Source organism: Massilia sp. Root351, assembly GCF_001425045.1.
In the GTDB taxonomy this organism is placed as follows: domain Bacteria; phylum Pseudomonadota; class Gammaproteobacteria; order Burkholderiales; family Burkholderiaceae_D; genus Rugamonas.
On record NZ_LMDJ01000031.1, the window covers coordinates 1 to 55,661 of the forward strand.

Genomic DNA, 55,661 nt, shown 5'->3' on the forward strand with positions numbered 1-55,661 from the left:
TGGCCAGGCGCCAGTTCAAACAGGGCGTCGTAGCGCTTGGCCTTGACGATTTGCTCCCAGGCCTGTTCCGGCAGTTGCGCAATCATCCGGCTCAGGCGGTCGGCCTGCGGCACATCGGGGTTGCTCAGATGGGACTTGACCATGGCGTTGTCGTCGAACGAGGGCGACACGGTCATCATCAGGCCGGCGAACAAGTGCTGCGCGCTGGGATCGGTGATGCCGTAGCCGTTGGCGCGGCTGACCGCAGCGATGGCCGCCTCCCGCAGCATGCCGCGCTTGATGCCGGCAATGTCTTCCGGGCAGGTGTCTTCCCAGTGCCGGATGATGCTGTCATACAGGTTCTCCTTGTCGAAGTACATCAGCTGGTCGCGCTGGGCCAGCGTAAGGCTGATGGGGGCGAAGGCGTAGCGGGCGATGTCGGCCGGCGTGGCGGGCACGATGTCGCAGCTGGTCGCGCTGGGCCAGCGTAAGGCTGATGGGGGCGAAGGCGTAGCGGGCGATGTCGGCCGGCGTGGCGGGCACGATGTCGATGCTGTAGCGCTGTTGTCGGCGCGGCTCGAGCGCGCTCCATGCGCTCACGGGGGCGAAGAAATAGCGCTTCTGCTGCGCGTCCAAGGCGGAGGGCAGGCCGAGCAGGATGCGCGGGTCGTAGAAGCGCATCACGACCAATTGACCGCCGTCGATTTCGCAGTTCAGGCGGCGCGTGAGCATGGGCGCGAGCACGGGCAGCGTGTAGGGACTGGTTATCCAGCTGACGCTGGGCGCGGCCTGTTCCAGCCGCGCCAGCCATTTGATGAGCGCTTCATGCTCGCGCGGCGTGGCGATCAGCAGCGGCGCGGCGGCCGTCAGGTGTTCTTCGGGCGTGCCGTCGAACAGCGAGCGCCATTGCGCGTCCGGGAAGCGCGCGCTCAGTTCGCGCCACGCGTGGTCGTGCGCGGAGCAGTCGAGCAGGGCGTAGGTGTGGGTTGGGTTGTCCATATTTTTTTCTTAGCGCTTAGCGGACCAGGAAGCTGCTGGCCTTGGCCGCCGCGTTTTTCAGGCATTCGATGCAGATGGCGCTGCCGGTCGGCAGGGCGGGCAAGCCGGCCGCGCCGCTGCCGCCGCCTTCGAAGATGTGCTGGCCGCCCTTGACGGTGAAGTTGCCAGGGCAGGCGAAGGTGATGTCGCCGCCGTCCAGCGTGATGCTGGACTGGCCGGCCTGCAGCACGATCTTCTTGCTGGCCTTGATCTCGATGCTGTCGTTCACCGAGATGATGGTGATCTCTTTGTCGGCCAGGATCTCCAGCTCGCCGGTGTGGGCCTGCAGCGACACGGGGCCGTTGCCGGCAAAGGCCTGGATGCCGCCCGCGTGGCTGAAGAAGCCGGCCGCGTTGCCGGCCACCGAGGAGACGGTGTGCGCTGCCGCCAAGTGCATATCGCCCTGCGTGGTCCATTGCAGCTGCTTGCCTGCGAACAGCACGGTGGAGGCGGGCGTGGCCCAGTTGATGCTGGCCGGGGAGTCCATCAGCACCAGCGGGACGCCGAACTTTTCCACCGGCTTGGCGCTGTCCGCTTCGCGCGAGCCGGGTTGCGCTTTCACGGCCTGCTGGCCGTTGACGGCGCCGGCGTGCTTGCCGCTTTGCTGGGGATCGACCTGGGTGATGAAGTCCTTGTGCGCGGCGGCGGCGTCCTTGCTGGTGAGGGCTTGCTGCGCGGTGGCGGCGTCGCCCAGCTGCTTGGCCAGTTCCTCGGCGGCCTTCAGCTGCGCCAGCGCTTCGGCGGTGTCGNGACCTGGGTGATGAAGTCCTTGTGCGCGGCGGCGGCGTCCTTGCTGGTGAGGGCTTGCTGCGCGGTGGCGGCGTCGCCCAGCTGCTTGGCCAGTTCCTCGGCGGCCTTCAGCTGCGCCAGCGCTTCGGCGGTGTCCATCTGGGTGGAGGTGACGCCGCTGCCTTGCGCGTTGCGCGCGCTGGCGGTGAGCAGCACGCCTTCGGCGCCGCGCAGCACGGCCCAGGCGTCGGTGCGCAGTTCGAAGCCGGCGCCGCGGTAGCTGCCGCGTTGCGCGGAGCCGGGCGCCTGCTGGACCAGGTAGCCGAGGTTGAGCTGGGTGGCGGCGCTGCTGCTGGCGAGGCGCGTGCGGACCTGGCCGGGGGTGTCGTCCAGCTGCCACTGGCCGTAGCCGCTGCGGTCGAAGTTGTGGCTGTGGATGCCGGAAATGGTGCCGGCGTGGTTTACGCCCGCATCCACGCCCGCCGCGAAGGGCGGCGCGTCGCTGCCGGTGTAGAGCTGGGCCACCACCACCGGGCGGTCCATGTCGCCTTCGATGAAATCGACCAGCACTTCGGTGCCGATGCGCGGCGTGAACTGGGTGCCCCAGTTGGGCCCCGCCAGCGCTTCGGCCACGCGCACCCAGGTGCCGGCGCGCTCGTCGCCGGGGGCGCTACCCTTGGCGTCGGTGTTGTGGGCCATGCCGCCGGCGTTGGCGCCTTCGCCGCGCTGCCAGGCGAACTGCACGCGCACCTGGTGGTCGCGCGTGGTGGTGGAGATGGCGTCGGCCAGGCCGACCACGATGGCGGTCTGCGGGCCGAGCGCGGTGCTGGCGTGCGGCGCGGCGGTGGCGGCGGGCACGATGGCGACGGCTTCGCGCACGCAGCCGAAGCTGTTGCGGTAGGTGCCGGCTTCCACGCCGAAGGCGGGGCCGCCCTTGATCGATGCGTCGAAGTTGTTGCGCGCCTCGTGTTCCACCCACAGCACCTTGAAGCTGTTGGCGCCGCCGGCGTAGCGTTCGTGCTGGGCCAGCTGGAAGCTGTGGCCGTGGGCCAGGCGGCGCACGGCGCCGCTGCCTTCGAAGACCTTGTTGTTGAGCTCCAGCGCTTGCAGCATCAGCAGGCTGTGCGGGTCGGCGGCGCCGTGGCCGGTCTCTTTGCCACTGGCGATGCGCTCGCCGCTGCCGTCGTAGATGGCCAGCGCGGGCAGCTCGCCCGCGTCCAGGCTGGATTGCTGCTCGGCCGACGGCGCGAGCAACTGCGCCGGGTCCCAGCTGGCGATGCTGACGGCGTTGGGCTGCACCTGGCGACGCGCGGCGAAGCGGTCGATGGCGTCGTCGGTGTCGGTGGCGCGTACGCCGTGGAAGCGCAACTCGGCGCCGCCGGGCATGGCGGGGGCTTGCGCCTTGCTGTCGAAGATCACCAGCTTGTGCTTGGACTGGCCGTCGCCCTGATCACTTTCTGCGCCCGGAGGATCGTGCTCGAAGCGCCAGCTCAGGCCTTCGGAGGCCAGCAGGCGCTCGAAGAAGTCGAAGTCGCTTTCGCGGTACTGGGTGCAGATGGGGCGCGGCGCCAGTTCCTGCGTCACGTCGAAGGAGCAGCGCACCTGCGGGTAGTCCTGCAGCAGTTCGGTGACGATGTCCTGCGCGTTCTTGTCCTGGTAAATGTAGCTGTCGCGGCGCAGGCGCAGCAGCGCGAGCGCCGGTTCGAGCAGCAGGCGGTAGCGCGCTACGCCGCCGTCCGCGCCCAGCCAGGCCGCTTCGGTGCACAGGCCGTGCCAGGCGCGCTGGCTGCCGTCCGGTTGCAGCAGCGTGAGGGTGAGCTCTTCTCCGATGAACTGGTCGAGTTCCAGGTCGGTGGAGGTGCTGAGCGCGTGCACTTCGAAGGCGTACAGTTCGTTCACGCCCTCGCGCGCCGTGAAGTGCTCGGCCATCAGCGATTCGGGCAGGGCGCGCTCCTGCGCGCTGGCCAGCGTGAGCAGGCGGGCGTGCTGGCTCAGGCCCGTGCCGAACACGCCGAGCGCCGAAGTGAGCTGCGAGGCCATCAGGGCAGCGTGATGGTGAGGTTGGCCACGCGCGGCGCCATTTTCACGACGTCGTTATAGGCGTGCAGGCGCTCGTCGGTGTGGCGGCCCAGCGAGGTGCGCAGGCCGATGTAGCCCAGCACGCACACCAGCGCGAACACGGAGCACAGCACCCACAGCGGCAAGTCGCTGCGCAGCTTGTGCGCCACCTGGTCCGGGCGCTCGGCGTGCGGCGCGAAGCCGCCGCGCTTGCCCTTCATCTGGGCGATTTCGTCGCCCAGGCGGCTGGTCAGGTAGGTCAGCTTTTCCGAGCCTTCCAGGATGTAGCGGCCCTGGAAGCCCAGCAGCAAGCACATATGGAACACTTCCAGCGCCTGCACGTGGGCGGCGCCGCGCGCGCGCAGTGCTTCCAGGCGGATGTAGAAGTTTTCGCCGGCCAGCTGGTCGCCGAACAGCTGCAGCTGCAGCGGACGGCGTTCCCACGCGTCGCGGATGGAATAGGGCGAGCGCAGGATGATCTCGTCCACCGCCGCGCAGAAGGCGTACTTGGCGGCGTCGATGTCGTCCGGCGAGGCGTTGTGCTTGCGCGCGTTGCGGCCGAATTCATCCAGGAACTGGGTCATCTTCGCGGCGAAGTCGGCGTTGTCCTGCGGACCGCTGCCGTTCTTCAGCATGAACAGGGCGTAGAAGCCGTCATACATCAGGTCTTGCAGCGATTGCGGCTTGTTCGACGCCGGCGCGGCTGGTGCGCCGGACGAAAACAGGGAAGGTGCGAGGGAAGGTGCAGCCACGTTGCTCATGTTGTTTGGTCTCCGCTCAGGAAGTAACGGCCAGCAGGTCCAGCTTCAAATCGCGCAGGCCGGACGGCACATAGATGGAAATCGATTGGGCTTGCAGCATGCGTTCGTACATCTGGCCCTTGCCTTCGACGGCGAAATAGCAGGCGTCCGGCCGCACCGGGATGGCGGCGGGCACTTGCGGCGCGTGCTGGATGCGCACCCCCGGCATGGCCGACAGCACGAATTTTTCCACGTCGTCCGGCGCGCCGATCTTGAAGCGCAGCGGCACCACGTCCACCAGTTCCACCGCCAGCAGGTCGGCCGAGACGGCCAGGTAGAAGGTGGTCTTGTCGTCGATCTTGCCGCTGTCGAGCATGCCGTGGTGGTAGGACGGCTTGATTTCGTTGAGCGCGATGGCGAAGTATTTGGACGAGATCACCGTGTCCAGCAGTTCGCGGATGATCTGGTGCAGGCGCGCGAAGGCGGGCCCGGGATCGGCGTGCTGGTAGGGCGGCAGGTCGGACAGGGTCCAGCTCTTGGAGAACGTCATCAGCGCGCCGGCCAGCGACAGCAGCTGCTCGTACAGGCGTTCCGGGTGCAGCGCCGGGTGGTGGAAGTAGTGCGTCAGGCCGGCGAAGGCGGTGCTGGCGGTGTGCAGCAGCCAGAACGAGGACATGTCGCCGGAACGGAATTCGATCACGTGGCGGCTCGGTTCGCGGTGGTGGCCTTGCAGCGCGCTGACCTTGGCCTGCAGCGCGTCGATCAGGCGGCGCAGTTGCAGGAACAGCAGCGGCGCGCTGCGGATCGACAGCGACGGCGGCACGAAGGACGGATCCAGCTCGAAGCCGCCGCTGGCCGCGCGGCGCAGGCGCAGCAGCGGGAAATGGGTGTAGGAGTCGCGCGGTTCGTGGTCCGGCACCAGGCGCACGGCTTTTTTCAGGTAGCTCAGCTGGGCTTGCGCCGCCTGCGTGTACAGGTCCGGCGTGTCGGCGTTGGACTGCACGAAGCGCACGCCGCTGCTGCCCGGGCCGTTCTGGCCGGCCATGCCGAAGTTGCCGCCGAAGGGCTTGAAGGCGGGCAGGGCGGCGTAGAAGGTCACGCTTTGCTGGTTTTGCGGCAGCTGGCTCAGGTCCACCGTGTCCGGCAGTTCGTCCACGCCGGGCGCGTCATACAGCTCGCCGTCCTGGAAGCGCAGCGTCAGCTCGAGCAGGCGCAGCGCGTTGTTGGCCAGCGCTTCGCGGTCAATCTCGATCTGATTTACGCCCCAGGCGTAGGGGTGCAGGGCCTTCACGCTCTCGTGCAGACGGTGTTCGTGGTAGCGGTCCTGCTGCTGAAAATGCTGTGGCCGCAGGAACAATCCCTCGCCCCAAAGTACCTTGTTTGTCATGTTATCAAAACAGAAATTTTATAAGTAGCAGAACACTAACATTTCTTTAGGAAACATGTCGCAAGCAAGCGCGGCAATCGTGCGCAGCCTTAAAAATAAGCAAGTTTCCCGGTGAAATTCAATTGAACGCACACAAAAATAAATTTCTGATAATGTGTCGGCGAAGTAACAAGTTAGCAATTGAATATCTCTTTTTTGCAAGTCAGTCCGAGGAAAGCATGAAACCTGTACATACCCTGCGCCGCCTGGCCGGCGCTACCAGCTGCGCGGTCATCCTGAGCGCGTGCAACACGGTGCCGCAAGTGCCGGAGATTCCGAAGCCGACCGTCAGCGCGCTGATGGAAAAGGCCAGCCAGGCAGCCTCGTCCGGTCAAAAGGAACAGGCCGTGACGCTGTGGAAACAGACCGCCGCCGCTTTCCCGGCTGAAAAAGCGCCCTGGGTCAGCATTGCCCAGACGCGCTACGACGCCGGTCAGTACGGCGAAGCCATCGTGAGCGCGCAGGAAATCCTGGTGCGCGACCCGAACGACCAGCTGGCCAACAGCATCATCGCGATCAGCGGCCTGCGCCTGTCGACGCGCGCGCTGGCCGACCTGAGCCGCCAGAACAACCTGAGCGGACCGCTGCGCACCGAGTCGCAAGACCTGGCCAAGCTGCTGCGCGAGAGCCTGGGCGAAACCGTGCTGGTGCCGCCGCAGGCGGCGCAGGCCTCGGCCGCCAAGCCGCCGGCTGCACGCGGCGGCACCGTCAAGAAGGGCGCCGCCAAGGCGCGCCAGGAGTCCAGCGCCGATCCGTTCAGCGGCCTGAAATAACCCGTAACCAGTCGAACAGGGGAAAACCATGTCTAAAAGTGAAAGTGTCCAAAAGCGCCTGACCAAGGTGCGTCCGCCGCGCGTGCAGATGAGCTACGACGTTGAGATCGGCGACGCCATCGAGAGCAAGGAACTGCCCTTCGTGATGGGCGTCGTGGGCGATTTCGGCGGCAACTCGGAAGTGGAGCAAAAGCGCCTGAAGGAACGCAAGTTCGTCGGCATCGACCGCGACAACTTCGACGAAGTGATGAAGGGCGTGGAACCGCGCGCCGCCTACCGCGTGGCCAATGAGCTGGGCCAGGACGGCGGCCAGTTCGCGGTGGACCTGAAGTTCAAGTCGATGGAGGACTTCCGTCCCGAATCCGTGGTGCAGCAGGTGGAGCCGCTGCGCAAGCTGCTGGAAGCGCGCACCAAGCTGGCCGACCTGCGCAACAAGCTGGCCGGCAACGACAAGCTGGAAGACATCCTGAACGATGTGTTGAGCAGCACCGAAAAACTGGCGCAGCTGAGCGGCGCCAAGCCTGAAGCAAAGGAATAAGCCATGTCCGCCCAATTGAGCCCGAACGCCGTTCCCGCCCCGGCGCTGGAATCGGCCCTGCTGGACCAGATCGTCGAGCAGAGCAAGGTTGCCAAGTCCAGCGTGGAGCATGCGCGCGCCAAGGACCTGATTTCCGAACTGGTGAACCAGGTCATGGAGGGCACGGTGGTCGTGTCCGACAACCTGGCCGCCACCATCGACGCCCGCGTGGCCGAGCTGGACCGCGTGATCTCGGCGCAGCTGTCGGCCGTGATGCACGCGCCGGAATTCCAGAAGCTGGAAAGCAGCTGGACCGGCCTGCACTACCTGGTGAAGAACAGCTCCACCGGCACCAACATGAAGATCAAGCTGCTCAACGCGACCAAGAAGGAGCTGGTCAAGGACTTCCAGAGCGCGCTGGAATTCGATCAGAGCACCATGTTCAAGAAGGTCTACGAGGAAGAGTTCGGCACCTTCGGCGGCGCCCCGTTCGGCGCGCTGCTGGGCGACTTCGAGATCACCCGCCAGCCGGAAGACATGTACTTCATCGAGCAGATGTCGCACATCGCCGCCGCCGCGCACGCGCCTTTCATCAGCGCCGCGTCGCCGGAACTGTTCGGCCTGGACACTTATAGCGACCTGGGCAAGCCGCGCGACCTGTCGAAAGTGTTCGACACGGTGGAATACACCAAGTGGAAGTCGTTCCGCGAATCGGAAGACTCGCGCTACGTTGGCCTGACGCTGCCGCGCTTCCTGGGCCGCCTGCCGTTCAACCCGGCCGACGGCGCCACTACCGAAGGCTTCAATTTCGTCGAGGACGTGGACGGCACCGACCACCAGAAATACTTGTGGTGCAACGCGGCGTACGCCTTCGGCACCAAGCTGACCTCGGCCTTCGAGGACTTCGGCTGGTGCGCGGCGATCCGCGGCGTGGAAGGCGGCGGCCTGGTGGAAGACCTGCCGACCCACACCTTCAAGACCGATGAAGGCGAAGTGGCGCTCAAGTGCCCGACCGAAATCGCCATCACCGACCGCCGTGAGAAGGAGCTGAGCGACCTCGGTTTCATCTCGCTGGTGCACTGCAAGAACACGGACTACGCGGCCTTCTTCGGCGCGCAGTCGGCCCAAAAGGCCAAGAAATACAACACCGACGCGGCTAACGCCAACGCGGTGCTGTCGGCGCAGCTGCAGTACATCTTCGCCGTGTCGCGCATTGCGCACTACATGAAAGCCATGATGCGGGACAAGATCGGCAGCTTCGCTGCCGCCTCCAACGTGGAGGACTTCCTGAACCGCTGGCTGACGCAGTACGTGCTGCTCGACGATAACGCAACGCAGGAACAGAAGGCCCAGTTCCCGCTGCGGGAAGCGTCGGTGCAGGTGGCGGAGGTGCCGGGACGGCCAGGCGTTTATCGCGCCGTGTCGTTCCTGCGCCCCCACTTCCAGCTCGACGAGCTTTCTGTTTCGCTCCGATTGGTCGCGGAGCTGCCTGCTTCGACCAAATCCTGACGCATCATTTTTACCCGTTAAGTCCATCACCAACTGAAAGGAATACCATGGCAATCGACGTCTACCTGCAAATCGACGGTATCAAAGGCGAGTCCACCGACAACGCACACAAAGACTGGATCGAAGTCAAATCCGTCCAGTTCGAAGTGCTGCAGCCTAAGTCGGCTACCGCGTCGACCGGCGGCGGCCACACCGCCGAGCGTACCGAACACAAAGACATCGTCGTGCACAAGCTGGCCGACCTGGCCACGCCTATCCTGCTGCAGACCTGCTCCTCGGGCAAAACCATTCCGAAGGCAAAGCTGGAATTCCTGCGCGCCGACGGCCAGGGCGAGCGCATCAAGTACTTCGAAATCGAACTGGAAAACGTGCTGATCGGCTCCGTCGCTCCCGCTATCGCTGAAGGCAATATCCTGAGCGAAGACGTGTCGATCAAGTACTCGAAAGTGAAGTGGAAGTACACCCAGCAAAAGGTCGGCGGCGGCTCCGGTGGCAACACATCGGGCGGCTGGGACCTGTCGGCCAACAAGACGGCCTAAGCATGTGCAGCATGGTCAACCAGCCTAGCCAGCAGCCGCGCTGCCAGGGACTGCCATGGCAGTGAAGGGTTACACGCCAGGGCTGTTTGACCGGCTCCTTGACGAGCCAACGCACGGTGCCGGAAGTGGCAGCACATCGGGCACCGTTGCGCGGCTATCCATCGAGGAGATGAAGGACGCGGTGGCACGCGACCTGGAAGCATTGCTCAACACCCGCGCCGTGGTGCGCGAGGATTTGCTGAAGCGTTTTCCGGAGTGCGGCCGCTCCATCGCCAGTTACGGCCTGAGCGACTTCGCCGGGCTGTCGCTGTCGAGCACCGACGACCGCGCCTATATTTGCCGCGCGCTGGAACGCGCCATCCTGCGCCACGAGCCGCGCCTGCGCAACGTGCAGGCTTCGCTGGAAGTGCGCGAGGGCGCCATCAACCGCCTCGGCTTCAACATCACCGCGCTGCTGGTTGCCAGCGCCACCCAGGAACCCGTCAATTTCGACGCAGTGCTGCAACCATCGAGCCTGCATTACACCATCAGCAAGGCGCGCCGCGCGGCGCAGCCAGGAGCCTGACTTGGAACAGCTGTTACCTTATTACGAACGGGAGCTCGGCTTCCTGCGCCGCTATTCGCGCGAATTCGCCGAGCGCTACCCGAAAATCGCCGGCCGGCTCCTGGTCGGCGGCGAGGTGTGCGAAGACCCGCACATTGAACGCATGATCGAATCGTTCGCGCTGCTCAACTCGCGCGTGGCCAAGCGCCTGGACGACGACTACCCGGAATTCACCGAAGCGATGTTCGAGGTGATGTACCCGCACTACCTGCGGCCGTTTCCCTCCTGCTCGATCGCCCGCATGGACTACAGCGGCGCTGCCGCGCAGCTGACCGCCGCCAGCGAAATCCCGCGCGGCACGCAGCTCACCTCGCGCCCGGTGCGCGGCGCGGCCTGCACCTTCCGCACCGCCTACCCGGTGACGGTGGCGCCGCTGGGGCTCACGCAGGCCTCGTTCGACCCCATCATCGCGCTGCCGGAAGCGCTGCGCGCGCCGCCGGGCGCCACCTCCAGCATCAGCATCACCCTGGCCGCCACCTCCGAGCAGGCCGGCCCGCTGCAGCTGGGCCTGGGCAAGCTGCGCTTCTTCATCGACGGCGAGCCGTCCTTCTGCGCGGCCCTGCGCGACGCGCTGTTCATGCGCACCGTGGCGGCCTACGCGGAAGCGGACGGCAACGGCCGCTGGGTGCAGCTGCAGGCTTCGCCGCTCACGCCGGCCGGTTTCGAGGAGAACGAGTCGCTGATCGACTTCTCGGCCCGCTCGCATGCGGCATACCGCCTGCTGACCGAATACTTCTGCTTCCCGGAGAAGTTCAACTTCTTCGATATCGACCTGGCCAGGCTGGGCGCCGCGCTGCCGTCCGGCGCGCGCACCATCACGCTGCACCTGGCGCTGTCCGGCTTGCGCACCGATTCGAACATCTCGCGCATGCTCGGCACGCTGAATCCGAACAACGTGCTGCTGGGCTGCACGCCGGTGGTAAACCTGTTCCGCCAGCGCGGCGAGCCGATCCGGCTGACGCACACCACCGCCAGCTACCCGGTGCTGGCCGACGCGCGCCGCGCCTTCGCCTACGAGGTGCAGGCGATCGAATCGGTACGGCTGGTGCGGCAAACGCCGCAGGGCGAATCCATCACCACCTTCCGCCCGTTCTATTCGCTCAAGCACGGCCAGGCGCCCGAAAAGAGCGGCCACTACTGGGTGGCGCGCCGCAACGAGACCATCGCCGAGAAGAGTCCCGGCTTCGAGACCGAGATCACCATCGTCGATATCGACTTCGACCCGGCCGAAGTGGAAACGGACACCCTCAGCCTGGAGCTGAGCTGCACCAACCGCGACCTGCCGTCCATGCTGTCCTACGGCATGCGCGGCGGCGACCTGTTCATGGAAGGCGGCTCCAGCGTGCGTTCCATCAGCCTGCTGCGCAAGCCGAGCGCCTCCCAGCGCTTCGAGCGCGGGCGCGGCGCGCACTGGCGCCTGATCTCGCACCTGTCGCTGAACCACCTGTCGCTGGACGAGGACGGGCTGGATGCCTTCCGCGAAATGCTGACCCTGTACGACTTGCCGCGTTCCCCGGCCACGCAGCGCCAGATCGGCGGCGTGCTCGGTATCGCCCACAAGGCGGCCAACACCTGGCTGCCGGGGAACCCCTTCGCCTGCCTGGTGCGCGGCGTGGAAGTGCGGCTGACCATCGACGAGGAAGCCTTCGTCGGCAGCGGCATTCACGCCTTTGCGCACGTGATAGAGCGCTTCCTCGGCCTCTACGTGCACGCCAACAGCTTTACCCAGCTGGTCGTGCTGTCCCACAAAACCGGAGAGGAACTGCTGCGATGCTTGCCACGAAGCGGCGATTTGAGCCTGCTGTAATCGAGCGGCTGTTCGCCGAACCCTACCGTTTCGAGTACTTCCAGGCGGTGCGCATGCTGGAGCTGTGGCTCAAGAAGCGCGGCGTGCCGCAGGAGGGCGCGGTGGCGAACTTCCTGCGCTTCCACAATTCGACCTCGCTGTCTTTCCCGGCCAGCGAACTGGAATCGCTGCACCCCGAGCCGCGCGACCTGCCGCGCGACGCGCGCGCGCTGGGCGAGGCCCTGCAGTCGTCGGAGCTGAAGTACGTGCGCATGACGCCCACCTTCATGGGCTTCCTCGGCAGCAGCGGCACGCTGCCGGCGCACTACACCGAGCGCATCGCCGCGCACGCGCTGTACCAGCGCGACGACGGCCCACGCGCCTTCCTGGACACATTCTCGAGCCGCGCGCTGGCCCTGTTCTACGAAGCCTGGCGCAAGTACCGGCTGGAGCTGAAGTACCAGGGCAGCGGCAAGGATGGCTTCCTGCCGCTGCTGCTGTCGCTGGCGGGGCTGGGCAACGCCTCGCTGCGGCGCCGCATGTCGGACCATGGCGACGGCGTGCTGGACGAATCGCTGGGCTATTTCGCCAGCGCGGTGCGGCAAAAGCCGGCGTCGGCCTCGCAGGTGGCGCGCGTGCTGTCCGAGTACTTCAACCAGCAGGTGCGCATCACGCAGTTCATCGGCTGCTGGTACGACGTGCCGCCCGCCCAGCAAAGCACGCTGGGCGGCAGCAACGCGGTGCTGGGCGGCGGCGCCCTGGCCGGCGCGCGCGTGTGGCAGCGCGACCTGCGCATGCGGCTGGTGATCGGACCGCTGGACCGCGCCAGCTTCGAGTCCTTCCTGCCTGGCGGTAAGGCGGCCAGGGCGCTGAAGAGCATGCTGGCCATGTTTACCGGGCTGACATTGGAGTATGAAGTGCAGCTGGTGCTGCGCGCGGCGGACGTGCAGGGCACCAGTTTGAAAGATGAGCGCAGCGGCGGGCGCCTGGGCTGGGACAGCTTCGTGCTGACCGGCGGCCAGGCGCAGGACCGCAGCGACGTGCGGTACGAAATACACACATTATAAAAAGGAGTAGGGCACCATGAGCATCAACCTGAAAACGCTGATCGGCAAACTGAACGATACCTGCCGCGTGGCCGCCACGCGCGCCGCCGGCATCTGCGTGTCGCTGGGCCAGTTTGAAGTCGATATCGAGCACCTGTTCCTGGCCCTGCTGGAACAGCCCAAAAGCGACCTGGTGGTGATCGCGCGCCGCAGCGGCATCAGCGTGAGCATGCTGGAGGCGGATTTGCAGGCGGAACTGAGCCGCTTCAAGAACGGCAACACGCGCACTCCGGTGTTCTCGGCGCGCCTGCCCAAGCTGATGGAAAACGCGTGGCTGATCGCGTCGCTGGACATCCAGTCCGGCCGCGCGGTGCAGATCCGCAGCGCGCACCTGCTGCAGGCGCTGCTGACCGATTCGGAGTTGTCGCAGCTGGCGCAGCGCAGCTCCAAGCTGTTCGCCAAGTTCGAACTGGAGCAGATCCGCCACAAGCTGGACGAGATCGCGGACGGTTCGCAGGAAGCCGTGCCGGCCAGCCAGTCCGGCGGCGCGGCGCAAGAGGGCGGCGACCCGGTGGGCGAGATCGCCGCCAACGCGCCCGGCAAGACCCCGGCGCTGGACCAGTACACCACCAATCTGACGCAGCGCGCCGCCGACGGCAAGGTCGACCCGGTGATCGGCCGCGACGACGAGATCCGCCAGGCCATCGACATCCTGATGCGCCGCCGCCAGAACAATCCCATCCTCACCGGCGAGGCCGGCGTGGGCAAGACCGCCGTGGTTGAGGGCCTGGCGCTGCGCATCGCCGAGGGCGACGTGCCGGACGTGCTGAAGGGCGTGCAGGTCCACACGCTGGACATGGGCCTGCTGCAAGCCGGCGCCAGCGTCAAGGGCGAGTTCGAGAACCGCCTGAAGAATGTCATCGACGAAGTGCGCAAGAGCCCGCACGCCATCATCCTGTTCATCGACGAAGCCCACACCATGATAGGCGCCGGCGGGCAGGCCGGCCAGAACGACGCTGCCAACCTGCTCAAGCCGGCGCTGGCGCGCGGCGAGCTGCGCACCATCGCCGCCACCACCTGGGGCGAGTACAAGAAGTACTTCGAGAAGGACGCCGCGCTGGCGCGCCGCTTCCAGGTGGTGAAAGTGGAGGAGCCGAGCGAGGAGCTGGCGTGCGCCATGCTGCGCGGGATGGCGCCGCTGATGGAGAAGCACTTCAACGTACGGGTGTACGACGAGGCCATCACCGAGGCGGTGCGCCTGTCGCACCGCTACATCATGGGCCGACAGCTGCCGGACAAGGCCATCAGCGTGCTCGATACCGCCTGCGCCAAGGTGGCGCTGGGCCAGAACGCCACGCCGGCCCTGCTGGAGAACCTGGCGCGCAGGCAGGAGCGCATGAACGCGGAGATCGCATCGCTGGAGCGCGAACAGGCCGCCGGCGGCGGCGCGGTGCACGGCGAGCGCCTGAAGCAGCTGCGCGAGGATTGCGAGGCGGCGGGCAAGCAGCATGGCGAGCTGGCCGCGCGCTGGGAGCAGGAAAAGCAGCTGACGGAGCAGATCAAGGCCGCGCGCGTGGTGCTGGAGGCCGGCGGCGAGGCCGACGCCAGCCAGGGCAAGGACGTGCAGGCGCTGCTGGCCGAATTGAAAGCGCTGCAGGGCGAAACGCCGATGGTGCCGGTGCAGGTGGACGGCAACGTGGTGGCCGGCATCGTGGCCGGCTGGACCGGCATCCCGCTGGGCAAGATGGTGAAGGACGAGATCAAGACGGTGCTCAAGCTGAAGGACATGCTGGAAGAGCGCGTGCTGGGCCAGCCGCATGCGCTGGAAGCGGTGGCGCAGCGCGTGCGCACCTCGCGCGCCAACCTGGACGACCCGAACAAGCCGAAGGGCGTGTTCCTGTTTGTCGGCCCGTCCGGCGTGGGCAAGACCGAGACCGCGCTGGCGCTGGCCGACGTGCTGTACGGCGGCGAGCGCAAGCTGGTCACCATCAACATGAGCGAGTACCAGGAAGCGCACAGCGTGTCGGGCCTGAAAGGCTCGCCGCCGGGCTATGTGGGCTACGGCGAGGGCGGCGTGCTGACCGAGGCGGTGCGCCGCAACCCCTACAGCGTGGTGCTGCTGGACGAAGTGGAGAAGGCCCACCCGGACGTGCTGGAGCTGTTCTTCCAGGTGTTCGACAAGGGCGTGATGGACGACGCCGAAGGCCGCGAAATCGACTTCCGCAACACCATCATCATCCTCACTTCGAACGTGGCGTCGTCCACGCTGATGCAGGCCTGCCTGAATAAGAGCGCCGAGGAGCTGCCCAAGGCGGACGCGCTGGAGGAGATGATCCGCCCGCAGCTGAGCAAGCAGTTCAAGCCCGCCTTCCTGGGCCGCCTGAAAGTGATTCCGTTCTATCCGATCCCGGACGACGTGCTGGCCGAGATCATCGAGCTGAAACTGGGCCGCATCGGCCAGCGCGTCGGCGCCAACCACAAGGCCGAGTTCAGCTGGGACGAAGCGCTGGTGGATGCCGTGCTGGCGCGCTGCACCGAAGTGGACTCCGGCGCGCGCAATGTCGATCACATCCTGAACGGCACCTTGTTGCCGGAGATCGCCGAATCGGTGCTGGCCAAGATGGCCGAAGGCGCAGCGATTGCCAAAATCAAGGTGGGGGCCAACAAAGACGGCAAGTTCAAGTACACGATCCGCTAAAGGCAGTCAGGTTTGCATATTGCGGCACGTATTGCGGAGGCCCCGGCCCCCCTGTTTGCGCGGGACCAGCCGGGAGCGGCCGTCCTGGCCGGCAAGAACGGGGAAACGGTGTTTCGCAAGGGTGACGGCCTTGCTGCCCGACTGACCAAGGAAGACAGCGGCGGCCACCAACACTGTGCCGGTGAGCGCGAGGCTGGAAAGGATCGAGCAGGCGAGGACGATGGCGAAACGCTTGCCATTGGTGTAGTCAGATTTTCCTTGCATGGGTGGGCCGCGCTACCTGGCTGGAAGCCAGCCGGGCTTATTCTCGGGATACCATTCGCGCTCCACCGGGCCGTCGTACTCCGGCTCCAGCGTGCCGAGCGTGACGGCGATGCGGTCGGGCGTTTCGGTGCTGCGCCAGTACAGGCTGGAGCCGCACGCGCTGCAGAAGCCGCGCCGGCCATGACTGGATGACGCGTACTCCGTCACCAGCTCCGCGCCGCGCTCGACGGTAAAGCCGGCGCTGGCCACGTTCGCATACGAGCCCGCCGCCGCGCCGTGCTGCTTCCGGCACATGGTGCAGTAACAATGGCTGGCGCGCTCCACCGGCCCTTCGGCCCGGTAGGCCACCCCACCGCATAGACAGCTTCCGTGTAACAAAGGACTGTGCTCCATCTGCATATCCGCTTTTAAGTGAGGCGCTTCAGGTCTGCGTAAAAGTGTTCGTGCGATCCGATGCTGAGCAATACGACTGTGGTGGGCGAGCATGTGTCGGGCTGCAAGCGGTGCGCCAGCAAGATCTCCGGTTGATGCAGCTTGAACTTGTGCACAAAAACAATGGCGAAGTCTCCCTTTTTTCGTCGCCTGGCACCGGATCGGACGCGATCTCCTTCACAGCGCTATCGACTACGCTTCTGGATCTCGCATGCAGCTTTTTCACGACCCTGGCAAACGTTGCAGAGCGATGTTCGGCTGCCGCGCGAGGCTTGGCGAGGTCGATCAGTTCATCGGACAATTTCAGTGCGGTAGGCATTTTCACCTCCTTCGAATGATTTCAGTGTGCGGTAACTTGCAACCTATTGCAACCGGAATCGCATTTCGAAAGAGGGGGGACTCAGTCCTGCGGGCGGCCTTTGACGCCAAGGAGTTCTTCGATGTGGTCCATCGAGGCGGGGTCTTTGATGACGGAGCGCAGCCAGCTGTGCAAGTCCTGCTCGGCGGCGTCGGCGGCCTTGTCGGCGAAGTAGGAGACCGGGCTGTGCGGCTCGGTGCGCCGGAAGAACTGGGCCACGGTGCGCAACTGGGCCACGGCCTGGCTGCGGCTGTGGATGGCGCCCGGCGGGCCGGACGGGGCCAGCTGCATCGGGGTGCCCGGCGCCGCGTGGCCGTTCTGCGCGTGGCCGTTGGCGGCGCCCTCGCCGTGGGCTGCGTGGTCCGCATCGTTCATGGTGCCTCCTTCCGAGACTGGCTGGGCGCTTGCCGTGACGGCGCTGGGCGGCAGCGCGTGGATCAGCGTTTGCAGCGCGTCGCGCGCGGCGGAGAAGCCGGGGCTGTCCTCGCCCAGGCGCGCGTCGGCGGCCTGTTCGAAGGCGCGCAGGGCTTCGAGGCAGGCTGCGGCGTCCGTGGCCAGCGTTTCGCGGAACTGCGGCGAGCTGTTGCGGCGGGCCGCTTCCAGGTCGGCCAGTTTCAGGCCGCCGGCCGGCGGGCCGCCGTTGTTGGCCAGCTTGCGCGCGGTCTCGAAATCGACCATGGAGTAGGCGCTGCCGCGGCCCTCGGTGAGCGGGATGGCACGCAGCAGGCCCGGCGTGCGCGCCAGGATCCAGCTCAAATTGCCGATGCGCTGCTCGTTGTCGCCGTCCGCTTCGGGGAACAGGCCGTTGTACCAGTATTGCTCGCACAGCCCGGCCAGCACCCGGAAGCCCTCGGCCAGGCCGCGCAGGCCGTGCTTCTTGCCGCCGGCCTCGGTGAGCCACACGGCCAGGCGCAAGTCCTTGCTGCGCGTTTCAAGCAGCACGGCGCAGCGCTGCACCACGAAGCCCCAGTCGGCTTCTTTCAGGTCGGTGACCCACTCGCCCTGGTCAAGCGAAGGGTCGTCGAAGGTGCGCGCCTGGGCGATGGCGTCCAGCTCGGGAGAGAAGGCCAGGTCGTAGCCGCCCGGCTGGGCGTCGCTCACCGGCTTGAGGATTTGTTCTGCTGAAAACATGGTGACTTTCCTTATTGCTGCGCCAGGCGGAATTCGATACGGCGGTTGCGCGCGCGGCCCTCGGCGCTGTCGTTGCTGGCCACCGGGCGGTCCGGGCCCTGGCCCGAGGCGCTCAGCAGGTCGCCGTTGATGCCGTGGCTGGCGAGATAAGCTTTGACCGCCTCGGCGCGCGCCTGGCTCAGGCCCTGGTTGGTGGCGCGCAGGCCCACGCTGTCGGTGTGGCCGATGATGTCGACCTTGCGGCCTTTGAGCTTTTGCATGGCCGCCACCATCTCGTCGAGTACCTTGCGCCCTGCCGGCGTGAGGCTGGCCTGGCCGCTTTCGAATTCGACAATGCGGTTGGCCAGCGCGCTGTCCAGGATGCCCTGGTCGCTGGCCGACACGCGCAAGCCGTTGTTGACGGTGTAAGTGGGATTCAGGCTGAGCGCGGCCGCGCTGGCCAGCGCCTGGCGCTGGGCCTCGTTGGCCACCTCGCCGCGCAGGGTAACGGTGCTGCCGTCGATCTTGAGCTGGCCGCGGCTGATTTGCTTCAGGTCCGGCGTGATCAGCTTTTGCACGTAGGCGTTCCAGTTGGCCGGCGTGACCACCTGGCCGACCGAGATCTGGTCCACCACCTTGTCGGCGCCATAGACTTCACGCAGCTTGGCCAGCACGCTGGCCTTGCTGGCTTCGTCGGCGACGGTGCCGGTGGCGAGCACCTGGCCGGGCTGCGGCGCGGCTGGCGGCTGGGCGTGGGCGGGCAGCTGCGCTGCCGCGGCGGCGAGGGCCAGGAGTAAGAGGGCGGGGTAGCGCATGTTCAGGTTCCAATAAATGCCGCGTGCAGCGAGTCGAGCGCGGATTTGAGTGACAGATTGGGTTGCGACAGGTAGGTGGAGGCCTTCTTGCTGGCGTAGTCCGAGTCCACATGGTCTTCCACCCAGTCCAGCTGGTCGAAGGCGATGTGGTGCTCCAGCCCCACTTGCGGGTCCATGATGGCTTGCAGCGTGTGCGCCGAGGCGCCGCTGAAGCCCAGCACCAGCACCGGCCGCTGCGCCACGCGGGTGAGGAAGATGGCCAGCTCGAAGTCGGCGCGCGCCAGGAACGGCGTGATCAGGTGCATCCAGTAGGCCGCCACCAGGTTGCGGTACATGGGGTCGTTCGGCAGCGGCAGCAGCAAGCTCTTTTCCAGCCGGCTGGAGCTGCTGGCCAGCACCGGCTGCAGCAGCATGCCCAGGGCCAGCAGCATCTGGCGCACCGAGCCGGCGAAGCCGGCCTGCGACAGCATGGCGTCCAGGCCGCCGATGGTTTGCATCTCCATGAAGTCGTTGAAGGCGGCATCGTAGGCGGCCGGGCGCAGGTCCAGCTCCACCACGTGCGCCGCCGCCGCCTGCAGCGCGGAGCTCGGCTCGGAGGCTTGCAGCACGCCGGCGGTCAGGCTTTCCAGGCGGGTCCACAGGCGGCTGAGCACCAGCGGCGCGTTGGGCACGAAGCCGGCGGGTTCGGGCGCTTCCATGCTGCTCATCATGAGGAAGGGGAAGCGGCGGCTGGACTGGTCGCTGCTGGCCACGATGTGGCCGCCGATGGCGTGCCGGCGGCGCGGGCCGACAAAGGCGAAGTGCAGCGGCGCCAGGGCATCGTAGGTCAACTTCCAGCGTGCGTCGGCGCTGAGCAGGTCCATGGCCTGGGCCAGCCAGTCGTCCAGCACCTTGATCAGGGCCGGATTGTCGCTGCCTTTGACGAAGTCGCCACGGCTGGGAATCTTGCCGAAATAGCCGACGGCGGCGGGCGTGACGTGGCGGCTCATTGCTGCACCTCCGCGATGCGGGCGCCATTGGCGGCCATGGTGGACTGGGGCTGCGCCTGCTGCGGTGCAGTCATGCGCGGGCGTGGCGCGGCGCCTGGCGCCGGGGCTGGAACAGGCCCGGGAGCGGGGGCCTGGGCCGGCGCACCGGGGGCGCCGGCCGGGGCGGAGGCTGGGGCGGCGGCAGGAGCTGCACGCGGTGCGGCACCCTGCGCGGCGCCGGGCACGGCGGTCTGCGCGGGGGCGGCCGCGCCGGCCCCGCCGGCAGCTGCGGCGGCGGGCGCTTCGGCCACGGCCGGGACGACCACCGCGTCCGGCAGGCGCAGGCGCCTGAAGCCTGAGGCCTGCTGCGGCACCGGGGCCGGCGGCGGTGGGGCGGCGGCGTTGATTTTCAGGTTGGCGGTGACGGTGACGCCGGCGTTAATCCAGGTCAGCTCGAACACGCCGCCGTCTTTCTTCTTGCGGGTGGATGCGTCTATCATTTTCTTCAGGCCGAAGTGGCCGGTTTCGTTCAGGAGGACCACGGAGCGGCCTTCCGGGGTGATGGCGGTGATGCGCGCGCCGGGCACGCCCTGCGGGTTCGGCCACACCATGTGGACCCACGGCTGCGGCTGGCCGCGCCAGCGCAGCGCCTGGCCGTCGATCTCGATGGTGAATTCGCTGGCGCCGACCGAACCCAGCGCCTGCAGGTCGAAGCGTGTCTGCGCGTCGCCTTCGCTGGAGGCGGCCGCGTTGGCCACGCCGCCCGCGTTCAGCGGCGCCACCCAGGCCGGGAAGCTGGCCGACACGGTGGGCGCCAGGTTGATGCCCATATTGGCCCAGGTGCGGCTGCTCAATGTGTCGCCGCGGCGCACCACCAGCGGACCGACGGTGGAGGTGAAGAATTTGGCGATGGCCCCTTCCGGGCCGAAGATTTCGCCAATTTCCGCGTTGCTGGCCTCGGCTTTCGATTCGGTGGCGAACGGATACTTCAGCGCCAGGTTCTGGCGGAACGGCGTGAGCACCTGGGCCGCCCACACCTTGTTGATTTCCTGCTCGGCGGGGCGCACGATGACGGCGAAGGTCTGCATCAGCGGACGCACCAGGATCGGGCGCAGCGACTGCTTCTGCGCGTCCGTCATCCCGGTCAGCATCTGTTCGTCCACGTAGCGCAGCGCGTCGGCCAGTTCGGAGCCGCTGCCGTCCAGCGTCTGCTGCATCAGCTGCTTGGCGCCGGGACCCGGGTCACCCTGGTTCTTGATCTGGTTGAAGCGGCCGCGCAGCTTGGCCAGCTGTTCCATATAGCCGCGCATCAGCGAGGCGTCGTTGTCCTTGGCCACCACCAGGCGCGCCACGCCGGCGAACTCGCGGCCGACAGGGCCCAGCGGCAGCGCGGCGTTCTGCGCCGACGCGGCAGGCAGGTTGACGTTGATCTGCGATGGCTTCTGGCGCAAGATGGTTTCGCGGAACCAGCCGGACACGCCGCGTTGGGCGCGCTGCATGCCGGCGTCCAGCAGCGAGGGGTTGTCCCACGAGGTCTGCTGGTAGACGGTGGAGATCAGCTTGTTCAGCGGCGAGAGCTGCGGATCGCCCAGGCGGTTCATGGCCGAGGCGGCCGTTTCGAAGCCGTCCAGGTCGCGGATGGTTACCCCCTGCACGAACTTCTGCCATTCCTTGGCGTAGTCGTTCTTGTACAGGTCCACCAGCGCCTTCTGGATCTGCTCCGGGCTGCCTTCCAGCGTCAGGTCGTCCTTGGAGGCGGTCTTCAGCACCCAGTCCGCGCTTTGCAGTTCGCGGTTGGCGGCGTCGCGGAAGGCGTCCTGCACATAGCCTTCCCACGCCTCGCGGGTGAAGCTGCCGGGGATGGCGTAGCTGCCCAGCATGAGCTCCTTGTCCTGCTCGCCGACGATGCGCGCCACCGTCATGGACGGATAGCGGGTGGCGGCGCGCGCCTTCACGTCGGCGTACACGCGTTCGCGCGCCGGCATGCCGCGCACCACGCGGCGCAGCTTGTCGCGGTTCTGGTCGACCAGGGCCAGCTTGTTGTCCAGCGTGGGCCAGGAGGTGTCGTTGATCTGCGCCAGGTGGAAGGAGATCATGCGTTCGGCGCTGCGTATCATCTGCTCGCGCGGCATGGCGCCGCGATTGGCGTCCAGCCACACGCGCCAGAAGCGGGTCAGCTGGTCGCTCAGGTGGCCGGCTTCGGCGCGCGATTTATCGCCCAGCATCAGATAGGTTTTCAGCGCGTTGTAGGCGTCTTCCGCGTTGTTCGGCGAGGCGTCCTTGAACTGCTGGGAGCCCTGGGCCACGGTGGCGGCCGCGCCCCCGGCGGCCGGCGCTGCCGCGTCGGCGGCGTTGGCCGCCCGCACGGACGGCTGCATCGGTTCGGTGCTGCTGTTGACCTCCGACAGGAAGGCTTCCAGCGACTGGCCCACGGGCGTGAGCATCACTTCCCGCACGCCGTGGAAGTACTCTTCGCGCAGCTTGCGTTCCAGCGTCTGGCCCTGGTACAGGCCCAGGCTGAGCGACAGCGGACGGCTTTGCTTGTAGTTGTCCAGCTGTTCGATGCGGTCCTGCAGCACTTCCAGCGCCTGGAAGCGCGATTGCAGGTCGAAGCGCTTGTCCTGCAGGCGCACGGCTTGCTGCAGGTCCGCTTCCACGTTGGCCACCAGCTGGCGGTTGTTCATGTAGGACCAGCTCCAGCCGCCCAGCGCCAGGCCGACGAAGGCGGTAGCGGCGAAGAAGGCCGCGTAGCGCATGCGCGTTTGCGCCGGGCTGGCGTATTGCGCCACCAGGTTCTTGTCGGCGAAGATCACGGTGCGGAACAGGTTGAGCAGGAAGTAGCCCTTTTGCTGGTAGGCGCCGTCGGCGTGCTGCGGCTGCAGCTTCAGGTCGAAGCGGCGCGCCACGCGCTGCGACGAGGCCGATACGGCCTCGCCTTCCTGCAGCGCGCTGGTGAAGTAGAAGCCCCGGAACACCGGCTTGAACTGGAACGGGTTTTCCTCGAACAGGGTGGCGACGAAGGTGCGCAGCGGACCCTTGATGGAGGCGAATTCGAGCGGGAAGGTGAACACGCCGGGCGGCATGCGCTCGCGCCACTGCAGCGCCATGCTGGCGCGGCTCATGTCCTTCAGGCCGTCGTGCAGCTCGTCGAAGCGGGCGTCGAACTGGTCCAGCACCTGGGTGCTGGTGGTGTGCTGGCTGTAGGGCAGGGTGGCGCCCCAGACGCGGTCGCGCTCGCCCAGTTCGCTGTCCTGGAAGAACTCGTTGAAGCCGTTGATCAGGTCGGCCTTGGTGAACACCACGTACACCGGCGCGTGCACGGCCAGGCGCTCGGTCACTTCCTGCACCCGCTGGCGCAGGTTCTTGGCCAGGTTGATGGCGAACTCCGGGCGGTTGCCCGCCAGTTCGGCCACGCTGACGGCGATGATGATGCCGTTGATGGGCGCCTTCTTGCGGTACTTTTTCAGCAGGTCGAGGAAGCCGAACCACTCGGCGCGGTCTTCGTCGGCCACCGAGTAGCGGCCTGCCGTGTCGAGCAGGATGCCGTCGGTGGTGAAGAACCAGTCGCAATTGCGCGTGCCGCCCACGCCCTGCACGATCTTGCTGTCGGCGAAGGGGAACTGCAGGCCGGAGCTGGCGATGGCGGTGCTCTTGCCGGCCGCCGGATTGCCGATCACCATATACCACGGCAGCTCGTACAGCGCGGCGTTGCCGGAGAACTGGCCCAGCTTGGACTGCTTGATGGTGGTGATGGCCTCCAGCATGCGCTTGCGCAGCGCATCGGTTTCCTGGCGCTGCACCGCGTCGGCCTTGGGTGAAGGCTGGTTGACCTGCTGCTCCAGCATGTCGCCCAGCTGGCGCGACTTGCGCTGGTGGCGCTGGCGCCTGAGCAGCCAGACCACGGCGCCGACGGCCAGCGCCAGCGCGAAGATGGTCCAGGCCAGCGAAGCGGGCTGCTGCAGCAGGGCCGCGCCGATCAGCAGGAAGGCGGCCAGCGCGATCCAGCCGACCAGCAGCAGGAAGGCGCGCGAGGTGAAGAATTGCCGGAGTGTTTGGGTAGTCATATTGGTCTTGGTTGAGGTCAAGCTGGTGTTGCGGAGGTTGCGTTGTCCATGTCGTCCGATGCGGGCCGGATCAGGGCGGCGCAGCGCAGGTAAGGATCTTCGTTGGCGATGCACAGCACCGGCGCGCCGCGCTCCTGCACTTCGTGCCGGGCCAGCGCCAGCGCGGCCAGGAAGCCGGCATTGCCGGCCTGGCCGGTGGCGTTGCCCAGCGCGAGAATGTCCTGTGCCGGATCGAGCTTGGGCTGCACCGCCTGGGCGGCCGCCATCATTTCCATCAGGCGCGTGCTGCGGTGGCCGGTGTCGGCCACGATCAGCGGCACCTCGGCGCTGTCGGCCAGCGGCTGCATGGCCTGCTGCGCGAGTTCCTTCAACACGGCGCAGTCGCCGTTGCGCGCCTGCGCCACGTCGTTCGGGCGCTGGCCGGCGGCCACCGGCGCCAGCATGGGGTAGGGGCCGTCGTGCAGCAGGGCGGCCTGCTCGGCATCCAGCAGCAGCAGGCCGGCGGCCGCCTCGCCGGGCATGGCCCCTTGCGGGCGGGCCGCCGTAAACAGGCTGCCGTTCGAGGACCAGGCGTCCACGGTGGCGTCGCCCAGGTGGGAGGTGCAAGCGAGCAGCACGGCCACGCATGGCTCGCCGCTTTGCTGCAGCGCGGCCAGGACCGGGCCCGGATGCTGGCCGGGGCGGGTGTTGACGGCGATGCGCTGCTGCGGCCAGCCGGCCTGTTCGATATGGTGGCTCAGCCAGCGGCCGGCCACGTCGCGCCATTGGCTGTTCCACTCGGGCGGCAGCAGGGCGATCAGCTGCAGCGTGGGCACCGCGTTGAGCGCGCGCGCCGCCTGCGCCGCCGTGCCGTGGCCGGCCAGGGCGTTGTCGGCAGCCGTTGCGGCTTCGCTCACGCGCGGGTGGGCGGCGGCCGCTTCGGCCAGGTGCAGCACGGCCGGCGTGGCCAGCGCCATGGCGCGCCAGAATTCGTCGCGCGCGTATAGCGCGGGCTGGCCCTGGGCGGCCAGCCACTCGCTGATTTCCTGCTCGGTGTTCTGCTCGTCGACGCCTTCGGCGCGCGCGCACATCACGGGGTAGCCGTCGTCGTCGTACAGTTCCTTGTCCAGGTCCGGGCGGGCCTTGTTGTCGGCCAGGGCGCCGGCCAGCGCTGCGGCGCTGTCGCCGTGCGGCGCATGCAGCGCGGCGGCGGCGATGGCCAGGCTGGCTGGCGCTGCGGCGCCGTCGGCCGCGGCCGTCGCGGCAGCGCCCGCGGCTGCGGCGCCGGCGCCGCCGGCGGCAGGGGCGGCGGGTTCGGCGGCGCGCGCGCTCCAGGCGGACGCGCCCTTGCGCACCAGCCAGTAGCCCAGCAGCAGCGACAGCGGCAGCGCCACCAGGCAGGCGGCCAGGTCGCCGGTGTCCGGCATGCGGTTGGTGCTGCGCCAGTACCATACGGCGCCGGTCCAGCTGACGCCAAAGGCCAGCACCGACAGCAGGATCCCTTTCATCCAGGCGTTCATGCGCGTTACACCTTGTCGACGGTGGCTTGCTGGCTGGCGATCAGCGTGGCGCCGCAGCTGGTCATGTCGCCCTGGCGGGCAACCGGTTTGCCGTCCACCAGCATGCTGGCGTCGCCGGTGACGATGACCATGGCGCCGTGCAGCGGGCACACCACCTTGTCGCCGATGCGGGCAATGGGGATGCCGCCGCTGTCGCTGTGCGGCGATGCCTCCACCACGGCGCCGCCGTGGGTATGCTTGTCTCCCAACCTGATCAATGGCCCGGCCATAGTATTCTCCTGTCTATCGTTTCATTACGCCGGCCACGCGCAGTTCCGTGTGGCCGAAGTCGCGCATCTTCCAGCGGCCGCCCCAGGTCAGCCCCAGCGATTCAGCCACTTCTCCATACAGTTCGTACCCCCGCATGGCCCAGGGATCGCGCTCGCTGATCACCAGCTTGCCGTTCCGGACGAAAGCGCAGTCCGCCGCCAGGCCGTACTGGTGCCAGCTCTGGAACGCCGCCGCGTTGGTCACGCCCGGTCCCAGCGCGGCCAGCGTGTTCTGGCGCTCCGGGCTGCGGTAGCCTTCCAGCAGCGCCATCTCGTAGCCGTGGCGCTCCTTCATGATGCGGAACGCCATCAGCAGGCGCTGCGCATAGGCCTTGTCCAGCATGACCCAGTCGCGGCTGGCGCTGGCGATCATGGGCCGCTCCAGCTGCACTTCGGCCGTGGTGAAGGCCAGCGGCGGCAGCGCGGGCGGCGGCACCAGCTGCTCGCCTTCCAGCAGGCCGGCGACCTGCGGATTGATCTCCCGCGTGGACGCCTCGAAGCCGCTGAGGCTGGGCTTGCTCCCCGCCAGCAGCGCCACCGCCGGCGGCAGGCACACCAGGGCCAGGCCTGCGCCGCACAGCAAGTAATGGCGGCGCAGGAAGGCGCCCCATTCAGCCAGTTGCGCGCGGCCGCTGCGCTGCAGTTCCAGGGCGCCGTCTTCCTGCCGCTGGGCGATCGCCGCGAGGCGGCGCCGCCAGCGCACCCCGGCCCGTTCCAGCGCGCCCATCAGCAGCTCGCGGCCAGCCGGAAACAGCACCAGCCAGCTCAGCAGGCATGCCAGTAGGAAATACATCGCCACCGCCAGAAGAAACACGCTGTACCTCGCCGTCCGGTCAAAAATTATCTTAAAAGCATTGCCGTGAGTATATATTTAGTTTCTGACAATCCCGCGCACGATTGAATTATTTCGTGCGCCGGTGGGTGCGTTCCGTTGCCGTTCTGCTATGCGCCACGATTTTCTTGTTTCAGGTAAAGTCGCGAAAATTACTAAGGAGGCAACTTTGCAACACGACGAGCCGCGTAGGCCGGGAGCAGCCCGGCCCAGCCTTTTGTCTGCCGAGCCGCAGGCGGAAGCAGCCCGGACCAACATCCTGGGCAACCTGGAAAGCGGGAAGAAGAAGCCGGCGCCCGCTGCCGCGCCTGCCTCCGGCGCGAGACCGTCCGGCATGGGCAAGGGCACGCTGTGGGGCGGCGCCGCGCTGGCGGTCGCGCTGCTTGGCGGTGGCGCCGCTTGGCTGGCCGCCGAACCGGGCAGTGCCACCAGCCAGGCCCTGGCCGACCATGCGCCACCAGCGCAGCCTGCGCCGGCGCCTGCCGCTGTGGCGGTTGCGGACGGCGCCGCTGACACGGCGGCCGCCGCCACCGATGGCGCCGCCGCGCCGGCAGCCGGCGCCAGTATCGGCGCGCCCGGCGCTGCGCTGGCAGCGGCTGCCGCCACCGGCGCTGCGCTGGCCGCCGGCGGCACGGCGCCGTCCGCCGCTGCCGCTCCGGGCAACAGCGCCGACCTGGTCGCTGCCCTGGCGGCGCCATCGAAGCCCTCCAGCGCCGCCGCCATACAGGAAGAAAAGCCCGAGAAGCAGCAGTCGCTGCGCGAGATGCTGAACGCACCATCGCCTGCCAAGGCCAAGTCCCCGGAACCCAGGCTGGCCAGGAATGACGGCAAGCGTGCCAAGGCGGAAAAGCCGGGCCGCAACCCCGACAAAGCCGGCGCCAAGACCGTCGCCAAGACCGCCCCGCGCAGCACGAAAGCCGCGCCGCCCGCCAAGGCCAAGCAGGCGCCGGCGCCTGACAGCGACGTGGCGCTGCTGGCCGCGCTGGTGGCCCACACCCAGGCCGCGCGCCCGTCCGGGCAGCCCGAGACCTTGTCGGTGAAGCTGAAACAGTGCCGCCAGCTGAGCACCAAGGGCGCCGAACAATGCCGCGTCCGCACCTGCGCCAGCGCGAAGGACGATCCGCTGTGCAAACCGGTGGTGACGGCAGCGGTGGATGGAGCGTTCCCATGACGCCCGCCGCCGTGGCGCAGATCGCTGCGAGCCTGGCGCAGTTTTCCAGCGCCACCCGGCTGTACGCGCTGCGCCTGCCTGACGGCGCCGCCGTGCCGGACGCCGGCGAGCTGTTGGTGGAAGCCTTTGTGGCGGACGAGCAGCTGCAGGAAACCGGCGCGCGCGACGTCATCGTGCTGTCGACCAGCGCCTTTGTCGACTTGCGCCAGCTGGTGGGCAAGGCGGCCGCGCTTGAAATCTCGCTGGCCGACGGCAGCCGCACCGCCTTCGGCGGCGAGATCACGCAGGCGGCCATGCTGGGCAGCGAAGGCGGCATGGCGCGCTACCGGCTGCGCCTCACGCCGTGGCTATGGCGCCTGGGCCAGGCGCGCAACAGCCGGGTATGGCAGGACAAGGCGGTGCTGGACATCGTGGGCAGCGTGCTTGACAGCTATGGCGGCGCGCGCTGGCGCGTCAGCGACGACGTGGCGCCTTTCATGGAAGGCGTTGCCCCGCGCAGCTACTGCTGCCAGTACCGCGAAACAGACCTGGACTTCGTGCGCCGCCTGCTGGCCGAGGAAGGCCTGGGCTGGCGTTTCGAAGACGGCGAGGAAGGCCAGAGCCTGGTGATCCACGCCGACACGCTGCAGCGCAGCGCCATCCCCGAAGACAGCAGCAGCGCCGCCGGCGAAGGCGTGCGCTTCCACGGTGTGCGGCCCGGTGAACGGCAGGACACGGTGCAGGCCCTGCAGGCGCGGCGCAAGGTGGCGTCGTCGCTGGCCACCCTGCAGAGCTACGACTACAAGGGCAAGCGCGCGGTGGGCGCAGCGGCGCCGTCGACCTTGCGCGCCGGCGCCAGCCTGCCGCCGCTGGAAGACTACGACTTCCCCGGCCAGTACGCCTGGGCCAACGCCGGCCAGGCGCAGCGCTACGCCGGGTTCCAGATGCAGGGCCGCGAAGCACGCAGCCAGTTGTGGCAAGGCCGCTCCACGGTGCGCACGCTGCGCGCCGGCACCATGCTGCGCATTTCGCAGTGCCCGCTGGCAGGCGCGCCGGATGGCTACACGGTGCTGCGCGTGCTGAGCGTGGGCGTCAACAATCTGCCGGCGCCGGTGCAGCAGGGTCTGGCCGAGCTGTTTGGCCCCATCCCGGAGCTGTTGCAGGAGCACTCGGCGCAGGACTGGCCGGACGGATTCGCCTTGACGCTGGCGCAGGCGCGCGAGAGCGGCTATGCCAACCACTTCGAAGCGGTGGCGGCGCACACGCCGTGGCGCCCGCAGTTGCCGGGCAGCGGCGGGCGCAGCCATCCCAAGCCGACCGCCATGGGGGCGCAAAGCGCCATCGTGGTCGGGGCGGACGGCGGCGACAGCGCGCAGGGCGCGGACGAACTGTATTGCGACCGGCTGGGCAGGGTGCGCATCCGCTTCCACTGGCAGGCAAGCGGCGACGCCACATGCTGGGTGCGGGTGGCGCAGCGCGCAGCCGGCGGCGGCATGGGTAGCCAGTTCCTGCCGCGCATAGGGCAGGAAGTGCTGGTGCAGTTCCTGGAGAACGATATCGATCGGCCCATCATCGTCGGCGCGCTGTACAACGGCCAGGGCGAGGGTGGGCAGGCGCCCACGCCGGGCGGCAAGCCCGCCGCAGCGGCCGGCGCGGCCGGCTTGTTCGGCCGCGCGCACGACCATGCGCCGTCCGCGCAGGGCAACCTGGCCAACGGCCACGCGCCGCTATGGCACGGCGCGGCGGCCGGCACTGGGGAGCACCGCAGCGCAGCGTCCCAGTGGGGCGTGCGCAGCAAGGAGTTCGGCGGCGCCGGCTACAGCCAGCTGCTGTTCGACGACACCGATGGGCAGGGCCGCGTGCAATTGCGCTGCAGCCACGCCGCCAGCGAATTGAACCTGGGCCACCTGGTGCACGGCGCCGACAACTACCGTGGCAGCCTGCGGGGCCTGGGGGCGGAGTTGCGCACCGAGGCCTATGGCGCGGTGCGCGGCGGCGCCGGCCTGCTGGTGACCAGCTACGCCATCTCGCACGCGGCAGGCGCGCGCGAACCGGCCGGCGACAACACGGCCGGCATCGCGCTGATGAAACAGGCGGCGCAACTGGGCGAATCGTTCAGCAAGGCGGCCGCCACGCACCAGACGGTGGTTTACGCCAGCCATGCGGGCGCGGCCCGCGCGGGGGGCAGCCGGCTGGACGAAGGCGCCGCGCCGCTGAAGGCGCTGCAGGCCGCCTTGTCCGGCATGGTCGGGGACGCCAGCCTGGAGGCGGCGCAAGCGGACGCCGAAGCCCGCAGCACCGGCGCCGGCGAGGGCAAGCTGCCGCACAGCAGCGCCGCGCTGCTGGCCGTCAGCGCCAGGGCTGGCCTGGGTGTGACGGCGGGGCAGGGCGTGCAGCTGGCCAGCGGGGAAACCGTCAGCCTGATGAGCGGCGGCGACAGCCAGTTCGCCAGCGGTGGCCAGTTGCGCGCGCATAGCGGCCAGGCGCTGGGCGTGCTGGGCGGCGCGGTCAAGGCCGGCGAGGATGGCATCGGCCTGCAGATGGTGGCGGCGGCGGATGCGATCGACGTGCAGGCGCAGGCCGATACGCTGGCGCTGCAGGCGCGCGACGATGTGCAGGTGGTGAGCGCGAACGCGCACGTCGACTGGTCGGCTGCGAAGAGCATCAAGCTGGCCACGGCGGGCGGCGCCAGCATCGTCATCGACGGCGGCAACATCGTGGTGTCCTGTCCCGGCAAGCTGACCATCCATGCCGGGAAAAAGAGTTTCTCCGGCCCGGCCAGCATGGGGGCGGAAATGCCGCAGCTGCCACGCGGCGCCATGCGCTTCGACGAGAAGTTCCAGCTGCTCGATCCGGCCGGCGACCCGGTCCGGAACATGCGCTACGCCATCACGAAAGCGAACGGCGCGCGTATCGAGGGCGTGACCGATGACAGCGGCATGATCCCGCTGCAGCAAGGCTTCAGCCCGGAAGACCTGAAGATCCAGATCCTGGGCAAGCTCAAATAGTCCGCATGGCTCAAACAGCGCATCAGCTGGCGCTGCCGCCTTGCAGCTTCGCTTCCAGGTCTTCGATGGCGTCCTTGATGCCCTCGAAGAAGTCCCAGTCGGCCAGGATGCGGTCGTTGTAGCTGAAGTCCGCGCCGTATAGCAGCGCGTACGGCAGCGCGTGGTAGGTCAGCCGGTGGATGGCATGGCCATCCGCGCCGCTGATGCGCAGGGTGTTGTAGCCGTTGCGTCCAGGCGTGGCGGCCAGCTCGATGCGCAGGCCATGGCGCATATCCTCCAGCCGCTCGCCGTCGCCGCCGCCGTGGCGGAACAGCGCATGCCGGCGCTGGTCCGGCATATGCAGCACCAGCACGCCCTCCGGCGTCCAGTACATGCAGTACATGCGCTGCTCTTCCAAGGTATAGGTGCCCGGAATGGGGGCGCTGCGGCGGTAGGCCGTGGACAGCGCCGACACGGCCGGATGCCGGCCTTCGTCGACGTAGCGCCAATGCCCGGTGGCGGGCTCGAAGTCGATCACGTCGCCGGACGTGTGATGCCGGTACAGCAGCAATTTACGCGGCCGGCCCGGATTCGCTCAGGCCTGGCTGGCGACGTGCATCTGCCGCGCGGCGGCCGCATGCGCCGGATCGTGCAGCGGGTCCTGCAGCGGATTTTGCAGCGGCGTCTCGGCGGCTGCCAGGGGGACCGCCACCGGCAGCGGTTTGATGGCTTGCTGGGCCAGGGTGCGCAGCAGGGGGAAGCCAGGCGCCGGTGTGTGGGAGCCTGGATCGGCGCGTCCTTCGGCCACCGACTGCAGCAGCGGGTAAGGGCCTGCGCCAAGCAGCGCGGCCTGTTCCGTGTCCGCCAGCAGCAGCGCTGCGGCGCCTTCGCCCGCTTGCGCACCGCAGGCCAGCAGCAAGGCCAGGCATGGCTGTGTGCTGTGTTTGAGCGCCGTCAGCACCTGGGTGGGATGCTGGTTGCGGCGCGCATTGCGGTCCACTTGTTCCACTGGCCAGCCTGCGCTCACCAGCTGGTGCTGCAGCCAGCGCCCGGCGGCGTCGCGCCACGGGCCTTTCCACTCCGCCGGCAGCAGGGCGATCAATTGCAGCCTGGGCAGGGCGGCTTCGGACGGCTGCGCCAGGCCCTTGTGCGCGCCGGCCATCGTGGCCAGTTCGCGCGTCGCGGACGTGGCCAGCGCCAGCGCGCGCCAGAAGTCGGACGGGGCGTCCAGCTTGCCCTGGCCGGTGGCTTTCATCCAGGCCGTGGTTTCCGCGCGTAGCGCGTCTTCGTCCACTTGCTCGCCCATGGCCGCGCCGATCAGGCGCAGCGGAATGGCGGGCGGCTTGGGCGCGGCCGCCGGCTGCGCAGGCGTGACGGCTGCGGCACCCTTGCGGCGCGGCCATAGTTTCAGCACCGATAAGAAAATGTCTTTCAGTGAGGCTTGCATAGCGTCGTCCCTGTACGTGTTTCACTCAGTATAACTTAGGTTTCTGATAAGAGACACTCTATTGCAGAGATGCTTTTTCATCATGGCTTAATATTTGCATAATCCAAATAACCAGTTCCACCAAGAAAGTGATCGACAGTTACTAGCGGCTGCGATAAAGTGCCGCATTCATGCTGGATTCCCCATGGCAGGCCCAAGAAGCGCCTGTCCTCACCCGGTTACCTTTGGTTAGCCTCCGCCATAGCGGCTGGCATGTTGCCCTGTCGCGGAAATACAAATAATACGCAATGCTGAACTTCCGTCCGCCCGTTCGCCTGGCTATCAGGCTGCTATGCTGCCTGCTGTGCGCCTGCGCGTGGCCGGGATTGGCGCCAGCGCGCGAGCTGGTGGTGATCGTGTCGGCCAGGAGTCCGGTCACCGCCCTCGAGGCGCGCCAGGTGGCGGACATCTTCCTGGCCGAGGCGGCACGCTATCCGGGCGGCGCCGAGGCAGTGGCGGTGGACCAGAAACTGGGCTCGCCGGTACGCAATGAATTCTACGCCAAAGTCGCGGCGCGCACGCCGGAATCGATGAAGGCCCACTGGACCAAGATGATGTTCACCGGGCGCGGCCAGCCGCCGCGCGAAGCGGCCGGCAACGCCGCCGTGCGCCGCATGGTTGCCGCCGACCCCGCATTGATAGGCTATATCGACCGCGCCGCGCTGAACGCGAGCGTGCGCGCCGTGCTGGTGGTGAAGTGATGGCGCGGCTGGATCACAAGAGCGGCGCCGCCAAGCGTGCGCGCTGGCTGCGGCTGGGACTCGAAACCTATGTGACCTTGCCGCTGTTTACGGCGCTGCTGCTGGGCGCCATCTGGGTCTTTACTTTCCATTTTATCGGCATCGAGCGCGAACTGGCCGCCAAGGGCGCCGCCGATTCGGTGCGCGAGCTGGTCGATACTTACGAGGCGCAAGTGGCGCGCAACCTGGGCGGAATAGACCAGAGCCTGAAAGTGATCGCCTACGCCGCCGAGCGCAAGGGCGCGGCGGACGCGCTGGCGGAGCTGAACCAGCATGGCCTGCTGCCGTCGGCACTGGTGTTCGCCATCAGCATTGCGGACGCGCAGGGCCAGGTGGTCGCCCGCAGCCCCGTGGCGCGGCCGGTTTCGGTGGCGGACCAGCCTTATTTCAAGCAGCACCGGGAAGCGCCGGGGCACGCCGCCATCGTCGGCGAAACCGTGCGCGACGCCGCCAGCGGCGACGCGCGCCTGCATTTCACGCGCCGCCTTGACGACGCGGCAGGCCAGTTCGCGGGCGTGGCCGTGATCGAAGTCGATCCCGCTTATTTTACCAGCGGCTACGAGCGCCGCCGCCAGGGCGAACAGGGCGCGCTGGCGCTGGTGGGCAACGACGGCGTGGTGCGCGCGCTGCGCGTGGGAGACAAAGTGAGCTGGGGCCAGCAGCTGGACCTGCGCGCCGAAGTGGGTGCCAGCCTGTCCAATTCCTGGGACGGCGTGGCGCGTTACACGATGGCGCGCCCGCTGCACGGTTTCGCGCTGACCGCGCTGGCCGGCTTGTCCGAGCGCGAGCAGCTGGCCGTGTTCGAGCGGCGCCGCGTGGCCAGCCTGTGGGAAGCGGGCGTGGCCAGCGCAGTGCTGCTGTTGCTGGCCGCGCTGCTGTGGGTCTGGATCTGGCAGGGCGCCATGGCGCGCCGCCGCATCCGCAACGCGCAGGAGACCTATGCCGCCGCCTCCGAGGCGAGCATGGACGCCTTTTTCGTGCTGCGCGCGCTGCGCGACCGGCGCGGCGTGGTGACCGATTTCGACATCGCCGACGCCAACGGCCGCGCCGAGGCGCTGTCCGGCCTGACCCGCGCCCAGCTCAAGGGCATGACCTTGTGTTCCTGGCTGCCGCAGGTGCGCGTGAGCGGAAAGTTCGAAACGCTGGCCCATATCGCCCAGGTGGGCGGGGTATACCAGGAGGAGCAGCGCAACGGCATGCCGCAGCTGCACGCCAACTGGCTGCACTGGCAGGTGGTGGGCGTGGACGGCGGCGTGGTGGCCATCGTGCGCGACATCAGCGAGCGCAAGCTGGCCGAGGAACGCATCGTCCACATGGCGCACCACGACAGCCTGACCGGCCTGCCCAACCGCAGCCTGATCGCGGACCGCCTGCAGCAAGCCATCCTGCACGGCGAGCGCAACGACCTTGAAGTGGCGGTAGCCTTCATCGACCTGGATAGCTTCAAGGTGGTCAACGATGGCCTGGGCCACACCGCCGGCGACCAGCTGCTGACCGAGGTGGCGGCGCGCATGACGGCTTGCGTGCGCCGGCACGACACCGTGGGCCGCTTCGGCGGCGACGAGTTCGTGCTGGTGCTGCCCGAGCAGCGCGACAGCGGCGGCGCGCTGATGCTGCTGCTGGAGAAGATCCGCGAGGCCGTGATACGCCCGGTGGTGCTGGGCGGGCAGCCGGTGCAGGTGAGCTGCAGCATCGGCGTGGCGATGTATCCGCGCGACGGCAGCGACGCCGACACCTTGCTGATGAACGCGGACGCCGCCATGTACCGCGCCAAGGACACCGGCAAGAACAATGTGCAGTTCTATACCCAGGAGATGAATTCCACCCTGGAGGAAAAACTGGACCTGATGGACGGCCTGCGCAGCGCGCTGGCCGAGGAGCAGTTCCGGGTGCAGTACCAGCCCAAGGTGAACCTGGACAGCGGCCTGGTGTTCGGCGTGGAAGCGCTGCTGCGCTGGCAGCATCCGGTGCGCGGCATGATGGCGCCGGACCAGTTCATCCCGCTGGCCGAGGAGAGCGGCGCCATCGTGCCGATCGGCGAATGGGTGCTGCTGACGGCGTGCCGGCAGGCGCGCGCCTGGCAGACCGCCGGCTTGCCGCCGGTGACGATCTCGGTCAACGTGTCGGCGCGCCAGTTCGACGATGCGCGGCTGGTGATGCGGGTGCGGCGCGCGCTGGAACTGAGCGGCCTGGCGCCGCAGTGGCTGGAGCTGGAAGTGACCGAAAGCCTGCTGATGCGCGACCTGCAGCAGGCCATCGACAAGATGCGCGAGCTGAAGGCAATGGGCATTTCGCTGTCCATCGACGATTTCGGCACCGGCTACTCCAGCCTGGCCGCGCTCAAGTCCTTCCCGATCAGCAGCCTGAAGATCGACAAGTCCTTCGTGCGCGACCTGGACGTGAGCAGCGACGACCAGGCCATCGCGCGCGCCATCATCTCGCTGTCGCACCAGCTGCAGCTGCGCGTGATCGCGGAGGGCGTGGAGACGGTGCAGCAGCGCAGCTTCCTGCAGGAGAGCGGCTGCGACGACATGCAGGGCTATCTGTTCAGCCGTCCGGTGGCGCCGGAACTGATCCGGGCCATGCTGGAAGCGCAGGCGGAAGCCGCCGGCTCCTGACGGCGCATTGTTCGGCGCCGGCTCGCGGCGCGGCCCCATGCGCTACAATTGCTAAATTGCATCTTCAGACACCAGCAGCCATGAGCCAAGAATTCTCCAACGATATTTACACCGAACCGTCCAACGTCGACGTCAACACGCTGGCCAACCTGGGGCCGCTGACCGCGATGGCCGGCATCTTCGAGGGACAGCGCGGCCTGGACATCAAACCCAAGGTGGACGGCCCGCGCAAGCAGGCCTATGTGGAGCGCATCGAGCTGCAGCCGATCGACCCGGTGACCAACGGCCCGCAGCTGTTCTACGGCCTGCGCTACGTCATCCTGATCACCAAGCCTGAGCAGGTGAAGACTTACCACGAGCAGGTTGGCTACTGGCTGTGGGAACCTGCCACCAATACCGTGATCCAGACGCTGGCCATCCCGCGCGGCCAGATCGCCATGGCCTCCGGCACCGCCGCGCCGGACGCTAAGAGCTTTGAACTGGTGGCCTACCGCGAGTCCGACACTTACGGCATCCGTTCCAATCCCTTCCTGGAGTTCGGCTTCAAGACGGTGGAATACCGCATCAAGGTCACCATCAACGACGACGGCACCTGGGGCTACGAGGAAGACACCGTGATGCTGATCCGGGGCAAAGAGGACGAGCCCTTCCACCACATCGACCGCAACCTGCTGCACAAGGTGGCCGAGCCGACGCCGAACCCGCTGGCGCGCTAAGGCGCGTCAGGCCGGCTTGCCGGCCATGCCCCGTTCCTCGGGGCGCAGCGTGAGCACCGCCACGCCGCTGGCCGTGACGGCCACGGTGTGCTCGAACTGCGCCGACAGCGAGCCGTCGCGCGTCACCACGGTCCATCCGTCCGCCTCGGTCCGCACGCTGCGGCCGCCCCGGTTGAGCATGGGCTCGATCGTGAACACCATGCCTTCTTGCAGGGGCAGGCCGGCGCCCCGGTCGCCGAAGTGCAGCACCTTCGGCTCCTCGTGCATCTCGCGGCCGATGCCGTGGCCGCAAAACTCACGCACCACCGAATAGCCGTTGCGCTTGGCGTGCCGCTCGATCGCCCAGCCGATGTCGCCGAGGCGGGCGCCGGGGCGCACCGCGCGGATGCCTTTCCACATGGCTTCGTAGCAGGTCTGGACCAGCCGCCGCGCGGCGGGGCTGACGTCGCCGATCAGATAGGTCTTGCTGGAGTCGGCGATGTAGCCGTGCTTTTCCAGCGTGATGTCCAGATTGACGATGTCGCCATCGCGCAGCACCACCGAGGCCGAGGGCACGCCATGGCAGACCACCTGGTTGACCGACGAATTGAGCACAAAGCCGTAGCCGTACTGGCCCTTGCTGGCCGGCCGCGCCTGCAGTTCGTGCACGATGAAACGTTCCACCATGGCATCGATCTGCAGCGTTGACATGCCGGCCAGCGGCGTGCGGTCCAGCAGCCCGAACACGCAGGCCAGCAGCCGGCCGGATTCGGCCAGCAAGGCCAGCGCCTCGGGGTGCTTTGTCATGCCGCCGGGATTGCTTAAATTTCCCATTGGATTTCCTTTTATATGATCAATATACAAATCGTATACGTTTCGTATAATAACTTCAATCAAAAAAGGGAATTTTTAGCGCGCGAAAGCGCTGCGCATACATGATCTTGCTAAAATAGCCAGCTTGCGGCAGTGGCCAAGGAGGGATGGCGATGGCAAAGCGGCTGATCATAGAAGGGCGGGTGCAGGGCGTGGGCTACCGGGCCACGTTGGCCAACGAAGCGGCGGCGCTGGGCCTGCAAGGCTGGGTGCGCAACCGCAGCGATGGCTCGGTGGAAGCCGTGGTGGACGGCGACGCGCAGGCGGTCGACGCCATCATCGCCTGGGCCAGGCGCGGCCCGCCCGCCGCCGTGGTATCGAAGGTCGCCATCGAGGACACCGAGCCGCCGCCGCGCGGCACGTTCAAGATCACAGCAAGCCACTAAGGCACAGGAAGTGCACGCATGAAAACCCAATACTACTGCGCAAGCAGCCTGGATGGCTTCCTCGCCACCGAGGACGATGCGCTCGATTGGCTGTTCCCGCTGGGCGACGTGAACGATTCCAGCTATCCCGAATTCATCGCGGACGTGGGCGCGCTGGCGATGGGATCGGCCACCTATGAATGGATGGCGCGTAACGCCGGGCAGGTGATCGCGGAAGTGGGCGCCGCGTGGCCGTACACCCAGCCGGCCTGGGTATTCACCCGCCGCACATTGCCCTTGATCGAAGGCGCGGACGTGCGTTTTGTCAGCGGCGACGTGCGCAGCGTGCACGCCGGGATGCGGGCCGCCGCCGGCGGCAAGAACATCTGGATTGTCGGCGGCGGCGACCTCGCCGGCCAGTTCTACGATGCCGGCCTGCTGGACGAACTGATCCTGCAGATAGGCTCGGCCACCCTGGGCAAGGGCAAGCCGCTGTTTCCGCGCAGGGTGCTCAGCCCCGTGCTGCGCCTGATGTCAGTACGGCAGATGGGCGCGGGCATGGCGGAACTGCGCTATGCGGTGCACCAGGGCGACGCGGAGCGCGGCAGCTGACTTCAGGGCATAGCCAGCTCGCGCGCGAATACCTGGCTGATCAGGTCTTTGCCGAAATTGCGCTGCGGCGCTTCTTCGATCAGCTGGAAGCCGGCCTTGTCGTAGATGCGGCGGGCGCCGGTGAGGACGCTGTTGGTCCACAGGACCATCGTCTTGTAGCCGGCCTGGCGGGCGAAGCGCAGGCATTCGTCCACCAGCCGGCCGCCGATACCCCTGCCGCGCGCGCTTGGATCGACGTAGAGCATGCGCAGCTTGGCGGTGGTCGCGTCCTGGCGCACGACGAACACGGAGCCGACCACCTTGCCGTCCTTTTCCGCGATCCAGCAGCGCTCGGATGCTGCGTCGAAGTCGCGGATGAAATTGGCGGTGATCTCCGCAGCCAGCGCTTCGTACTCGTTGTTCCAGCCGTACTCCTGCGCATACATGACCGTTTGCCGATGCACGATCCAGCCCATGTCGCCGGGCTGCGGGTTGCGCAGGATGTAGCTGGACGAGGGCGCACCCAGCAGGCCCTGGATCTGGCCCATGGCCTCAACCAGGTCGTGCTGCAGTTGCGGCGGCAGCCGATCCAGCATGGTCCGCACTGCGCGCTTTGAAGCCTCGTTCAGCTGCCCGAACGTATCGCGGCCCTGGCCGGTCAGCTCCAGCCGGGCGGCACGCGCGTCGGTGTGCGAGCGCGTCCTGGCCACCAGCCCTTTTTTCTCGAAGCCGGCAATCACCCGGCTCAGATAGCCTGCGTTCAGGCCGAGCTCGCGGCACAGGTCCGAACTGGTGATGCCGGTCCTGTGCGCCAGTTCGTACAGGATGCGTGCTTCGGTCAGCGAGAAGCCGCTGTCCAGCAGATGCTCGTTGAGCACACCTATCTGGTGGGTGTAGGCGCGGTTGAAGCGGCGGACGATGTCGATGCGTTCTTCCAGACTGGTATGCATGGCGGCTCCATTAATTTGCCTTTGGCAGATTATTGCTTGCCTTGGGCAACAATGTCAACCTCACGCTGGCGGCGGCGATCCGCAAGGCGCGCTACATTGGCGCGATGGAGCGCTATCGAGACCTCAGCGGCACCTCAGGGGTGACCGCCTATGCCATACGGGCCGACGCCATCGACGTGCAGTTCGCCGGGGGCGCGGTCTACACCTACACTGTCGCCAGCGCGGGGCGTACCCATGTCCGGCGCATGCAGCGCCTTGCGCGCAGCGGAAGTGGCCTCAGCACCTACATCGCCCAGCACGTCCGTGGCGCCTACGCGGCGCGGCACGAACCGTACGGACACAGCTAATTCCACGCGGGAATAGCAAAAAATAAATACCAATGCATTACCAATTGCGATAGTATACAGTCCAGTTAGATACCAAATTGCAAAGTTGTAGTGACTTGGTGTTGTCCGTGGCTGACTTGCAAAAGGGGGCGCAATGGCGCAAACGAATAAGCGGTTGCTGTATTTCTGCCTGTTTTTCCTGTTGTACGAAATGGCGGTTTACCTGTCCAACGACATGATCATGCCGGCCATGCCGCAGGTGGTGCGCGAGTTCCAGTCGTCCAGCCACGCGATTGGGCTGTCGCTGAGCCTGTACATCCTGGGTGGCAGTACGCTGCAGATTTTCCTGGGACCGGTGGCCGACCGCATCGGCAAGCGCAAGGTCATGCTGGCCGGGAATGCGCTGTTCCTCGCCGCTACGCTGCTGGTGCCGTTCGCGCAGACCATCACGCAATTCCTTGCCATTCGCTTCTTCCAGGGCATGGGCTCGTGCTTCATCTTTATCGGCTACGCCGCCGTGCACGAACTGCTGGACGACGAGCGGGCGGTCAAGATGACTTCCCTGATGGGCAACACTACCGTGTTCGCGCCGCTGATCGGGCCGGTGATCGGCAGCGCCGTCATTACGGTGCTGGACTGGCGCGCCATTTTTGGCATCGCGTTTGTGCTGGGCGCGGTGGCCTGGGTAGGCCTGTTCCGCACCATGCCCGGTTATGCCGCGGCCCCGGCCGCAACTTCGGCCGCAACTTCGGCCTCAATCCCCGCAGCCGCGGCGCAGGTGCCGGCCGCGCCGCGCAGCCTCGCGGCCAGCTACCGCGCCATCTTCACCAACCGCACGTTCATGTTCGGCATTTTTGTCGCGGCTTGCGCCATCACGCCGCTGACCGCGTGGATAGGGCTGTCGCCCGCGATCGTCCTGCAGCGCATGGGTGCTCCCTACGGCACCTACATCGCCTGGCAGTGCGCCATCTTCTGCGGCTTCGTCTGCAGCACGCTGGCGATCCAGCGCCTGGGCGAGGGCTTCTCGCTGGCGCGCCTGCTGCGGCAGGGCGGGGCGCTGGCGCTGGTGGGCATGGCCGGCGCCGCCTTGTTGTACCGGCAGGGCCACATGTTCGTGCTCTGCATGTTCGTCTATTCGGCCGGCTTCGGCCTGTTCAACGGCGCGTTGCTGCGCATCGCGCTGACCGCCACCGGCGTTTCCATGAACCTGACGTCGTGCGCCATGAGCTTGTTGTACTGCCTCTACCTGGCCGCCGGCCTTGAGCTGTATAACGCGGTTTGCGCGCATTTCGACTATGCGCTCGGCGCCTACGCGCTGATGAACGCGCCGCTTGGCGTGTTCCTGTTCCTTGCCCTGCGGCGTGCCGCCAGCCGCCATGCGGCGCGCGAAGCTGCGGGCAGTGGCGCGCCAGCCGCGCCAAGCGCGTTACCGGTGGCGGACACCGCTTAACGCTGCCTTCTTTTGTCACCGACTGCCTGGAGAGAATCTGATGAGTTTCGATCTTGAGTATGAAGTTCTGATCAAAGATTTAAAGTCCGCTTTCGTCACGTGCAAGCAATGGGAGGCTTTCTGCCGCCAGGATCCCAGTGCGCAGTGCGAACACAGCGCCCGCCTGCATTTGCTGGAGGAGGGCTACCGGCGGCAGCTGGAGCAGGTGCGCCAGCTGGTGCGCGAACAGTTTGCGCTGTTCGACGCGCGCCGGGTGTCGTCGCTGATCGGCATCCCGACCCAGACGCTGGCGCCGGAGGAGTTGCTGATGCACCGCATCTGGATGGGCGGCCCCTTGCCGGACGGCGCCCGGCAAGCCATCTGCCAATGGGAAGCCGCCATCGCCGAGGTGCAGGCGCCGGATGATCCGGAATACGAACTGGTGCTGTGGGTGTGGGACGCGGCGCAGCTGCGCGGCGATCCCTCGTTCCGCGTGGGCCGCGATATCGGCGGCTGGGCCATCGGCGGTTATGTGGTGGGGCGCGATGTGCTGGCCGTGCATTCGCTGCGCAAGCTGGCGCAGGCGCGCGCCCCGCAGCGGCTGGCGCTGTTCGAGCAGCTGCACGCGGCGCGCTGCTACGTGAACCTGGCCGACTATTTCCGCCTCCTGATCCTGTACGAGGCCGGCGGGATCTACCTGGATGCGGATACGATGCCTTACCGCGCCGCCACCGCTTTCCTGGCCAAGCCGGAAGTGCCCGACTATGTGAACTTCGCCTTCGATCCGCAAACGCAGCAAATCAACGCCACCTTCGTTTCGTGGCTCAATCTGATCAAGGATGAAAACGGCATGCTGGTGGCGCGGCGTGGCAATGGCGCGCTGCGCCAGATCCTCGCCGCCATGGACCGCAACCTGGACGGCATGCCGCATCCGCCGCAGCGTACGGATGCTGCCGCAATGCAGGACTACGCGGCGCTGCTGCACCAGGCGACGTACGGCGAATGGCACCGCCACATCGGCCAGACCTTCCTCGCCTACCACGACATGACGCGGCGCCACGCGGTGCTGCACGACGGCCAGCCGGAGGCGGTGGTGGGCGGCCTGCGCGGTATGCGCTTGCGGGTTGACGCGATCACCGGTGCGGCGGTGCCCTTCAGCGCCGACGAGGAGCGCAGCTATCTTGAATGTGTGGCGGCGCTGGAGCAGCGCGGCTGGCGGCTAGGGCACGCGCTGGAGCTGGAGACCGTGTCGGAACTGGCCTGGTTCCGCGAAGTGCCGCGCATGGCGTATGCCCCGCAATTGCGCGCGCAGCCGGAAAGCTGCAACTATTATTCCTTCCTGTCGCAGGACCAGTTGCTGGACCGGGTGAACACGCTGTTCGCAGCCTATCTGCTGGCGCGCAACGCGGACCGCATCCTCGGCGGGGACTACTGGTGTCCGACGCGCGGCAACGGACAACGCGAACAGGTGGTGCTGCGCCTGGCTCGCCACGGCGTGGCGCAGGATGGCCGCAGGAGCGCCCAATGAGTGCCTTGTTGCGGCCACCGGTTCCAGTGACGTTCGTTTCCGGCGCCGCGCTCGATGACGCTGTCCGCGACCGCATGGCCGAGCTGCTGTTTTCCACCAGCTACCTGGAGTACTGCTCGGCGGGGAACAAGCTGCGCCTGCCGCTGCGCGACCTGCAGCGGCGGCAGAACATCGAGCCCTACATCGGCCATGTGCATGGCATGGTGGAGCGCGGCGGCGGTGGCTTCGCCGGCTTTTTCACCGCTGCCACCGTGCGCGAGTTCGCGTCCGTGCCAGCGGTATCCCACTACCGCGACGAGGTGAGGGACATGGATGCCGCGTACGACGCCTTCATCGCCCGCAACGCGCGCGACGAAGACTTCCTGGTCGGCAGCCTGGCGATCGAGGCGCGCTGCCAGGGGCGCGGCTGGTTCGCCCACATGCTGGCGGAGATCGAACGCCTGGCGCGCAGCCGCGCCTGTCCGCGCATCGTACTGACGGTGTGGGAAAGCAGCGCCGCCATGCCCATCTATCTGCGGCGCGGTTTCACGCGATGCGACAGCTTCGGCTACGCCTACGAGCTGTTCTTCGACCGGCTGCACTTCCTTGAATACCAACTAAGCGGGGACTGAAATGCAAAGCATCGAATCGATCGGCAAGAACAGTATCGCGCGCCGCAACCTGTCCACTGTCGGCGCCGGCGCGGCGCGATTGAACGGCCGCCGGCACGGCGAGCCGCTGCGGGTGCTGTCCGAGCAGGACTGGGCATGCTGGGTGAACAACGGCTACGTGGTGATCAGGCAGGCTATCGCTGCGGACAAGGTGGCGCAGATCGAAAGCCTGATCTGGGACTTCGAAGAGATGGACCCCCGCGATCCCTCGACCTGGTACCCGCCGGAGAAGTCGCGCCTGCGCAAGACCGAACTGAGTTTCAACGCCGGCATGGTGGAACTGTACAACCACCAGCACCTGTGGGATGCGCGCCAGTCGCAGCGCGTGTACGACGCGTTCGTGGATGTGTGGGGCCGCGAGGACCTGTGGGTGTCGATAGACCGCGTGAACCTGAATCTGCCGCCAGAGCCGGGCTTCGAGTTCAAGAGCTTCATGCATTGGGATTACGACCCGGATACAGACCCGCAGAACGTACAGGGCGTGCTGTCCATCAGCGACCAGGTGGACGAGGAGGTGGGCGGCTTCGTCTGTATCCCCGATCTGTTCCGCAACTACGCGTCGTGGCGCGCGCAGCAGCCGGACGATTGGGACTGGTACCGCCCCAAGGTGGCGGACCTGCCGCACGTGAGGGTGCCGCTGAAGAAGGGCGATCTGCTGATTTTCAACAGCAGGCTGTGTCACGGCATACGCCAGAACCGCTCGGCGGAGAAGGTGCGCATCGCGCAGTACATATCGATGATGCCGGCGCAGGAGGACAACGCCGAACTGCGCGCATGGCGCATCCGTTCCTGGCGCGAGCGGCTGGCGCCGGAAGGCTACAGCCTGCACGGCGATCCGCGCCGCAAGGAGCAGACCTGCTACGCCACCGCGCAGCTGAGCGGCCTGGGTGAACGGCTGCTCGGCCTGCGCGGCTGGAACGAATAATTTTTACACGAGGAGAGTACGGAAATGGCAGACGAACTGGCGCACAAAATCGGACAACTGTTCATGGTCGGCTTCGACGGGCTGGAGCCCGACGCCGCCATTGCGCGGCTGATACGGGAGCAGCGGGTGGGGGGCGTGATCCTGTTCCGGCGCAACGTGCATACGCCGCAGCAGGTGTCGGCGCTGTGCCGCAGCCTGCAGGAGATCAACGCGGAAGTGAGCGAGCAGCCGCTGCTGATCGCGCTGGACCAGGAAGGCGGCATGGTGATGCGCATCGAGCAGGGCGTGACGCCGATACCGGCCGCCATGGCGTTCCAGGCCGCCGGCGCGGTGGCGCACTGCGAGCAGATGAATTTCGTCAACGGCGACGAGATGGGCCAGATCGGCGTCAACATGCTGCTCGCGCCGGTGCTGGACGTGAACAACAATCCGCTCAACCCGGTGATCGGCGTGCGTGCCTACGGCGAAGACGCGGACACCGTGATCCGCTACGGCATCGCGGCCATGCGCGGCCAGCAGCGCGCCGGCGCCATCGTCACCGCCAAGCACTTCCCAGGCCATGGCGACACGGCCGTGGACTCGCACTACGCGATGGCGTCCGTGCTGCACGGGCAGGAGCGCCTGCGCGAAGTGGAGCTGGCGCCGTTCCGCGCCGCCATCGACGCCGGCGTGGACGCCATCATGACGGCCCACGTGGCTTTCCCGGCCTTCGAACCGGACGCCAGCCTGCCGGCCACGCTGTCGCGCAATGTACTCACCGGCCTGCTGCGTGAAGAAATGGGTTACGACGGCGCCGTCATTTCCGACTGCCTGGAGATGGGCGCGATATCGGAGGGCGTGGGCGTGGCTGCCGGCGCGGTGGCAACGCTGCTGGCTGGCACCGATATCGTGCTGGTGTCGCACCGCGAGGACCGCCAGCACGCTGCGATCGCCGCCGTGCTGCGCGCGGTGCAGCAGGGCGGCGTTCCGGAAGCGCGCATCGACGAGGCGCTGCGCCGCGTGCGCAAGCTGAAACAGGCGCGCGCAGTGCAGGCCTGGCGCGAGCGCCCGGCGGAGCCGCCGGCGCTGATGACGCCCGAGGCGCAGGCTTTGTCGCGCAAGATCCAGTACGCGGCGCTGACGCAAGCCGGATCGTTCCGGCCGCTCGACCTGTCGCTGCCGGTGGCGCTGCTGACCTTTGAAGTGCGCGACCGGACCGAGATCGATGAAGTGGCCACGGGCCGCAACAAGGAAGCGCGCAGTTCCATGCTGGCGGCGCTGCGGCGGGCCGGTGCGGCGGCGCGCGAGTATGCGCTGGCGGCGGACGCGCCGGACGACGAAATCGGCGAAGCGCTGGCGTTTGTGGAGGGCGCGCAGCAGATCGTGGTGCAGACCTACAACGCCATGCTGGTGTCCGGCCAGCGCCGCCTGCTGGCCGCGCTGCCGCCCGAGCGCCTGTGGGTGGTGGCCGGCCGCTTGCCGTACGACCTGGACCTGGCGCCCGGCGCGCAGGGCCGCCTTGCGTCATTCGGCTGCCGTCCGGCTGCGCTGGAGCCGGTGGTGGACCGGCTGCTGGGGGCCGTGGCGGGCAAGGGCGTGGCCGCCGGCGCCGCCGCCTAGCGCGCCGCTACACCTCGTCGATCTGCGCGAACTGTTCGGCAAGGTAGTCGAGCAGGCCGCGCACCGAGGGGATCAGGCCGCGCCGGGTGGGGAAGGCGGCATGGATCACCTCCTTCGGCGGCGACCAGCCCGGCAGCAGCCGCACCAGGCTGCCGTCGGCCAGCTGTTCGTGTACCATCATCAGCGGCAGCTTGACCACGCCGATGCCCGCCAGGGCAGCGTGGCGCAGCATGGTCATGTCGCTGGTGATGAACTTGGGACCATAGTGCTGCGCCGCCTGGGCGCCGTCCGGGCCATGCAGATCCCATACGTTTCCTTCCAGCGCTGGGCCGGCGCCCAGGCTGGGCCACTGCGCCAGCTCCATCGGCGACTGCGGCATGCCGTAGCGTTCCACCAGCGCCGGCGCCGCCACCAGGCACTGCCCGGCGTAGCCCAGCACGCGCATGGTCAGGTCGCTGTCGCTCAGCGGCAGGGGACGCACGCGCAGCGCCAGGTCCAGTCCTTCCGAAATCACGTCCACGGCGCGGTTCAGCGCCACCAGCTGCACCGTCACCTCCGGATACTTGACGGCGAATGCCGCCAGCATCGGCCCCACGCGCGCGTGCAGCAGGCCGATGGGGCAGGACAATCGCACCGTGCCGCAGGGTTCCGCATGCGTGGCTTCGATCACGGTCTGCGCGGCTTCGGCCTCCACCAGCATGGCCTTGCAGCGGCTGTAGTAAGCCTGCCCCAGTTCCGTCACCGCGAAACTGCGCGTGGAGCGCTGCAGCAAGCGCGCGTCCAGCCGCTCTTCCAGCAGCGCAATGCGCCGGCTGAGCTTGGACTTCGGTATGCCCAGCGCACGCCCGGCAGGCGCGAATCCGGCGTGGTCGACAACCTGCACGAAGTAGTAGAGATCGTTCAAATCTTGCATGGGGTGTTCTGGCTACTGTTCTAAAGATAGGACTCTGAAGGTGGATTTTACCGTCTTTGCAAGCCATTGTTTCAGTTCTATGCTTTAGCCATCAACGAAACCGGGGACAGGCGATGAAAAAGACAATTGGTGTTTATGGCAATGACCGCCAGCATTGGGTTGGCGACGGCTTTCCGGTGCGCTCGCTGTTCTCGTACCACAACGATGCCAGGGCGCTGAGTCCCTTTCTGCTGCTGGACCGTGCCGGACCGACCGATTTCGCGCCATCGTCAGCGCCGCGCGGTGTGGGCCAGCATCCGCACCGCGGTTTCGAAACGGTGACCATCGTCTACAAAGGCGAAGTGGCGCATCGCGATTCGGCCGGCAACGGCGGCGTGATCGGCCCCGGCGACGTGCAATGGATGACGGCCGGCGGCGGCATCCTGCACGAGGAGTTCCATTCCAGCGCTTTCACCCGCGACGGCGGCACGCTGGACATGGTGCAGCTGTGGGTGAACCTGCCTGCCAAGAACAAGCTGGCGGCGCCGGGCTACCAGGCCATCGTGGATGCCGATATTCCCGTGGCGCCGCTGGCGGAAGGGGCGATCACGCTGCGCGTGATCGCCGGCCAGTACGCCGGCCGCATCGGCCCGGCGCGCACCTTTACGCCGATGCAGGTGTGGGACATGCGGCTGAACGGCGGCGCCGGCGCCGATCTGCCTGCGGCGGATGGCTGGACCACCATGCTGGTGGTGCTGCACGGCGCGGTGCGCGTGAACGGCGGCGCGCCAGCGCGCGAAGCGCAGATGGTGCTGCTGGAGCGCAGCGGCAGCGGTGTGCGCATCGACGCCGACGGCGACGCGGCGGTGCTGTTGCTGAGCGGCGAGCCGATCGAGGAGCAGGTGGTGGGCCATGGTCCTTTCGTGATGAACACGCAGGCCGAAATCGCGCAGGCAATCGATGATTTCAACCAGGGGCGGTTCGCGCGCATCGCGCGCTGAATCCGGCCCGCCAACCAAGGAGTATCACCATGAGCAAACCTTACGTCCGCCTGGACAAGAATAATGCTGCCGTACTGCTGGTCGACCACCAGGCCGGCTTGCTGTCGCTGGTGCGCGACATCGACCCGGGCAACGGGCAAGAAGCAGCTGATCATCGCCGGCGTCGTGACGGAGGTGTGCGTCGCGTTTCCGGCGCTGTCCGCGCTCGAGGAGGGGTATGACGTGTTCGTGGTGACGGACGCCTCGGGCACCTTCAACGAGATCACCCGCCATGCCGCGTGGGACCGCATGTCGCAGGCCGGGGCGCAGCTAATGAGCTGGTTCGGCGTGGCGTGCGAACTGCACCGTGACTGGCGCAATGACATCGAGGGACTGGGCACGCTGTTCTCCAACCACATCCCCGATTATCGCAATCTGATTACCAGCTACAGCACGCTCACGGCCAAGGGTTGATCAGTCCTGGTCCTGCTGCTTGCGGTACACCAGCCAGCCGGCGATGGCGGTGAAGGCGGCGACGATGAAGGCGACCACCCAGAAACCGGCCGGGTCGTCCGCCATCGGCACGCCGCCCACGTTCATGCCCAGCAGGCCGGCGATGATGTTGATGGGCAGGGCCAGCACCGTGACGATGGTCAGCACGTACAGGCTCTGATTGTTGCTCTCGTTGACCTGCGCGGCGATTTCTTCCTGCAGCAACTTGATGCGTTCCTGCAGCGAGGCCATGTCGTTCAGCACCACGGCGAATTCCTCGGTGGCCGCGCGCAGCTCTTCGCTGTCCACGTCGGCCACCCAGGCGGGCGGTTTTTGCAGCAGGCGGAACAGCGCCGCCGGTTCCGGCGCCAGCAGGCGGCGCAGGCGCACCAGCACGCGCCGCAGCGCGCCCAGGTCGGTCCGCTTGCGCTTCAGCTTGCCTTGCAGCAGGTTGTCCTCGATGCCATCGACGCGGCTGATGGCGTCGCGCACGATCTTCACCAGTGCGTCGGCCTGGTCGCGCAGCAGGTGGGTCAGCAGTTCCACCGGCGAACGTATCGGCTCGCCCGCGCGCACCGCCTGGCGCAAGCCTTCAATGGCCTTCAGCGGCTGGCGCCGCGCGCTGATGACCACTTGCCGGTCCACGCTCAGCCACAGCGTGGCGATGTCGGACGGGTCGAACGAAAAATCGTGCACCACGTCGTTGACGACAGCGATCAGCGCGTTGTCGGCCAGTTCGATGCGCGTCGAGCGCTGGCCTTCATGCAGGCTTTCATAGAATTCCTCGGCCAGCGCCACGTGCTCGTTCATCCATTTCTCGCTGGCGGTGTTGGCCAGGTTGAAGTGCAGCCAGATGAATTCGCCCTCGTGGTGGCCGGGCTGCGCCAGCCATTCGCGGGCGGCGTCCGACTCGATCGGCAGGGGCTGATGATCGCGTCCGAACAAATAGCCGCAGACCAGGCCGGATTGGTCCGATCCATAGGCGGGCGCGTTGATCTGCATGGGCATCTCCAAGTTTGAGTGCCGCAAGCATAGCAAACTGCTGTTACCGGTGGAAGTCCACGCGGAAGCGCACCGGTCCGATGATCTCCACTTCATGCAGAATGCGCGGCTCGACAACGCCGGGCTGCTCGGGCGTCAGGCGGACGGTTTCCTTCTCCGGCCCGCTGATGTGGTACAGCAGGGCGCCTTCCAGCACCGCGATGCGGCCCCATACGCCGGCGGCGGTGCTGTGGTTGCGCTGCAGCGCCGCCGGCACCGTGTGTTCGGTGAAGTCGGCGCTGCTTTTGTAGAAGGCGACGTTGTCTGGCAGGGTTTTCATCGATGGCTCCCGTTTGATGTGTTAAGCCATTGTAGTTGAAAACCAATGAACATGCATTTAAAATGAATGTTTTACCAGCGGTGGTGGACATGGGGCGCGATGCGCCGGGCGTAGATGCTGCGCAGCGCAGCCATGGCGTCGGCATCCAGCGCTGGCAGTGCGCTGGCGCGCGCGTTGGCCTGCGCCTGCAGCGGGTTCTTCGCGCCCGGAATGACGGTGCCGACGGCGTCTTCCATCAGTATCCAGCGCAGCGCAAACTGCGCCATGGCGACACCGCCCGGGAGCAGGCTGCGGATTTCTTCCACGGCGGCCAGCGCCACCTCGTACGGCACGCCGGAGAAGGTTTCGCCTTTGTCGAAGGCTTCGCCGTTGCGGTTGAAGGCGCGATGGTCATCGGCGGCAAAGGCGGTGGCGGCGTTCATTTTGCCGGCCAACAGGCCGGAAGCCAGCGGCACGCGCGCGATGACGCCAACCTGGCGCCGCTTCGCTTCGGCAAAGAACAGTGCCGAGGGGCGCTGGCGGAAGATGTTGTAGATGATCTGCACCGACTGGACGTTCGGGTACTCGATCGCCTTCAGGCCTTCTTCCACCTTTTCAACGGAGACGCCGTAGTGGCGGATTTTTCCGTCGGCCACCAGCTGGTCCATGAAGCCGAACACCTCGGGCTGGTAGTAGATGGCCGGCGGCGGACAGTGCAACTGGACAAGGTCCAGGCAGTCCGTCTGCAGATTGACCAGCGAGCGCTCGACGTAGGCGGCCAGGGACTGCGGGTTGTAGGCCTGCGCCACGTGGGGCGACGAGCGCCGGCCGATCTTGGTGGCCACGAACGGCTTGGGGCCGCCGCGTTCCTTCAGCACCTCGGCCACGATCTGCTCCGAGCGCCCGTCGCCGTAGACGTCCGCCGTGTCGATGAAGGTCATGCCCTCGTCCAGCGCCGCATGCAGGGCCGCTTTCGCGTCCTCTTTCGATACGTCGCCCCAGGCGCCGCCGATGGCCCATGCGCCAAAGCCGATTTCCGATACGCTCTGCCCGGTGCTGCCGAATATTCTTTGTTTCATGAAATGCTCCTATGTGCGAGCCCATAGTTATAGCGGGTATCGGGAGCGCCGTGATAGGATTTAAGATGAAGCAATTTCATCGTGATAGTGAAGAAAAATCATGTCCGTATTCGACCGCATCGAACTCGCCGACCTGCGGGTCTTTCTCACCATTATGCGCAGCGGCAGTTTCAAGGGCGCGGCCATCCAGCTTGGGCTGACGCCGTCGGCGGTCAGCCACGCCATGCGCAGGCTGGAGGAGCGGCTCGGCGCCAAGCTGCTGAACCGCTCCAGCCGGGCGCTTGCGCCGACCGATACCGGACGCTCGCTGGCGCAGCGCCTGGAGGAAGGGTTCGACAAGATCGGCCAGGCGCTGGCCGAGCTGGACGCGCCCGGCGCCGGCCGCTATGGCGAGTTGCGCATCAATGTCTTCGCGGACGCGGCGCATTTGCTGATCGACCCGGCCCTGCCTGAATTCGCCCGGCTCTGCCCGGAGGTGCGGCTCACCGTGGTGGTGGAGGACCGGCCCATCGATATCGTGGCGGAGGGGTACGACGCCGGCATCCGCTACGGCCATTACATCCCGGAGGACATGATCTCGGTGCCGCTGAGCGGGCCGCAGCGCTGGGTGGTGGCGGCGGCGCCGTCTTACCTGGCCGCGCGCGGCGAACCGCTGCAGCCGGCCGACCTGGCCGGGCATAACTGCCTGCAGCTGCTGCTGGGGGATAATTCAAGCTACAAGTGGGAACTGGGCCGGGGACGCAAGAAATGCCGCCTCCGCGTGCCCGGCGCGATCACGATCAACGATACTGCCAGCTCGATCGCCGCCGCGAAGGCGGGCGTGGGGCTGGCGTATTTCCTGGAGCAGCGCATTGCCGGGGAGCTGGCGGACGGCAGCCTGCAACTGGTGCTGGAGGAGCACGCGGCCAGGGGCGAGCCGTTCCACATGTATTACAGCAGCCGGCGGCACAACCATCCCGCGTTGCGCACGCTGGTGAATATCATACGCGCCCAGCAATCGCTGGCCAGGCTGCGCTGAAAGCTTACTGCGCGACGACCTTGCCGAAAAAGCCGTATTGCAGGCTGGCGGCGATGCGGCGCGCCACGGCGAGGAATTCATCGGCCAGCGCGGGCGCGAACAGGCGCGCGGCGGTCGTCTCGAACAGCGCCAGCCAGCGGCGGAAGTGCTGCGGTTCGATGCCGGCCAGCTGCATGTGGGTGCCGAACACATTGCCCTGGAACTGCTTGGTGCCCATCATGACGGTGCTCCAGAACGCCACCATGCGCGCCAGGTGGGGGTCCCAGTTGTCGCCGATGGCGGCGTCGAACACCGGCCCCAGTTCCGGATCGGCGCGCACACCGTCGTAGAATTGGTGGACCAGGGCGGTGATGGTGGCGGTGTTCAGTTCTTCGTACTGCATGGCTTACTTTCGGACGGGGGCGGGCGGGGTGGGCGCGTTCAGCGCCGGAAAACGGTAGATGCACCAGCCTACGGCCGCCGCCACGGCAAGGATGATGAGGAAGGCGCCGGTGAGCGCCTGGTCGTCCTTCAGGTAGGCGTTGCAGAGCTGTTCGGGCACGTCCTGGTACAGCATGCCGGCGATGGCGGTCATGGCGCAGAAATTCCCCAGATAGAACAGCTGGATGACGATGTTGGCGCGCGCGATGGAGGCCGGCAGCGCGGCCCCCAGCAGCGCCCAGGAGGCGAATTTGGCCAGCTCGTAGCCCGGCATGGTGAGGGTGAATTCGAGCGCGCGCGGTATCATCCAGTAGCTGCTGACGATGAGCAGCGCGGTGAGGCCGGTGAGGCCGTGGCGGTCTATGCTGGCGAACGGTGCGCTGTTGCGCACGGCGCGTCCGAACAGCAGCAGGCCGCCGAAGAAGATGACGGGAATTTGCAGCACCATGTGGCCCAGCATGGTCGCTTCCAGCAGGTCGCGCAACAGGAAGGCCGCGCCCAGCAGCAGCGCGCCGCAGAGCTGGCCGAACAGCCGCAGCCGCGGCCGGTCGCGCCTGGCCAGTTTGTGGGCCGGCGCTTCGGCCGCTGCCGCAGCGGAGGTGTCCTGGCTCGCGGCGCGGTTCACAGCGCGGCTCCTGCGGCAGCCGTGCCTGCCGCGGCGGACGGCGCCATGGCCGCCGCCGGGAGCGGGGCAGCGCCGGCCCGGACGGCGGCGGGGGCTGAGCCCGGCCCCGCGCCTGCCATGGCCAGTGCGGTATTGAGCGCGCCCTTGCCGTCGGTGAAATCGACCACGCGCGCCAGGCGGCCTTGCTGGTCCACCAGGTGGAAAGCGGCGTTGTGTTCGAACTCGCCCAACGGGGCCGGCAGCACGACGATGCCGAAAGTGTCCAGAACCTGCTGGCGCTGTTTCGCATCCGGCATGGCGAGGAACTGCCAGCTCTCCGGCAGGGCCTTTTGCTTGCCGGCATAGCTGGCAAGCAGCTGCGGCGTGTCGCGCGGGTCGAAGCTGATGCTGATCAGGCGCACCTTGTCCTGCAGGCCGCGCTGGCGCAGCGCATCCTGCATCTGCTGCACCTCGGAGCCCAGGATCGAACACATGGCGTTGCACTGCGTGTAGATGAAGGTGACGATGGCCACGCGCGGGTCGTCGCGCAGGGCCTGTGCCAGCGTGGCCGGCTGCGGCTGGCCCGTGGCGGCCACCACCTGCGCCACCGGCAGCGTGCGCGGGTTTTCCGCGATGTCGAGGCGCCGTCCGGCTTCGGTCGAGATGACACGAAAGCCGGAGGTGCCGGTATACAGGGCCGCCGTGCCGAGGGCGGCGAGCAGCAGCAGGGCTGCAGCGGTACGGTAGGTGCTACTTGCGTTTTTCCAGCTCTTCATCGCCATTCCATGGATCTTTACGCTCCTTGCCTTCCTCGCGCACGGCTTTCACCGCGTCCGCGCCCACACTGGCCGCGCTGTTGCCGAACTGGCTACGGATATGAGTGAGCACCGCTGCCAGTTCGGCGTCGTTCAGCTTGTCCTTGAAGGCAGGCATCTGGCCATTATAAGCCGCACCCTTGACTGTCAGCTTGCCCGTCACGCCGTGCAGCACGATGGCGGCGGCCAGCGCCTCCTTGCCGGTCACCCATTCGGAGCCGGCCAGCGGCGGGAATACGCCGGGCAGGCCGGCGCCGCTGGCCTGGTGGCAGGCCACGCATTGCGCGCCGTAGATCTGTGCGCCGTCCACCGCGCCGGCCGCTCCGGGCGCGCCGGCCGGCTTGGCCATCAGGGTGGACAGGGTGCGGCGGTCGCCCAGCGCCGGATCGTCGTCGCCCTGGGTAGTGAGGATGTAGTAGATGGCCCAGGCGAATGCCGCCGTGACGGTCAGCAGCACCAGCTTGGGTACCGGGCGGCCCTGTTCATGCGGGTCGGGATTTTCGCGCTGCTGCGCGTCGTGGCGGGGCAGGTCGGTCTTCATTTGAGGATCACCGGATAGGTATGGTCCAGCCCTTGCAGATAGGCCACCATGTCCAGCACCTCCGGCTTGGCGACGACGATCTTGCCGGCCGGGTTGTAGCCCGGCGGCAGCGTGACCACCCGGTCGCCCGGCTCGGCGGCATCCTTGATGTCGAACAGGTAGGGGTAGGCCGGCATGATGGAGCCTGGCGTGTAGGCGCGCGGCTGGTACAGGTGGCCCAGGTGCCAGTCGGCGCTGGGCTGGCGCGCGCCGATGTTGAACAGGTCCGGCCCGGTGCGCATGGTGCCCAGCAGGTGCGGCTTGTCGTAATGGTAGTCGGCGGCCACCGAGGCGCGGCCCCAGCCGCGCTTGTCGTCCGGTGCCTGCGCCCGGTCGCGCGGCTGCTGCGAGTGGCAGTACACGCAGCCGTTGCTGATGTAGGCGTCGCGTCCGCGCTGCTGCGCCATGGTGTAGGGTTTCAGCCCGGCCGGCGGCGCCGCCTTGCTCAGCTGGATGTGCGGCACCACCACCAGCGCCGAGGTGGCCAGGGCCAGCGTCACCATGGCGCCGCCCAGCAGTTTCAGTTCGTCTTGCATGCTTACGCTCCTGCCAGGTTGGACGATGGCGCGGCGGCGGTGCTGCGGGTGTGCAGCAGCGCGGCGCCGATGCGGCGCGGGCCGTTGCGCAGCGCCATGGCGGCGAAGTGGCCGGCGAACACCATGTGGCCGAAGGTCATGATGGCGCCGCCCAGCGACCGGCTTTGCAGGTAGGGGATGGTGACGGCCACCGAATCCATGAAGGGCTTGGAGGCGTCCAGCATCGCCAGGCCCTGCAGCCAGCCGCCCGTGGTCAGGCCGATGAAGTAGATCGAGAAGCCCAGCACCACCAGCCAGAAGTGCGCCGCGATCAGGCTGGGGTAGGGCCATTCCCAGGCCATGATGCGCGGCATGACGAAGTAGATGGCGCCGAACATCACCATGGTGAAGAAGCCGTACAGCCCCAGGTGGGCGTGCGCCACCGTGAAATGCGTGAAGTGGGCCACGGTGTTGACCGCGCGCAGCGCTTCGATCGAGCCCTGGATCGAGCTGACCGTGTACATCATGCCGCCCAGGACGATGAAGCGCAGCGTGGGCGAGTAGATCAGCTTGGAGAAGTAGCCGCGCATGGTCAGGTGCTGGTTGATGGAGAAGGAGATCACCGGCACCACCATCATCACGCTTTGCACGATGGACAGCGTGATCAGCCAGCCCGGCACCGGACCGCCGATCAGGTGGTGGCCGCCCACCTGGCCGTAGAAGAAGGCCAGGGTCCAGAAGCCCAGCAGCGACAGGTTGTAGGATTGCACCGGGCGGCCGATGATCTTGGGCAGGAAGTAGTACACCGAGGCGAGCGCCATCGGCGTGTAGAACAGGCCCAGCACGTTGTGCCCGAACCACCAGTTCATGGCGGCCTGCTGCACGCCGAAATGCACGGCCGGCAAGTTGCCGATCAGGAACAGGATCGGGAACCAGAACAGCGCCGCGCCCATGTACCAGACCGACACGTAGAGGTGGTGCACCTTGCGGTTTTGCAGCGTATATACCAGCGGCAGGCCCACCAGCGCGCCGCCGGCCACCAGCAGCAGGTCCACTTGCCAGGGTATCTCCAGCCACTCCAGGCCGTCGCTCAGGCCGACCGCGATGCAGCCCAGGCCGGCGATCAGGCCGGCGTTCCACAGCATGCAGCCGAGGATGGCGTAGCGGGCGCCCACCAGCGGCGTCTTGAGCAGGCGCGGCAGCAGCCAGATGGCGATGCCGAACGCGGCCATGGGGGCCCAGCCATAGGCCACGGCGTTCAGATGGATGGTGCGGATGCGGCCGAACGTCAGCCAGGCTTGCTGCACCAGCCAGTCCGGCTCGTGCAGTTTGATGGAGCTGGTCAGCCCGGCCAGCGAGGCGACGATCAGCCAGGCCATGGCGCAGGCCAGGAAGACAAAGGCGACCAGGGCGCTGGAACGGTCGGCCTCGATGCGCGCGGCCAGTTCCTGCTGCTGTTCGGCGTGCTGGCCGGCGTCCAGCACGGACTTGACTTCGCCGGGCACCGGCCTGGCCAGTTTGGCGCGCTGGGCGTCGCTGGCGGCCGGCTCCTCGCCGTGGCCCAGTTCGCCGGTCGAGAAAATCACATGCGCGGCCGCCGCGTCGTTGTCGAACATGCGCTTGCGCAGCGACCAGATGAACACCAGCAAACCGGTGACCGACAGGACAAACGAGGACAGCAAGATGGTGACGGTATCCATGACGGACCTTGGCCTTTCCTGATTTAATCTGCTCCCTAGTGTCACAGAAAGCGCACCGTGTGTCTTTCTGGAAAATGGGGGAGTCCGCTATAAAAGCTATATAATGGATACCACATTAAGCATGTTACAGTAGGGGCTGGTATAAAGCAATATATTGCATGCATGTTTAAATCCGGACGCCACCCGACCTACGCCACGCCATGAGACTGACTTCGTTTACCGACTACACGCTGCGCTCGCTGATCTACCTGGGCATGAACCG

At 67.2% G+C, this 55,661-nt stretch carries 51 protein-coding genes and 4 pseudogenes (1 of these 55 running past the window's edge); 25 read left to right on the forward strand and 30 right to left on the reverse strand.

All coding sequences use genetic code 11. The annotated features are described in order from the left end of the window. The 6 genes and pseudogenes from ASD15_RS20030 to tssK all read right to left on the reverse strand — a co-directional run. Positions 1–359 (reverse strand): annotated as a pseudogene (locus tag ASD15_RS20030) (hypothetical protein); the annotation flags it as partial. Beyond that, on the reverse strand, positions 331–978 hold the full coding sequence (locus ASD15_RS20035) for a DUF4123 domain-containing protein (RefSeq protein WP_057156815.1): 648 nt from the start codon (positions 976–978) through the stop codon (positions 331–333). The pseudogene ASD15_RS20030 and the gene ASD15_RS20035, both read right to left, overlap by 29 nt. 16 nt (positions 979–994) lie before the next feature. Beyond that, positions 995–1,504: a DUF2345 domain-containing protein gene (locus tag ASD15_RS20040; RefSeq protein ID WP_229418305.1), complete on the reverse strand. Its 510-nt coding sequence runs from the start codon at positions 1,502–1,504 to the stop codon at positions 995–997. 263 nt (positions 1,505–1,767) lie between these two features. Beyond that, positions 1,768–3,786, reverse strand: a pseudogene (locus ASD15_RS20045) (type VI secretion system Vgr family protein); the annotation flags it as partial. Beyond that, positions 3,786–4,565 (reverse strand): type IVB secretion system protein IcmH/DotU, encoded by a 780-nt coding sequence (icmH, locus tag ASD15_RS20050; protein ID WP_057156817.1) that lies wholly within the window; start codon positions 4,563–4,565, stop codon positions 3,786–3,788. The pseudogene ASD15_RS20045 and the gene icmH, both read right to left, overlap by 1 nt. A 16-nt stretch (positions 4,566–4,581) precedes the next feature. Next, positions 4,582–5,931: a type VI secretion system baseplate subunit TssK gene (tssK, locus tag ASD15_RS20055; RefSeq protein ID WP_057156818.1), complete on the reverse strand. Its 1,350-nt coding sequence runs from the start codon at positions 5,929–5,931 to the stop codon at positions 4,582–4,584. A 218-nt stretch (positions 5,932–6,149) separates the two neighbouring features. Here tssK and ASD15_RS20060 point away from each other — a divergent pair, with 218 nt between their 5' ends. The 8 genes from ASD15_RS20060 (at position 6,150) to tssH (ending at position 15,442) form a co-directional block, all read left to right on the forward strand. Beyond that, on the forward strand, positions 6,150–6,743 hold the full coding sequence (locus ASD15_RS20060) for a M48 family metallopeptidase (RefSeq protein ID WP_057156819.1): 594 nt from the start codon (positions 6,150–6,152) through the stop codon (positions 6,741–6,743). A gap of 28 nt (positions 6,744–6,771) precedes the next feature. Beyond that, entirely contained in the window at positions 6,772–7,281 is a 510-nt protein-coding gene (gene tssB, locus ASD15_RS20065) for a type VI secretion system contractile sheath small subunit (RefSeq protein WP_057156820.1), read from the forward strand. A gap of 3 nt (positions 7,282–7,284) precedes the next feature. Further along, entirely contained in the window at positions 7,285–8,769 is a 1,485-nt protein-coding gene (gene tssC, locus ASD15_RS20070; RefSeq protein WP_057156821.1) for a type VI secretion system contractile sheath large subunit, read from the forward strand. A 47-nt stretch (positions 8,770–8,816) separates the two neighbouring features. After that, on the forward strand, positions 8,817–9,308 hold the full coding sequence (locus ASD15_RS20075) for a type VI secretion system tube protein Hcp (protein WP_056391891.1): 492 nt from the start codon (positions 8,817–8,819) through the stop codon (positions 9,306–9,308). A 61-nt stretch (positions 9,309–9,369) separates the two neighbouring features. Continuing rightward, positions 9,370–9,873: a type VI secretion system baseplate subunit TssE gene (gene tssE / locus ASD15_RS20080; protein ID WP_057157299.1), complete on the forward strand. Its 504-nt coding sequence runs from the start codon at positions 9,370–9,372 to the stop codon at positions 9,871–9,873. Position 9,874: 1 nt separating this feature from the next. Next, the gene (tssF, locus tag ASD15_RS20085; RefSeq protein ID WP_057156822.1) at positions 9,875–11,719 is read left to right on the forward strand and encodes a type VI secretion system baseplate subunit TssF; all 1,845 of its coding nucleotides are present in this window, start codon (positions 9,875–9,877) and stop codon (positions 11,717–11,719) included. Continuing rightward, complete coding sequence (gene tssG / locus ASD15_RS20090; RefSeq protein WP_057156823.1) at positions 11,683–12,765, forward strand: type VI secretion system baseplate subunit TssG; 1,083 nt, start codon at positions 11,683–11,685, stop codon at positions 12,763–12,765. Before tssF ends, tssG begins: the two co-directional genes overlap by 37 nt. A gap of 16 nt (positions 12,766–12,781) precedes the next feature. Next, positions 12,782–15,442 (forward strand): type VI secretion system ATPase TssH, encoded by a 2,661-nt coding sequence (gene tssH / locus ASD15_RS20095; RefSeq protein ID WP_057156824.1) that lies wholly within the window; start codon positions 12,782–12,784, stop codon positions 15,440–15,442. Between the two features lie 6 nt (positions 15,443–15,448). On the opposite strand, the gene ASD15_RS20100 is transcribed toward tssH, so the two are convergent. The 10 genes and pseudogenes from ASD15_RS20100 to ASD15_RS20145 all read right to left on the reverse strand — a co-directional run bounded on the left by ASD15_RS20100 (position 15,449) and on the right by ASD15_RS20145 (position 26,053). After that, positions 15,449–15,706, reverse strand: a complete 258-nt coding sequence (locus tag ASD15_RS20100; protein ID WP_057156825.1) for a hypothetical protein — start codon at positions 15,704–15,706, stop codon at positions 15,449–15,451. A 12-nt stretch (positions 15,707–15,718) separates the two neighbouring features. Then, on the reverse strand, positions 15,719–16,054 hold the full coding sequence (locus tag ASD15_RS20105; protein WP_162249928.1) for a GFA family protein: 336 nt from the start codon (positions 16,052–16,054) through the stop codon (positions 15,719–15,721). Positions 16,055–16,113: 59 nt separating this feature from the next. Beyond that, positions 16,114–16,457: pseudogene (locus ASD15_RS33880) on the reverse strand (type II toxin-antitoxin system RelE/ParE family toxin). Positions 16,458–16,538: 81 nt separating this feature from the next. Then, positions 16,539–17,627, reverse strand: a complete 1,089-nt coding sequence (tssA, locus tag ASD15_RS20115) for a type VI secretion system protein TssA (RefSeq protein ID WP_057156827.1) — start codon at positions 17,625–17,627, stop codon at positions 16,539–16,541. A gap of 11 nt (positions 17,628–17,638) precedes the next feature. Next, the gene (locus ASD15_RS20120; protein ID WP_057156828.1) at positions 17,639–18,421 is read right to left on the reverse strand and encodes an OmpA family protein; all 783 of its coding nucleotides are present in this window, start codon (positions 18,419–18,421) and stop codon (positions 17,639–17,641) included. A gap of 2 nt (positions 18,422–18,423) precedes the next feature. Continuing rightward, positions 18,424–19,410, reverse strand: a complete 987-nt coding sequence (tagF, locus tag ASD15_RS20125; protein ID WP_057156829.1) for a type VI secretion system-associated protein TagF — start codon at positions 19,408–19,410, stop codon at positions 18,424–18,426. Next, positions 19,407–23,453 (reverse strand): type VI secretion system membrane subunit TssM, encoded by a 4,047-nt coding sequence (gene tssM, locus ASD15_RS20130; RefSeq protein WP_082552074.1) that lies wholly within the window; start codon positions 23,451–23,453, stop codon positions 19,407–19,409. Before tssM ends, tagF begins: the two co-directional genes overlap by 4 nt. A gap of 17 nt (positions 23,454–23,470) precedes the next feature. Then, positions 23,471–24,940: a hypothetical protein gene (locus ASD15_RS20135; RefSeq protein ID WP_057156830.1), complete on the reverse strand. Its 1,470-nt coding sequence runs from the start codon at positions 24,938–24,940 to the stop codon at positions 23,471–23,473. 17 nt (positions 24,941–24,957) lie between these two features. Beyond that, complete coding sequence (locus tag ASD15_RS20140; protein ID WP_057156831.1) at positions 24,958–25,221, reverse strand: PAAR domain-containing protein; 264 nt, start codon at positions 25,219–25,221, stop codon at positions 24,958–24,960. 13 nt (positions 25,222–25,234) lie between these two features. Further along, positions 25,235–26,053 (reverse strand): M15 family metallopeptidase, encoded by an 819-nt coding sequence (locus ASD15_RS20145; protein ID WP_082551996.1) that lies wholly within the window; start codon positions 26,051–26,053, stop codon positions 25,235–25,237. Between the two features lie 208 nt (positions 26,054–26,261). Here ASD15_RS20145 and ASD15_RS20150 point away from each other — a divergent pair, with 208 nt between their 5' ends. Together ASD15_RS20150 and ASD15_RS20155 are read left to right on the forward strand one after the other, a co-directional pair. Further along, on the forward strand, positions 26,262–27,263 hold the full coding sequence (locus ASD15_RS20150; RefSeq protein WP_157201047.1) for a hypothetical protein: 1,002 nt from the start codon (positions 26,262–26,264) through the stop codon (positions 27,261–27,263). After that, a complete protein-coding gene (locus ASD15_RS20155; RefSeq protein ID WP_057156834.1) occupies positions 27,260–30,250 on the forward strand; it encodes a type VI secretion system Vgr family protein in 2,991 nt (996 codons plus the stop codon). Before ASD15_RS20150 ends, ASD15_RS20155 begins: the two co-directional genes overlap by 4 nt. Positions 30,251–30,272: 22 nt before the next feature. On the opposite strand, the gene ASD15_RS20160 is transcribed toward ASD15_RS20155, so the two are convergent. Together ASD15_RS20160 and ASD15_RS20165 are read right to left on the reverse strand one after the other, a co-directional pair. After that, entirely contained in the window at positions 30,273–30,800 is a 528-nt protein-coding gene (locus tag ASD15_RS20160) for a hypothetical protein (RefSeq protein ID WP_057156835.1), read from the reverse strand. 24 nt (positions 30,801–30,824) lie between these two features. Beyond that, positions 30,825–31,676 carry a hypothetical protein gene (locus ASD15_RS20165; RefSeq protein WP_057156836.1) on the reverse strand — a complete coding sequence of 284 codons (852 nt, stop codon included), beginning with the start codon at positions 31,674–31,676 and terminating at the stop codon, positions 30,825–30,827. Between the two features lie 287 nt (positions 31,677–31,963). Between ASD15_RS20165 and ASD15_RS20170 the strand changes: the two genes are divergently transcribed. The 3 genes from ASD15_RS20170 to ASD15_RS20180 all read left to right on the forward strand — a co-directional run bounded on the left by ASD15_RS20170 (position 31,964) and on the right by ASD15_RS20180 (position 35,789). After that, a complete protein-coding gene (locus ASD15_RS20170; RefSeq protein WP_057156837.1) occupies positions 31,964–32,416 on the forward strand; it encodes a hypothetical protein in 453 nt (150 codons plus the stop codon). Next, positions 32,416–35,073 (forward strand): EAL domain-containing protein, encoded by a 2,658-nt coding sequence (locus ASD15_RS20175; RefSeq protein ID WP_057156838.1) that lies wholly within the window; start codon positions 32,416–32,418, stop codon positions 35,071–35,073. The genes ASD15_RS20170 and ASD15_RS20175 overlap by 1 nt, the downstream gene beginning before the upstream one ends. Positions 35,074–35,153: 80 nt before the next feature. Continuing rightward, complete coding sequence (locus ASD15_RS20180) at positions 35,154–35,789, forward strand: FABP family protein (protein WP_057156839.1); 636 nt, start codon at positions 35,154–35,156, stop codon at positions 35,787–35,789. Positions 35,790–35,795: 6 nt separating this feature from the next. Here ASD15_RS20180 and map read toward each other — a convergent pair whose 3' ends face one another. Next, positions 35,796–36,575 (reverse strand): type I methionyl aminopeptidase, encoded by a 780-nt coding sequence (map, locus tag ASD15_RS20185; RefSeq protein ID WP_057156840.1) that lies wholly within the window; start codon positions 36,573–36,575, stop codon positions 35,796–35,798. A gap of 179 nt (positions 36,576–36,754) precedes the next feature. Here map and ASD15_RS20190 point away from each other — a divergent pair, with 179 nt between their 5' ends. Together ASD15_RS20190 and ASD15_RS20195 are read left to right on the forward strand one after the other, a co-directional pair. Continuing rightward, positions 36,755–37,027, forward strand: a complete 273-nt coding sequence (locus ASD15_RS20190; RefSeq protein ID WP_057157300.1) for an acylphosphatase — start codon at positions 36,755–36,757, stop codon at positions 37,025–37,027. A gap of 18 nt (positions 37,028–37,045) precedes the next feature. Continuing rightward, positions 37,046–37,618, forward strand: a complete 573-nt coding sequence (locus ASD15_RS20195) for a dihydrofolate reductase family protein (RefSeq protein ID WP_057156841.1) — start codon at positions 37,046–37,048, stop codon at positions 37,616–37,618. Between the two features lie 2 nt (positions 37,619–37,620). On the opposite strand, the gene ASD15_RS20200 is transcribed toward ASD15_RS20195, so the two are convergent. Further along, complete coding sequence (locus ASD15_RS20200; protein ID WP_057156842.1) at positions 37,621–38,547, reverse strand: bifunctional helix-turn-helix transcriptional regulator/GNAT family N-acetyltransferase; 927 nt, start codon at positions 38,545–38,547, stop codon at positions 37,621–37,623. Positions 38,548–38,588: 41 nt separating this feature from the next. Between ASD15_RS20200 and ASD15_RS20205 the strand changes: the two genes are divergently transcribed. The 6 genes from ASD15_RS20205 (at position 38,589) to nagZ (ending at position 45,004) form a co-directional block, all read left to right on the forward strand. Further along, on the forward strand, positions 38,589–38,894 hold the full coding sequence (locus ASD15_RS20205; protein ID WP_307188292.1) for a hypothetical protein: 306 nt from the start codon (positions 38,589–38,591) through the stop codon (positions 38,892–38,894). A gap of 133 nt (positions 38,895–39,027) precedes the next feature. Beyond that, on the forward strand, positions 39,028–40,323 hold the full coding sequence (locus tag ASD15_RS20210; RefSeq protein ID WP_082551997.1) for an MFS transporter: 1,296 nt from the start codon (positions 39,028–39,030) through the stop codon (positions 40,321–40,323). Between the two features lie 40 nt (positions 40,324–40,363). Then, positions 40,364–41,830: a glycosyltransferase gene (locus ASD15_RS20215; protein WP_057156843.1), complete on the forward strand. Its 1,467-nt coding sequence runs from the start codon at positions 40,364–40,366 to the stop codon at positions 41,828–41,830. Continuing rightward, positions 41,827–42,441: an N-acetyltransferase gene (locus ASD15_RS20220; RefSeq protein WP_157201049.1), complete on the forward strand. Its 615-nt coding sequence runs from the start codon at positions 41,827–41,829 to the stop codon at positions 42,439–42,441. The genes ASD15_RS20215 and ASD15_RS20220 overlap by 4 nt, the downstream gene beginning before the upstream one ends. Before the next feature lies 1 nt (position 42,442). Then, positions 42,443–43,405: a phytanoyl-CoA dioxygenase family protein gene (locus tag ASD15_RS20225; RefSeq protein WP_057156845.1), complete on the forward strand. Its 963-nt coding sequence runs from the start codon at positions 42,443–42,445 to the stop codon at positions 43,403–43,405. A 24-nt stretch (positions 43,406–43,429) separates the two neighbouring features. Further along, positions 43,430–45,004: a beta-N-acetylhexosaminidase gene (gene nagZ, locus ASD15_RS20230; protein ID WP_057156846.1), complete on the forward strand. Its 1,575-nt coding sequence runs from the start codon at positions 43,430–43,432 to the stop codon at positions 45,002–45,004. A 7-nt stretch (positions 45,005–45,011) separates the two neighbouring features. Here nagZ and ASD15_RS20235 read toward each other — a convergent pair whose 3' ends face one another. Then, positions 45,012–45,917 (reverse strand): LysR family transcriptional regulator, encoded by a 906-nt coding sequence (locus ASD15_RS20235; protein WP_057156847.1) that lies wholly within the window; start codon positions 45,915–45,917, stop codon positions 45,012–45,014. Positions 45,918–46,030: 113 nt separating this feature from the next. Between ASD15_RS20235 and ASD15_RS20240 the strand changes: the two genes are divergently transcribed. After that, a complete protein-coding gene (locus tag ASD15_RS20240; protein WP_057156848.1) occupies positions 46,031–46,897 on the forward strand; it encodes a pirin family protein in 867 nt (288 codons plus the stop codon). Positions 46,898–46,926: 29 nt separating this feature from the next. Further along, positions 46,927–47,350 (forward strand): annotated as a pseudogene (locus ASD15_RS20245) (isochorismatase family protein). Here the strand turns inward: ASD15_RS20245 and ASD15_RS20250 are convergent. From ASD15_RS20250 to ASD15_RS20260, 3 genes are all read right to left on the reverse strand, one after another. Beyond that, the gene (locus ASD15_RS20250; protein ID WP_057156849.1) at positions 47,351–48,370 is read right to left on the reverse strand and encodes a transporter; all 1,020 of its coding nucleotides are present in this window, start codon (positions 48,368–48,370) and stop codon (positions 47,351–47,353) included. A gap of 43 nt (positions 48,371–48,413) precedes the next feature. Continuing rightward, positions 48,414–48,689, reverse strand: coding sequence for a DUF1971 domain-containing protein (locus tag ASD15_RS20255; protein WP_057156850.1), 276 nt, complete (start codon positions 48,687–48,689; stop codon positions 48,414–48,416). A 71-nt stretch (positions 48,690–48,760) separates the two neighbouring features. Then, the gene (locus tag ASD15_RS20260) at positions 48,761–49,747 is read right to left on the reverse strand and encodes an aldo/keto reductase (protein ID WP_057156851.1); all 987 of its coding nucleotides are present in this window, start codon (positions 49,745–49,747) and stop codon (positions 48,761–48,763) included. Positions 49,748–49,847: 100 nt separating this feature from the next. On the opposite strand from ASD15_RS20260, the gene ASD15_RS20265 reads away from it, so the two are divergent. Then, positions 49,848–50,765: a LysR family transcriptional regulator gene (locus tag ASD15_RS20265; RefSeq protein WP_057156852.1), complete on the forward strand. Its 918-nt coding sequence runs from the start codon at positions 49,848–49,850 to the stop codon at positions 50,763–50,765. Between the two features lie 4 nt (positions 50,766–50,769). Here ASD15_RS20265 and ASD15_RS20270 read toward each other — a convergent pair whose 3' ends face one another. From ASD15_RS20270 to ASD15_RS20295, 6 genes are read right to left on the reverse strand one after another with little or no spacing between them, the layout of a single operon-like run. After that, positions 50,770–51,147, reverse strand: a complete 378-nt coding sequence (locus tag ASD15_RS20270; RefSeq protein ID WP_057156853.1) for a group III truncated hemoglobin — start codon at positions 51,145–51,147, stop codon at positions 50,770–50,772. 3 nt (positions 51,148–51,150) lie between these two features. Next, entirely contained in the window at positions 51,151–51,810 is a 660-nt protein-coding gene (locus tag ASD15_RS20275) for a hypothetical protein (RefSeq protein ID WP_057156854.1), read from the reverse strand. Then, a complete protein-coding gene (locus ASD15_RS20280) occupies positions 51,807–52,565 on the reverse strand; it encodes an SCO family protein (RefSeq protein ID WP_082551999.1) in 759 nt (252 codons plus the stop codon). The genes ASD15_RS20275 and ASD15_RS20280 overlap by 4 nt, the downstream gene beginning before the upstream one ends. Then, positions 52,540–53,145, reverse strand: coding sequence for a cytochrome c (locus ASD15_RS20285; protein WP_057156855.1), 606 nt, complete (start codon positions 53,143–53,145; stop codon positions 52,540–52,542). The genes ASD15_RS20280 and ASD15_RS20285 overlap by 26 nt, the downstream gene beginning before the upstream one ends. Further along, on the reverse strand, positions 53,142–53,720 hold the full coding sequence (locus ASD15_RS20290; RefSeq protein WP_057156856.1) for a cbb3-type cytochrome c oxidase subunit II: 579 nt from the start codon (positions 53,718–53,720) through the stop codon (positions 53,142–53,144). Before ASD15_RS20290 ends, ASD15_RS20285 begins: the two co-directional genes overlap by 4 nt. A gap of 2 nt (positions 53,721–53,722) precedes the next feature. After that, on the reverse strand, positions 53,723–55,399 hold the full coding sequence (locus ASD15_RS20295; RefSeq protein ID WP_057156857.1) for a cbb3-type cytochrome c oxidase subunit I: 1,677 nt from the start codon (positions 55,397–55,399) through the stop codon (positions 53,723–53,725). Between the two features lie 200 nt (positions 55,400–55,599). Here ASD15_RS20295 and ASD15_RS20300 point away from each other — a divergent pair, with 200 nt between their 5' ends. Beyond that, positions 55,600–55,661, forward strand: the 5' end (the start) of a protein-coding gene (locus ASD15_RS20300; protein WP_057156858.1) for an Rrf2 family transcriptional regulator. 412 nt of this gene lie beyond the right edge of the window; 62 of the gene's 474 nt are visible here — the first part of the coding sequence; its start codon is at positions 55,600–55,602; its stop codon lies off the right edge, out of view.

What these genes read in the sequence shown, in the direction of transcription:
- ASD15_RS20060 (WP_057156819.1), top strand. Translation starts at nt 6,150, where the DNA reads ATGAAACCTGTACATACCCTGCGCCGCCTGGCCGGCGCTACCAGCTGC.
- tssC (WP_057156821.1), top strand. Translation starts at nt 7,285, where the DNA reads ATGTCCGCCCAATTGAGCCCGAACGCCGTTCCCGCCCCGGCGCTGGAA.
- ASD15_RS20155 (WP_057156834.1), top strand. Translation starts at nt 27,260, where the DNA reads ATGACGCCCGCCGCCGTGGCGCAGATCGCTGCGAGCCTGGCGCAGTTT.
- ASD15_RS20120 (WP_057156828.1), bottom strand. Translation starts at nt 18,421, where the DNA reads ATGCGCTACCCCGCCCTCTTACTCCTGGCCCTCGCCGCCGCGGCAGCG.
- ASD15_RS20280 (WP_082551999.1), bottom strand. Translation starts at nt 52,565, where the DNA reads ATGAAGAGCTGGAAAAACGCAAGTAGCACCTACCGTACCGCTGCAGCC.
- ASD15_RS20265 (WP_057156852.1), top strand. Translation starts at nt 49,848, where the DNA reads ATGTCCGTATTCGACCGCATCGAACTCGCCGACCTGCGGGTCTTTCTC.
- ASD15_RS20035 (WP_057156815.1), bottom strand. Translation starts at nt 978, where the DNA reads ATGGACAACCCAACCCACACCTACGCCCTGCTCGACTGCTCCGCGCAC.
- tssA (WP_057156827.1), bottom strand. Translation starts at nt 17,627, where the DNA reads ATGTTTTCAGCAGAACAAATCCTCAAGCCGGTGAGCGACGCCCAGCCG.
- ASD15_RS20290 (WP_057156856.1), bottom strand. Translation starts at nt 53,720, where the DNA reads ATGCAAGACGAACTGAAACTGCTGGGCGGCGCCATGGTGACGCTGGCC.
- icmH (WP_057156817.1), bottom strand. Translation starts at nt 4,565, where the DNA reads ATGAGCAACGTGGCTGCACCTTCCCTCGCACCTTCCCTGTTTTCGTCC.
- ASD15_RS20140 (WP_057156831.1), bottom strand. Translation starts at nt 25,221, where the DNA reads ATGGCCGGGCCATTGATCAGGTTGGGAGACAAGCATACCCACGGCGGC.
- nagZ (WP_057156846.1), top strand. Translation starts at nt 43,430, where the DNA reads ATGGCAGACGAACTGGCGCACAAAATCGGACAACTGTTCATGGTCGGC.
- tssB (WP_057156820.1), top strand. Translation starts at nt 6,772, where the DNA reads ATGTCTAAAAGTGAAAGTGTCCAAAAGCGCCTGACCAAGGTGCGTCCG.
- ASD15_RS20240 (WP_057156848.1), top strand. Translation starts at nt 46,031, where the DNA reads ATGAAAAAGACAATTGGTGTTTATGGCAATGACCGCCAGCATTGGGTT.
- ASD15_RS20170 (WP_057156837.1), top strand. Translation starts at nt 31,964, where the DNA reads ATGCTGAACTTCCGTCCGCCCGTTCGCCTGGCTATCAGGCTGCTATGC.
- ASD15_RS20285 (WP_057156855.1), bottom strand. Translation starts at nt 53,145, where the DNA reads ATGAAGACCGACCTGCCCCGCCACGACGCGCAGCAGCGCGAAAATCCC.
- ASD15_RS20295 (WP_057156857.1), bottom strand. Translation starts at nt 55,399, where the DNA reads ATGGATACCGTCACCATCTTGCTGTCCTCGTTTGTCCTGTCGGTCACC.
- ASD15_RS20165 (WP_057156836.1), bottom strand. Translation starts at nt 31,676, where the DNA reads ATGCAAGCCTCACTGAAAGACATTTTCTTATCGGTGCTGAAACTATGG.
- ASD15_RS20260 (WP_057156851.1), bottom strand. Translation starts at nt 49,747, where the DNA reads ATGAAACAAAGAATATTCGGCAGCACCGGGCAGAGCGTATCGGAAATC.
- tssM (WP_082552074.1), bottom strand. Translation starts at nt 23,453, where the DNA reads ATGACTACCCAAACACTCCGGCAATTCTTCACCTCGCGCGCCTTCCTG.
- ASD15_RS20235 (WP_057156847.1), bottom strand. Translation starts at nt 45,917, where the DNA reads ATGCAAGATTTGAACGATCTCTACTACTTCGTGCAGGTTGTCGACCAC.
- ASD15_RS20040 (WP_229418305.1), bottom strand. Translation starts at nt 1,504, where the DNA reads ATGGACTCCCCGGCCAGCATCAACTGGGCCACGCCCGCCTCCACCGTG.
- ASD15_RS20145 (WP_082551996.1), bottom strand. Translation starts at nt 26,053, where the DNA reads ATGTATTTCCTACTGGCATGCCTGCTGAGCTGGCTGGTGCTGTTTCCG.
- ASD15_RS20175 (WP_057156838.1), top strand. Translation starts at nt 32,416, where the DNA reads ATGGCGCGGCTGGATCACAAGAGCGGCGCCGCCAAGCGTGCGCGCTGG.
- tssK (WP_057156818.1), bottom strand. Translation starts at nt 5,931, where the DNA reads ATGACAAACAAGGTACTTTGGGGCGAGGGATTGTTCCTGCGGCCACAG.
- tssG (WP_057156823.1), top strand. Translation starts at nt 11,683, where the DNA reads ATGCTTGCCACGAAGCGGCGATTTGAGCCTGCTGTAATCGAGCGGCTG.
- ASD15_RS20215 (WP_057156843.1), top strand. Translation starts at nt 40,364, where the DNA reads ATGAGTTTCGATCTTGAGTATGAAGTTCTGATCAAAGATTTAAAGTCC.
- ASD15_RS20075 (WP_056391891.1), top strand. Translation starts at nt 8,817, where the DNA reads ATGGCAATCGACGTCTACCTGCAAATCGACGGTATCAAAGGCGAGTCC.
- ASD15_RS20225 (WP_057156845.1), top strand. Translation starts at nt 42,443, where the DNA reads ATGCAAAGCATCGAATCGATCGGCAAGAACAGTATCGCGCGCCGCAAC.
- ASD15_RS20255 (WP_057156850.1), bottom strand. Translation starts at nt 48,689, where the DNA reads ATGAAAACCCTGCCAGACAACGTCGCCTTCTACAAAAGCAGCGCCGAC.
- ASD15_RS20250 (WP_057156849.1), bottom strand. Translation starts at nt 48,370, where the DNA reads ATGCAGATCAACGCGCCCGCCTATGGATCGGACCAATCCGGCCTGGTC.
- ASD15_RS20100 (WP_057156825.1), bottom strand. Translation starts at nt 15,706, where the DNA reads ATGCAAGGAAAATCTGACTACACCAATGGCAAGCGTTTCGCCATCGTC.
- ASD15_RS20200 (WP_057156842.1), bottom strand. Translation starts at nt 38,547, where the DNA reads ATGCATACCAGTCTGGAAGAACGCATCGACATCGTCCGCCGCTTCAAC.
- ASD15_RS20270 (WP_057156853.1), bottom strand. Translation starts at nt 51,147, where the DNA reads ATGCAGTACGAAGAACTGAACACCGCCACCATCACCGCCCTGGTCCAC.
- ASD15_RS20135 (WP_057156830.1), bottom strand. Translation starts at nt 24,940, where the DNA reads ATGAAAGGGATCCTGCTGTCGGTGCTGGCCTTTGGCGTCAGCTGGACC.
- ASD15_RS20190 (WP_057157300.1), top strand. Translation starts at nt 36,755, where the DNA reads ATGGCAAAGCGGCTGATCATAGAAGGGCGGGTGCAGGGCGTGGGCTAC.
- ASD15_RS20210 (WP_082551997.1), top strand. Translation starts at nt 39,028, where the DNA reads ATGGCGCAAACGAATAAGCGGTTGCTGTATTTCTGCCTGTTTTTCCTG.
- tagF (WP_057156829.1), bottom strand. Translation starts at nt 19,410, where the DNA reads ATGAGCCGCCACGTCACGCCCGCCGCCGTCGGCTATTTCGGCAAGATT.
- ASD15_RS20180 (WP_057156839.1), top strand. Translation starts at nt 35,154, where the DNA reads ATGAGCCAAGAATTCTCCAACGATATTTACACCGAACCGTCCAACGTC.
- tssH (WP_057156824.1), top strand. Translation starts at nt 12,782, where the DNA reads ATGAGCATCAACCTGAAAACGCTGATCGGCAAACTGAACGATACCTGC.
- ASD15_RS20195 (WP_057156841.1), top strand. Translation starts at nt 37,046, where the DNA reads ATGAAAACCCAATACTACTGCGCAAGCAGCCTGGATGGCTTCCTCGCC.
- map (WP_057156840.1), bottom strand. Translation starts at nt 36,575, where the DNA reads ATGACAAAGCACCCCGAGGCGCTGGCCTTGCTGGCCGAATCCGGCCGG.
- ASD15_RS20220 (WP_157201049.1), top strand. Translation starts at nt 41,827, where the DNA reads ATGAGTGCCTTGTTGCGGCCACCGGTTCCAGTGACGTTCGTTTCCGGC.